This window comes from Histidinibacterium lentulum, assembly GCF_003789055.1.
Lineage (GTDB): Bacteria > Pseudomonadota > Alphaproteobacteria > Rhodobacterales > Rhodobacteraceae > Oceanicola > Oceanicola lentulus.
This window is the reverse complement of the sequence record NZ_ML119085.1, coordinates 165,390-221,174: the sequence shown is the minus strand read 5'-3', so window position 1 is coordinate 221,174 and position 55,785 is coordinate 165,390. Positions and strand designations below refer to the sequence as shown.

Here is a 55,785-nt window from a genome sequence, read left to right as displayed (position 1 = left end):
AGCCCGGAGCTTCCCGGGCGCAGCAGGATCACCGCGCCCGACAGGGCGATGGCGGCGGCGAGCCAGCGGACTGGGCCGACCCTTTCGCCGAGAAGGGGGATGGCGAGCATCATTCCGAAGACCGGGTTGAGAAAGCTGATCGCCGTGGCGTCCGACAAGGGCATCCGCGCGGCGGCGGCGAAGAGGAGCGTGACGCCGGCCACGCCGCAGAGGGTGCGCCCCAGGTGCCGCGGCACGTTCGGCAGTGTCAGGCGCGGTCGCAGGATGGCGGCGGTCGTGGCGAAGGCGACGAGCGCGAAAAGGAACCGGCCGTGCGTGACCTGAAGGGGATGGAGCGGCGGCCCGAGCGCTCCGGTGCCAAGCGCCTTGGCCATGAGCGTCGTGCCCGCGAGGCAGGCCGTCGCGGCGATCATCAGCGCGATGGCGCGCGGCGGGTCGGGGGCGGTGCGGGACATCGCCGTCGCGTGAGGCGGTGTGCGCCGGCTGTCAAGCCGCTGCGCGGAAGATGCTGGGCAAACGCACCGATCCCCGCTATCACGCGGCACATGACCGAGCGCGCCCGCCTTGTCCGACGCCCCCGCCGACGCTGAAGCGCCGGTGGCGTCACCGCGCCGTCCTGACCCCACGTTGACAGCCCCAGCCCCCTGCGGCATCCCCCGAGGCTCTTTCTGACCCAGAGGATTTTCCAGATGATCCCGTCGATCCTTCCGACCTATTCCCGTGCTCCGCTGGCCTTCGAGGCCGGCGAGGGGGCCTGGCTCACAGCTACGGGCGGACGACGGTTCCTCGACTTCGGCGCGGGAATCGCGGTGAACGCGCTGGGCCATGCGCATCCGGTTCTGGTGGAGACGCTGCGGCGGCAGGCCGCCCGGCCATGGCATCTGTCGAACCTCTACGAGATCCCCGAGCAGAAGGCTCTGGCCGACCGGCTGGTGGAGGAGACCTTTGCCGACACGGTCTTCTTTACCAATTCGGGCACCGAGGCCTGTGAACTCGCGGTGAAGATGGTCCGGAAGCACTGGTCGGAAAAGGACCCCGCCCGGACCCGCATCCTGACCTTCGAGGGGGCGTTCCACGGCCGGTCCTCGGCGGCGATCGCGGCGGCGGGATCGGAAAAGATGACGAAGGGCTTCGGTCCGCTGCTGCCGGGGTTCACGCAGTTGCCCTTCGGCGATCACGAGGCGCTGCGCGCGGCGGCGGCGGAGGCGGATGTGGGGGCGATCATGGTCGAGCCCGTCCAGGGCGAGGGCGGCATCCGGCCTCTGCCCGACGTCTGCCTCAAGGGCCTGCGCGACCTCTGCGACGACCACGGGTTGCTGCTCGTGTTCGACGAGGTTCAATGCGGGATGGGTCGCACCGGGCGGCTCTTCGCCCATGACTGGGCCGGCGTCTCGCCAGACATCATGATGGTTGCCAAGGGCATCGGCGGTGGTTTTCCGCTGGGCGCGGTTCTGGCGACAGAGGCCGCGGCGGCAGCGATGACGGCCGGCACGCACGGATCGACCTATGGCGGCAATCCTCTGGGCTGCGCAGTGGGCCTGGCGGTTCTGGGGATCGTGGCGGAGCCGGCCTTCCTGGAGGAGGTGCGCCGCAAGGCGGCGCTCCTGCGGCAGGGGCTCGAGGGGCTCGTGGCCTCCCATCCGGACGTCTTCGAGGAGGTCCGCGGCGCGGGCCTCATGCTCGGGCTGAAGTGCCGGGTGCCGAACACGGAGGTCGTGAGCGCGGCCCTCGACCGCGACATGCTGACGGTGGGGGCTGCCGACAACGTCGTGCGCCTGCTGCCGCCGCTCGTGCTGACGGACGCGGACATCGCCGAGGGACTCGCCCGCCTCGACCGGGCCGCCGCCGCCGTCTCTGCGAAAGCGGCCTGATCCTTTTCTGGCCAGAAGTATCCCGGGGGTCCGGGGGCAGCGCCCCCGGTCCGGCCTCCGACCAAAGGACCGATCCGATGCCGCATTTCCTTGACATCAACCGCACCGACGCCGGTGCGCTGAGGGCGATCGTGGACGAGGCCCATGCCATGAAGGCCCGTCGCAACGGCCGGCCCAAGGGCGCCCCCGACGATGCCACGCCGCTGGCGGGCCGGATGGTGGCGCTGATCTTCGAGAAGCCGTCGACCCGCACGCGGGTGTCCTTCGACGTGGGCGTGCGGCAGATGGGCGGCGAGACCATGGTGCTCTCGGGTGCGGACATGCAGCTCGGCCATGGTGAGACCATCGCGGACACGGCGCGGGTGCTGTCGCGCTACGTCGATCTGATCATGATCCGCACCTTCGAGGAAGCGACCCTGCTGGAGATGGCGGAACATGCCGACGTGCCGGTGATCAACGGGCTGACGAACCGGTCCCATCCCTGCCAGATCATGACCGACATCATGACCTACGAGGAGCACCGCGGCCCCATCGCCGGGCGCAAGGTGGTCTGGTCGGGGGACGGCAACAACGTCTTCACCTCCTTCGCCCATGCTGCGGGACAGTTCGGATTCGACCTGACCTTCACCGGGCCGCCGCCACTGGACCCGGAGCGGGAGGCCGTGGAAGAGGCCCGCGCGCGCGGTGCGAAGGTGGAGATCGTGCGGGACCCGCACGAGGCGGTGAAGGGTGCGGATCTCGTGGTGACGGACACCTGGGTGTCCATGCACGACCCGCAATCGGCGAAGGAGCGGCGGCACAACCAGCTGCGCCCCTACCAGGTGAACGCCGCGCTGATGGCCGGCGCGAAGCCGGACGCGCTCTTCATGCATTGCCTGCCCGCCCACCGGGAGGACGAGGCGACGAGCGAGGTCATGGACGGGCCGCAATCGGTGATCTTCGACGAGGCCGAGAACCGCCTGCACGCGCAGAAGGCGATCCTGCGCTGGTGTCTCGGGGTCTGAGCGGGACGGCGGGACGCCGCTCGCCGCGGGGCGGCATCGCCCCGCCCGCCGTCCCGCAGGGGCGCGCTGCCCCGTGCAGGCGGTCCCGGAGCATTCGGACCTTTGCCGGGCTCTTGCAGAAAAGACCTCTTCTTCCGAAGGCTTTCTTCATCCTTTCCCGCCATGGTCCGGAGCATGAGCGTGACGGGATCGCGGACAGTCGCGGGGGAGGGCCTCGGCGTGGGCTCCGGAGTGCGCCGGCTGTCGGCGCGGGCCGGGACGTGGCGGGCGCCGGGTTGACCGTTCCCTCGGGCGGCGGGGCGGGACTCGCGCAAGGCGCCCTGCTCGCCTTCGCCCATGACGCAGACCGCCGCCCCGGACCCGCGCTATGGCCGGGCGATCGTGATCGCAGAGGCGTTGATTCTTGCGATCGACATGGGGCCGCTGGCGAACGGGATGGCGGCGACCGCTTGGGAGACTGCGGCGATGATGGGGTATATCCTAGGGGATGCCCGCCAGGATACTCCCTTGTCGCGGTGATCTACGGGTTCGGCCACGGAGGGGTGATGATCGGAATGCTGGTCACGGCAGGGGCGCCGGCGCCACCGGAGCGGGCGGCCTCCGCTACAGGGATCGCGCCGGCCATCGGCTGGCTCGGCCATGCGCCGGAGGGCCGGCAGGGACGCGCCGTCTTCGACAGGACCGGAAGCCGTGCGACACGCTTCGCCGTGGCGACGCTGGCGGGCGGGATCAACCTCGGGGGTCTCGGTCTTCTGCCGCTCGCGCCGCGCCGGCGCCGGGAGGTGGCATGAGCGTCGAGGACGGGCCGGAGATGATCGCGCGCATGTCGCCGCGGCTCGATCCGCGGGGCTGGGTCTTTGTCGTGTCCGACGACCCGGTGCTGGTGGACCAGGCGCTGGCGACGTTTCGCGAGGACGAGGGGCTGTCGCTGATCCTGCCCGAGGAGGCCAATGCGGGTGGTCTGCCCATGAGCCGGATCACGCTTCAGGTGAATTCCTCGCTCGCCGGTGTCGGGCTGACCGCGGCGGTCTCGGGGGCGCTCGCCGAGGCGGGTATCGCCTGCAACGTGGTCGCGGCCTTTCACCACGACCATCTCTTCGTGCCCGAGGACCGCGCGGCGGAGGCGATGGAGATCCTGCGCGCGCTCAGCGCGGCGGCACGGTGAAACGCCACTCGGTGACAGAGCGGTAGGTCTCGCCCGGGCGGGTGACGACAGAGGGGAAATCCGGGCGGTTCGGCGCGTCGGGCCAGCCCTGGGCCTCGAGAGCGAGCGCGGGATAGGGCGGGTCCTGATCCCGGCCGTCGTAGACCTGCAGACCGCATTCCGTTGTCGCGATGGTCATGGCCGCCGAGGGGCCGTCGAGCCAGGCGATATCGCGCAGGTCGGTGCGGGTCTCCGAGAGGCAGAAATTGTGGTCGAGGGGCGGTTCGGCGGGCGCGGGCGTGCGGCGCGTGCGGAAATCCATGGGTGTTCCCTCCACCGGGGCGATCTCGCCCGTGGGGGCCGCGGTGTCGTCGGTCGGCAGGTAACGGTCCGCCGCGATTTGCAGGCCGTGGCCCTGCCAGCCGGGCCGGGGGGCGAGGCACCAGTAGCTGTGGTTCGTGCAGTTGAAGAAGGTGGGCGCGTCGGTCTCGCCGGTGATCTCCAGCCGCAGGGTCGCCGGGGGCGCCAGGCTGAACCGTGCGGTGACGCGGCGGTTGCCCGGGAAACCGCCGTCGCCATCGGCGAGGTCGAGCGCGAGGGTGAGTGCCGCTGGATCGTCCGTCACCACCTGCCAGAGGCGCGTGTGCAGCCCCTCGGGGCCGGAGTGGAGGAAATGCGTGGCCTGGTTCGGCGGGAAGGCGAGCGTCCGGCCGTCGAGCGTCGTGCGCGCGCCGGTGATCCGGTTCGCCACGGGGCCCACGATCGCGCCATGATAGGGGGTTCGGCCCTCCGTCCAGTCCTCGAACCTGTCCGGGGTCCAGGTCAGGTCATGGTCCACGCCTGCGTGCCGGACCGACAGCAGGATCGCGCCGTAGGTGAGAATTTCCACGGTCAGGTCGCCCGCGGCGAGGGTGGCGGCCTCGACGGTGCGGCCGTCGGGCAGGGTGGCGAAGGCTCTCATCGGGGGTCTCTCGAGTGGTAACGGGATATTCGGATCTTGCCGTCGGGGTCGGGCCGGGCGGTCATCGCGGGGTCCAGTGCACGCCCGCAGCGGCAATGGTGACCCCGTCCCAGGTCACGGGTTCAGGATTGTAGTTGAGGAGAAAGCGGTGCGTTTCCGTGTCGCGCAGGCGCAGGCCATCGGGCAGATCGACGGGGTGGAGCCCCGCCTCGCGCGCGAGGTCCGACACGATCCGGTGGAAGGCGTCGTCGTCCGGCCAGCCCGCGAGGTAGCGCAGGTGATCCGCGCCCATGATCGCGGCCCGGCCATCTGTCGTGCGCTCGTAGACCCGGGCCTCGCCCTCGAGCCATTCGCGCCAATGGCGGAAGGCTCCGCCGGCCTCGAGCGGCTCGGAGGCGTCGGGCGGCAGGCTCTCGGTGAGGACCGAGGTAACGCCCTCCAGACGCGGGCCAAGCGGCACGGGAATGGCGAAGTCCGGTGTCTTGACGTCCGTGCGCGGACCGAGAAGCGCGCGTCCGGTGTAGGACGAAAGCGCCGCGCGGAGGGGGCCGGAGAGGATCATCACTCCGGGCGCGAGAACCATGGGCCAGGGCGACAGGTCGGCGATGTCGGGCGGGACGATATCCACGTTGAGCCCCGCGCGGCGGCAGGCGCGATAGGCGCTCATCGCGAGGCGGAACCCGTCGAAATCCGCGCCCTGGGGCTGGATGTCCCAGGCCCAGCAGCTCTCGTAGTCGAAAACCAGCGCGACATCGCCCGGAGCGCAGCCCGCTTCCGGCATTCCGGCGATCTCATCGGCCACCTGCCGCGCCTCGGCGAGCGCGGGCGCCGGGGCGCTGTCGGGGCGGAGAAGGCCCGCGTGCATCTGCTCCTGGGCGAAGGGCGCCTGGCGCCAGCGGAAATAGAGCACCGCCTCCGCGCCGTGAGCGAAGGCCTCCCACGCCCAGAGGCGGGCCATGCCGGGCAGCGGCGCGGGGTTCCACGGTGCCCAGTTCACCGGGCCGGGCTGCTGCTCCATGATCCAGAACCGGCCGCCAGGCGTGTACCGCCCCGCGCCCATCCCGCCCACGCCGCGGTAAAGGTCGTGGTGAAAGGCCTGGTTGTCGGGATCGCCCTGGCGCAGAAAGCGGGCCTTGCGCTCCGGCGTGTTCTCCAGACGGTCCGAGAGAAAGCCGATGGGGTAGCTGTCCCAGCTCGCCGCATCGAGGTCGCGGCCGACCTGCCAGTGATCGAAGCTGGTCTCCCGTCCCATGTAGTTGTGCAGGATCGGCCGGTCGGAGAGTTTTCTGATCTCCTCGACCTGCGCCCGGTTGAAGAGCGTGACCTGGGCGCTGGCGTAGCGGTGAAAATCGAGCCGATGGGCGGGATTCGCTTCCGTGACCGTGAGGTTCGGCAGGTCGATCTCGTCGAATGTGGCGTAGTCCATCGACCAGAAGACATTGCCCCAGGCGCGGTTGAGCGCATCGGGGGACTGGTATTTCTGCGCGAGCCAGTCGCGGAACCCCTGTCGCGCGGCCTCGGACCAGCTGAGGGTCGTGTAGTGGCAGCCGTATTCGTTGTCTATCTGCCAGGCATGGACATGGGGGTTGCGCCCATAGCGTTCGGCCAGCAGCCGCGCGATCCGACGCGCCTCCTCGCGGTAGCCCGCGTGAGAGAAATCATAGTGCCTGCGGGAGCCGAAGCCGCGGGGGCGGCCTTTCTCGTCGATGGCAAGCATGTCGGGATGACGGTCGAGCATCCAGCGCGGGGGCGTGGCGGTCGGGGTCCCCAGGACGACCTTGAGGCCGGCGCCGCCCAGTGTCCCGATCGCCCGGTCGAGCCAGTCCCAGGTCAGATGTCCGGGAGTTGCCTCCAGCCGGGACCAGGCGAATTCGCCGATCCGCACCCAGGTAAGCCCGGCCTCGGCCATGCGGCGGGCATCCTCTGCCCAGATCTCCTCGGGCCAGTGTTCGGGATAGTAGCAGGAGCCGAGCGTGCGGCGCATGGAGCCTCCATCGGGCATGGACAGGAGCGGCCTTTCGGGGCCGGTGCGGGGTTACAGGATGACGCGGTGTTCGCGCTGGCCCCGGGCGCCGGTCTCGATGGCGAAGGTCTTGCCGTGGTGGGGGTTGAGCGGGTCCGAGAGCCCGTGGCTGGCGGAGGTGACGTAGAGAGCGGAGAGATCGGGGCCTCCCAAGGCCGGGCAGGTAGCCTGGCTTGCCGGGATGCCGAAGGCAGTCAGGAACCGCCCTTGGGGCGAGTAGACAGCGACGCGATGGGCGCGCCACTGGGCATTCCACAGGTTGCCGTCGGCATCGACCACGGAACCGTCGGGATTGAGGCCCTCGGCAGAAAGGTCCACGAAGGTCTCGAGATCCCCCTCGGGCCAGCCGTCGGCATCGAGCGCGACCTTGTGGATCAATTGCTTCGGCGTATCGCAGAGATAGGCGGTCCGGCCGTCGGGCGCGAAACAGGTGGCGTTGGGGATCGACCAGTCGCCGTAGATCAGGCGCAGTTCGCCGCGGTAATAGCGGTAGTACGCCCCGGCGCCGGTATCGGCCCCCATCGCCATGGTGCCGATCCAGAATCCGCCCTGGGGATCGGCGCGCCCGTCGTTGGAGCGGGTGACGGGGTTGTCCGCCTCCATCGGGCAGACGGTTTCCATCGCGCCCGTCTCGATATCGAACAGATGCAGCCCCACTGCCGAAGCGATCATCAGCTTGTCCTCGGCCACCCATCCCGCAGCCGACACGCAATGGTCGAACGTCCAGTGCCGTCCCTTGGTGTGAAGGCGCTTCTCGAGGATGTCGAACCAGAAGAGCTGGCCCCGCCCGGGGTGCCAGAGCGGGCCTTCTCCGAGGGTGCAGGGGGTGGAATCGTGGATCATCGCCTCGTGTCCTCCTGTGGAATTCTCTGCGCAAGTGCGCGACGTGAACCGGGACGCATGCGGGTCGAAGGCCTCGGCCCCGCGTGCTCCCGAAGGCGGCTCGAGGGCCTGGGTGCAGGGGTCAAGGCCTCCGAACTCCGTGTCCGCGGGGGGAGCCCGGTCCGGCGCGCCCATGGGGACAGGTCGCCGGACCCGAGGGACCGCCGAACGCGAGGTGGTGCATCAGCCCGGCGCTGACGGGGGCGGAGCGAGGCGTCATGCCGTCACCCGGTCATAGGCGGCGATCACCTCTGCCGCGCGGTCCGCGAGTTCTGCGAGGGGCAGGCCCGGTGTATAGAGCGCGGTCCCGAGGCCGAACCCCGTCGCGCCGGCGGCGATCCAATCGGAGAAGTTCGCGGGCGCCGCCCCTCCCACGGCATAGACGGGCGTATCGGGCGGCAGCACCGCGCGCAGGGCCTTGAGCCCTGCCGGCCCGATCAGGTTCCCGGGAAAGAGCTTCAGCCCGGTTGCACCGGACTTCAGAGCGAGGAAGGCCTCGGTCGGTGTCATGACGCCGGGCCAGCTCTCCATCCCGGCCTTGCGGGTCGCGACGATCACCCGTTGGTCGGTGTTGGGCGAGACCACCAGCCGGCCCCCGGCTTCCGCGACCCGGAGCACCTCCTCGGGGGAGAGAACGGTGCCCGCGCCGATCAGGGCGTCCTGCCCGTGCGCGCGGACCATGGCGCGGATCGAGGCATAGGGTTCGGGCGAGTTCAACGGCACCTCGATCCGGTGGATGCCGGCCGCCATCAGGATTCCGGCGGCGGGACCGGCCTCGGACGGGGTGATGCCGCGGAGGATGGCGATCAGTTCACGCATGGACGGGACCTTTCGGGCGGCAGGGAACGGGGTCCGCCGGCTGCGGCCGGGAGGCGCGGACGGGCCGCGCGGCGAGCCGGATGCCGCGAGGCGCAGATCGGAGTTGCCCGGTGCCGGTTCGCCGGAGATCTCGGGCTGCGCATGCACGCGGGTGACCGCCGGGCCGCTGCTCCGGCGGACAGAGGACGGGCCGACCGGTCATGCATCCTGCGTCATCTTCCATGTCCGCCATGCGGCGGTGAGCCCCGCTAGGGTGACCGCTTCGGCGCGCGCTTCGGTGACCTGGGCGCACACGGTCGTCAGCGCCCGGACATAGGCCCGGCCGGGAGCGCCAGCGCCCACCACGGCCACCGCCTGGCCGAGCCAGTAGGGCCGCATCGCGGCGAGTTCCGCTCCGATCAGGAGGCCGGACAGGCGGTCCCGGCCGTCGCTGCGCCCTTCGAGCAGATGCCCCGCGCGAATGGAAAAGAGTTCGGAGGCCAGCCTTTCGGGCCGGGAGAGGGTCTCTGAGACGGCCGCATCGAAGGCGTCCGACGCACCGGTCTCGGCCATGGCATGGCGCAGGACCGACGCGCGCGACAGCAGCGCGAAGAGCTCGCCCGTCATGGCGGTGCGAAAGCTGACGATCTCTCCGGCGCTCAGGTGCACCCACTTGGTATGGGTGCCGGGCAGGCAGAGCACGCCGTCCCAGCCGGGATTGAGGGCGAGAAAGCCCGCGACCTGGGTTTCCTCCCCGCGCATGACGTCCGGCGGGCTCGACTGGCTGATGCCCGGGATCAGCAGAACCCGGCGCGGGCCGGGGGCAGCGGTCAGAGTGGGCGCGAGGGGTGGGCAAGGCACGGCGACATAGGGCGCCTCCGTCCACCCTTGCCGGGCGCCCACCATGCCGCAGGCGATCACCGGAGCCGTTGTGCCCCAGGGCGAGAGCAGCTCGTCGAGGGCCGCGGGAAACTCGTCGGGTGCGAGACTGCCCATGCCGCGGTCCGACCCGGCCTCGGCCACAGGCGTGCCGCCGGACATGGCCCAGACGCGCAGGTTCGAGGTGCCCCAGTCGCAGGCGATCCAGTCATGGGAGGGCACGGCGCTCATGGCGCCCACGCCCGGGCCGCGGCAGACGGACGCAGGTCGGCCGACATGTCGGCGTCTGTCTTCAAGGGTCCTCCCATGGGCGCGACACTAGCCATGTTTGGACGGCGGACGGAAGAGGGTGCGTCCAGATCGGGCCGCGACCCCGGGACGGCTGGCATCGGGGCGCCGGAGGGCATACATGCCGGATATGGCAGGCAGCCTGCCCGCATCGGTGATCCCATGACGACCTTGACCTTCGACATTGACGGACTCTCCTGCGCGGGCTGCGTGGGACGGGCGGAGAAGGCGCTTTCGGGAGTGCCCGGGGTGTCACGGGTCGAGGTGAACCTCGCCACGAAGCGCGCGCGTGTCGAGGGAGAGGCGTCTGCGGAAACGCTCGCGGGGGCGCTCGACCGGGCGGGCTATCCGGCGCAGCCCCGGGTGGTGCGGCTGGAGATCGGCGGGATGCACTGCGCCTCCTGCATCGACCGGGTGGAGCGGGCGCTGAAGACCGTGCCGGGGGTGGTCTCGGCCGAAGTCAATCTCGCCACGAACCGCGCCACGGTGCGGACGCTTGCGGATCGGGGAGAGGGCGATCTCGTCGCAGCGGTCGCGCGGACGGGCTACGAGGCACGTCCGATGGAGGCGGGACCCGTCTTCGACCGCGAGGGGGCGGAGGTGGCGACCCTCAAGCGGCGGACGATCATCGCGGCGGCGCTGACGCTGCCGGTCTTCGTGCTGGAGATGGGCGGGCATCTCGTGCCCGCCTGGCACCACCTGATCATGGCCACCGTGGGGATGCAGGCCGCCTGGATCGCGCAGATGGTTCTGACCGCCGTCATTCTTGCCGGTCCCGGCCGGCAGTTCTTTGCCATCGGCGTCCCCGCCCTCCTGCGCGGCGCGCCGGAGATGAACTCGCTGGTGGCGCTGGGGACATCCGCCGCCTTCGGCTACTCGGCGGTGGCGGTGCTGGCTCCGGGGCTGCTTCCGGCCGGTGCGCTCGCGGTCTATTTCGAGGCGGCCGCGGTGATCGTGACGCTGATCCTGCTGGGCCGCTGGCTCGAGGCGCGCGCGAAGCGGCAGACCGGGGCTGCGATCCGGTCGCTGATGGCGCTGGCGCCGGAGGTCGCGCGGGTGCGCCGCGGCGGCAAGGTGGTCGAGATCCCGCTCGACCGGGTGGCCGAAGGCGATGAGGTCGAGGTCCGCCCGGGGGAGCGCATCCCGGTCGACGGCGTGGTCACCCGGGGCCGCTCGCACGTGGACGAATCGATGCTGACGGGCGAGCCGGTGCCGGTGGCCAAGATCGAGGGCGCCAGGGTCGCGGGCGGCACCGTGAACGGCAGTGGCGCGCTGGTGCTGCAGGCGACGGCTGTCGGAGCGGACAGCGTGCTCGCGCGGATCGTGCAGCTGGTGGAGGACGCCCAAGGGGCGAGACTGCCGGTCCAGGACATGGTCAACAAGGTGACCTCCGTCTTCGTGCCGATCGTACTGGTGATCGCGGCATCGACGGTCGCGGCCTGGCTGATCCTCGGCCCGGAGCCCGCGCTGACGCTTGCGCTGGTGGCAGGCGTGTCGGTGCTGATCGTGGCCTGTCCATGCGCCATGGGACTGGCCGTTCCGGTCTCGATCCTCGCCGGCACCGGGCGCGGAGCGGAGATGGGAATACTGGTGCGCCAGGGTGCGGCGCTTCAGGCTCTGTCGGGCGTGGGCCGGGTGGTGTTCGACAAGACCGGCACCCTGACCGAGGGCCGTCCGGTGCTGGTGGCGCGCGAGGTCGACGCCGAGGCGCTGGCGCTGGCGGCGGCAGCCGAAGCCCGGTCGGAGCATCCGCTTGCCCGGGCCGTGGTCGCCGCGGTCGACGGCGCAGTCCCCGGGCCGGCGGACGAGGTGGAGGCAGTCACGGGGCGCGGGCTGCGTGCCCGTGTGGCCGGGCAGGTGGTGCTTGCAGGTTCGATACGGTTTCTCGAGGAAGAGGGCATCGATCCGGGTGACGCCCGGGTGCGGGCGGAGGCAATGGCGTCGGAAGGTCAATCCGTCGTGGCGGTGGCGGTAGACGGCGTCTTCCGGGGCCTGCTGGGGATCGCCGACCCGGTCAAGGCGGGGGCGGCAGAGGCCGTGGCCGAGCTGAAGGCAGCGGGGCTTCGGGTTGCCATGGTCAGCGGCGACGCCCGCGCCACGGCGGAAGCGGTGGCCCGGACCCTGGGGATCGAGGAGGTCGTGGCAGAGGTCCTGCCGGAGGAGAAGCTTGCGGCGGTGCGGCGGTTCCAGGCAGAGTCGCCCGTGGCCTTTGTCGGCGACGGCATCAACGATGCGCCGGCCCTGGCTGCGGCCGATGTGGGGCTGGCGATCGGAACCGGGACAGACGTGGCGGTCGATGCGGGCGACGTCGTGCTCGTTTCGGGCGATCCGGCCGGCGTGGCGCGCGCGGTCGGACTGAGCCGCGCTGTCATGCGCAACATCCGGCAGAACCTGGTCTGGGCCTTCGGCTACAACGTCGCGCTGATCCCGGTTGCGGCGGGGGTCCTGGCGGTCTTCGGCGGGCCGATGCTGTCGCCGATCCTGGCGGGCGGAGCGATGGCGCTGTCGAGTGTCTTCGTGGTGACGAATGCGCTGAGGCTGCGGCGGGCGGTGCGGTAGGGGAGGGCGAGGCGCGTCGCGCTCCGGACCGGTGGTGGCGGGAGCAGGGACTCGAGGCTGAAGCCAGGCCTGCGGGGTCCGTGCAATAGCGCCGGCGAAGGGGAGCAGGCCCGCCTTCAGCCCGGCAACCGCCCCGACGCCAGGCGCTCGGTGAGGCCGCCCAGGAAGTCGAGACATTTCACGAGCTGATCCACGGCGATCCATTCGTCGGCCTTGTGGGCCTGGTCGATGGAGCCCGGGCCGCAGACGACGGTGGCGCAGCCGATGGACTGGAAGAGGCCCGCCTCGGTGCCGAAGGCCACGGTGCCCGCGCCGTTGGCGCCGGTGAGCTCCATGGCCAGCGTGCGGGCGGGGTTCGGCTCCTGGGGCTCGAGGCCGCGCACCTCGCCCTCGATCTCGAGGGCGATGTCGGCGCCGGGATGGATGCGGCGCATCTCGGGCAACAACGCGTCCCGGACGAAAGCCGCCATCGTGTCCTTGACGAGATCGCCGTCGCCCGGGCGGACAGGGCGCATGTCCCATCCGAGATCGGCCTCCTCGGGGATCACGTTTGGCGCGAAGCCGCCATTCAGCAGCCCGATGTTGATCGTCGTCCAGGGCGGGTCGAAACGGGAGCCGGGCGGCGGATCGGCCTTGAACGCCTCGGCGAGTTCCATCAGCTTTGCCGCGTAGCGCACGGCGAAGGCGATGGCATTGACGCCGTGATCGGGCGCGGATCCGTGTCCGGCGAGGCCGGTGAAGCGCGTGTGGTATTCGAAACAGCCCTTGTGGCCGTCGATCACCTGCATGAGCGTGGGCTCGCCCACGATGCATAGCCCGGGCGCCGCCCCGCGGGCGGCAAGATGGGCGCAGAGCGCCTGCGCGCCGTGGCAGCCGATCTCCTCGTCATGGGTGAGCGCGACATGCACGGGCATATGGCGGGCGGCGGCGGCAAGGTCGGGCGCCTTGGCGAGGACGCAGGCGAGAAAGCCCTTCATGTCGCAGGCGCCGCGGGCCGCGAGGCCCCGGGACACTTCGGTCAGTTCGAAGGGGTCGGTGTGCCAGTGCTGGCCGTCCACGGGCACCACGTCGGAATGGGCCGAGAGCACGAGGCCACCAGGTGCCTCGGGTCCGAAGGTGGCCCAGAGGTTGGCCTTCTGCCCGGTGGGATCGGGGAAGATCTCGATCCGGGCGCCGTGGGCCTTGAGGTGGTCTGCCACCTCGTCGATGAGCGCGAGGTTCGAGTCCGACGAGATCGTGGGGTGGGCGACGAGGCGCGCCAGCTGCAGGACGGTGGCGGTCAGATCGGTCATCGCGGTCTCCGGGGGGGCTCGCCCCGCCCTTGCGGGCGGGTCTCGCCTGGCTCAGGTTGGCCCGGCATTCAGGGGTAACGGAGGCCGGGCGCATGGGCCAGTGGCAATTCTGGGTCGACCGGGGCGGCACCTTCACCGACATCGTCGCCCGGGACCCGGGGGGTAGCCTGCGGACCCACAAGCTGTTGAGCGAGAACCCGGGGCGGTACCGGGATGCCGCGGCGCAGGGCATCCGCGAGGTCCTGGGGCTCGGACCGGAGGATGCGATCCCCGCGGGCACCATCGGATCGGTGAAGATGGGCACGACGGTGGCGACGAACGCCCTGCTGGAGAGGGCGGGCGACCGGACTGCGCTGTTGGTCACCGAGGGGTTCGCCGATGTGCTGCGGATCGGCTACCAGAACCGGCCGCGGCTCTTCGATCTCGATATCCGCCTGCCGGAGATGCTCTACGAGCGCGTGGCGGAGGTGCCCGAGCGTGTGGATGCCGCCGGGCAGGTGCTGGGCCCGCTAGACGAGGCGGCAGTGCGCCGGGCGCTGGAGGAGATCCGGGCGCAGGGTATTCGCGGCGTGGCAGTGGTGCTGATGCATGCCTGGGCGAACCCGGATCACGAGCGGCGCATCGGCGAGATCGCGCGGGAGCTGGGGTTTGCCCAGGTGTCGCTCAGCCATGAGGCAAGCCGCCTGATCAAGATCGTGGGGCGCGGCGATACCGCGGTGGTGGACGCCTACCTCTCGCCGATCCTGCGGCGCTATGTGGAGGCGGTGGACAGCGAGCTGGGCGAGGGCGCCGGGCGGCTCTTCTTCATGCAGTCGAGCGGCGGGCTGACCGAGGCCGGGCGGTTCCAGGGCAAGGACGCGATCCTGTCGGGTCCGGCGGGGGGCGTCGTGGGGATGAGTACCACGGCCGGGGCGGCAGGATTCGAGCGGCTGATCGGCTTCGACATGGGCGGCACGTCGACGGACGTGTGTCATTACGCCGGGCGGTTCGAGCGGTCCTTCGAGACCGTCGTGGCGGGCGTGCGGCTGCGCGCGCCGATGATGGACATTCACACCGTGGCGGCGGGAGGCGGGTCTGTCTGCAAGTGGCAGGACGGGCGCACCCAGGTGGGGCCCGAGAGCGCGGGCGCCGACCCGGGGCCGGCCTGCTACCGACGGGGCGGGCCGCTGACCGTGACCGATTGCAACGTGATGCTCGGGCGGCTTCAGCCGGAGCATTTCCCGGCGGTCTTCGGGACCGGGGGGGACCAGCCGCTGGATGCGGAGGTGGTGCGGGAGAAGTTCGCGGCGCTGGCGGCGGAGATCGCGGAAGAGACCGGGCAGGAGTTGACGCCCGAGGGGCTGGCCGAGGGCTTCCTGCGGGTCGCGGTGGAGAACATGGCGCGCGCGGTGAAGAAGATCAGCGTGGAAAGGGGGCGGGACGTGACCGCCTACACGCTTGTCAGCTTCGGCGGCGCGGGAGGGCAGCACGCTTGCGCGGTGGCCGATGCGCTGGGCATCCGGTCGGTCGTCATCCATCCCTTCGCGGGGGTGCTGTCGGCGCTGGGAATGGGGCTGGCCGAAATCCGGGCGATCGAGGAGCGGCAGGTTGGCCGGCCGCTCGAGGAGGGCGCGGAGGCGGCGGCACTGGTGGAGGCGGCCCGCCGGGCAGTGGCCGATCAGGGCGTGGCAGAGGAGCGGATCCGCGTCGAGACGCGGGCACATCTGCGCTACGCGGGCTCGCACCAGACGCTGGAGGTGCCGTTCGGGGCGCCCGAAGAGATGCGCGCGGCGTTCGAGGCGGCGCACCGGGCGCGGTTCGGCTTTGCGACGCCCGACCGGGCGGTGACGCTCGACAGCCTGACCGCGGAGGGCATCGGCGCGGCGGCCGATGCCGAGGTGGCGGCGCGGCCCGAGCCGGTGGACGATCCGGGGGAGAGCGTCGTGGCGCGGTTCGGCGGCGCGGCGCGGCAGGTGCGGCTGCTGCCGCGGGCGGCGCTGGTCCCCGGTGCCCCGGTGCAGGGGCCCGCGATCCTGACCGAGCCCACGGGGACGAACGTGGTGGAGCCAGGTTGGCAGGCGGAGGCGGACAGGCTGGGGAACCTCGTGCTGACCCGCGTCGAGGCCGCCGAGCGGCGTTTCGCGGCGGGAACGGAGGCCGATCCGATCCTGCTCGAGGTGTTCAACAACCTCTTCATGGGCATCGCCGAGCAGATGGGCACGACGCTCGCGCAGACGGCCTATTCGGTGAACATCCGGGAGCGGCTGGATTTCTCCTGCGCGATCTTCGACGCGGAGGGGGGGCTGGTGGCCAATGCGCCCCATGTGCCCGTGCATCTCGGCAGCATGGGCGAGGCGGTCCGGACGGTGATCCGGCTGAACCCGGGGATGGCGCCGGGAGACGCCTTCATGCTGAACGCGCCCTTCAACGGGGGCACGCACCTGCCGGATGTCACGGTGATCACGCCGGTCTTCGGAGACAATGGCGATCTGATCTTCTTCGTCGGATCGCGCGGGCATCATGCGGATATCGGGGGCCGTACGCCCGGCTCGCTCCCACCCGACTCGACGCATATCGACGAGGAAGGGGTGCTGATCGACAACTTCCGGCTGATGGCGGGGGGGACTTTTCTGGAGGAGGAGACGCGGGCGCTTCTGGCCTCGGGGCGCTGGCCCTGCCGGGACATCGACCAGAACATCGCGGACCTGTCGGCGCAGCTTGCGGCCAATGCCACGGGCGCGGCGGAGATCGCGCGGATGATCGCGGCGCACGGGCTCGAGGTGGTGCAGGCCTATATGAGCCATGTGCAGGACAATGCCGAGGCGAGCGTGCGGGCGGCCATCGGGCGGCTGAAGGACGGCCAGTTCGTCTATCCGCTGGACCATGGCGCGGAGATCCGCGTGGCGGTGCGGGTGGAGGGGGACCGGGCGGTGATCGACTTCACCGGGACCTCGGCCCAGCATCAGGGCAATTTCAACGCGCCGCTGGCGGTGTGCCGGGCGGTGGTGCTCTATGTCTTCCGGACGCTTGTCGGGCAGGACATACCGCTCAATGAGGGGTGCCTGAAGCCACTGGAGATCGTGGCGCCGGAGGGGAGCTTGATCAACCCGGCCTATCCGGCGGCGGTGATCGCCGGGAATACCGAGGTGAGCCAGGCCATTGCCGACTGTCTCTTCGGCGCGCTGGGGGTGATCGCGGGCAGCCAGGGGACGATGAACAACTTCGTCTGGGGCAACGCGCGGTTCCAGAATTACGAGACCATCGCCGGGGGGACGGGCGCGGGACCAGGCTTTCACGGGGCGAGCGCGGTGCATTCGCACATGACCAACACGCTGATGACGGATCCCGAGGTGCTGGAGACGCGGTTTCCGGTGCGGGTGGAGCGGTTCGCGGTGCGCGCCGGGTCCGGCGGGGAAGGGCAGTGGCGCGGCGGCGACGGCGTGGTCCGGCGGCTGCGTTTTCTGGAGCCGGTGACGGTGACGACGCTGTGCTCGCACCGGCGGACGGCGGCCTTCGGCGTCGATGGCGGGGAAGCGGGGGCCATGGGGGAGGACCTTGTGCTGCGGGCGGACGGGACGGTCGAGGTGGTGTCCGGGACGGCGGAGGTGGAGCTCGGTGCGGGGGATGCGTTCGAGATGCGTACGCCGGGGGGGGGCGGATGGGGACGTGCCGGGTCGGGTCGGGCGGCGGTGGGTTGAAAACCCACCCTACAACCGCGCGGGGGGGCGCCCGGCCAGTCGGGCGGGACGATGGCGCGAGAACCCACCCTGCGCCCACCGGTGGACGGCGGGGGGCGGCGCGCGTAGTCTGGCGGGCGTTCCCGAAGGAGCCTTCATGACCGACGCCCCCGCCTACCAGGTGCTCGCCCGCAAGTACCGCCCCGAGACCTTTGTCGATCTCGTGGGGCAGGACGCCATGGTGCGCACGCTGAAGAACGCCTTTGCCGCGGACCGGATCGCGCAGGCCTTCATCATGACGGGCATCCGGGGCACGGGGAAGACGACGACGGCGCGGATCATCGCCAAGGGGATGAACTGCATCGGCCCGGACGGCACGGGCGGGCCGACGGTGGAGCCCTGCGGGATATGCGAGCACTGCCGCGCGATCATGGAAGGTCGCCATGTCGACGTGATGGAGATGGACGCCGCCTCGCGCACCGGCGTGGGCGACATCCGCGAGATCATCGACAGCGTGGCCTACCGGGCGGCCTCCGCGCGCTACAAGATCTACATCATCGACGAGGTTCATATGCTGTCGACGAGCGCGTTCAACGCGCTCCTGAAGACGCTGGAGGAGCCGCCCGCCCATGTGAAGTTCATCTTCGCCACGACCGAGATCCGGAAGGTTCCTGTCACGGTGCTGTCGCGCTGCCAGCGGTTCGACCTGCGGCGGATCGAGCCCGAGGTGATGATCGCGCTGCTGAAGCGGATCGCGGGGGCTGAAGAGGCGCAGATTTCGGACGATGCGCTGGCGCTGATCGCACGGGCGGCGGAAGGCTCTGCGCGGGATGCGACCTCGCTTCTCGACCAGGCGATCAGCCACGGCGCGGGGGAGACCACGGCGGATCAGGTGCGCGCGATGCTGGGTCTTGCCGACCGGGGGCGGGTGCTCGACCTTTTCGACATGATCCTGAAGGGCGATGCGGCGGGTGCGCTGTCGGAGCTGGCGGCGCAATATGCCGATGGCGCGGATCCGATGGCCGTGCTGCGCGATCTCGCGGAGATCACCCATTGGGTCAGCGTCATCAAGATCACGCCCGAGGCGGCGGAGGACCCGACCGTCAGCCCCGAGGAGCGCGACCGCGGCCGCGCCATGGCCGACGCCCTGCAGATCCGGGTTCTGACGCGGCTGTGGCAGATGCTGCTGAAGGCGCTGGAGGAAGTGGGGCAGGCGCCGAACGGGATGATGGCGGCGGAAATGGCGATCATCCGGCTGACCCATGTCGCGGATCTGCCGACGCCCGAGGACCTGGTGAAGAAGCTGCGCGATGCACCGCCACCGGGACCTGCGGCGCCTTCGCCCGGGGGCGGCGGACGGGAGAGGCCCGTGTCGGCGCAGGGCGGACCATCGCCGACCCATGCGGGTCCGTCCGGCCCATCGGCCCACGGCGCGCTGGCGGTCAAGGCGGAGACGGCGCTGGCGCGTTATGCCCGGTTCGACGACGTGGTGGAGCTGATCCGGGCGCATCGGGACGTGAAGCTGCTGGTGGAGGTCGAGACGGGGCTCCGGCTCGTGTCCTACGCGCCGGGACGGATCGCCTTCGAGCCGGCGGAGGCCGCGCCCGCCGATCTCGCGTCGCGGCTGGGCAGCCGCCTGCAGGCCTGGAGCGGCGTGCGCTGGGCGGTGTCGATCGAGCAAGGCGGCGGTCCCACCATCGCCGAGACGCGCGATGCCGAGATCCGGGCGCTGCACGAGGAGGCGGAGGCCCATCCGCTGGTGCAGGAGGTGCTGCGGTCCTTCCCCCGGGCTCGGATCACCGAGGTCAGGAGCCGCGCCGCGCTGGAGGCGGAGGCCGGGGCAGAGGCCCTGCCCGAGGTCTCCGAGGAATGGGACCCGTTCGAGGAGGATTAGGGCGGCGGGGTTGCCTGCGAGCCGCGTGCCAGGTCAGACTTGGGCGAGGGAAACCCAGACCGGGAAGGATCAGGCCATGAGACCCGAACCTGCTGCCGTCATCGCTCTGCTGCTCGCCGCGCCTGCGGCGTTGGCCGAGACCGAGCGTCGAACCTGCGAGACCCCGAACTTCGGCAGCTACCCCTGTCAGCTGACCTACAGCGATCCGGCGCCCGGCTATCTGCGGTCGGTGGTCGTCAGCGATCCGTCGGGACAGCGGCCCAGTTTCTCGATGCATTCGAAGGAAGACCTGACGGCGCAGGTGCATGTCGCTTATCCCGGCGAGGAGTGGCGCTACATGGGGACTTGGGAACCCGGTGAACGGGCAGGCTCAGTGGATTTCGAGTGCGCCCGACCGGCGGCGCGGCAACCTGCCGAGGTCAGGACCAGGCTCGGCGCGGACAGCTGGCAGCTCTGCGTTCGCTGACGCGTCTTCTTGTGGCGGGCCGCGGGCGTCCATAGTCTCTGTGCGACACAGCATGGAGTGAATGCGATGTTCAAGGGGCTCGGCGGCATCGGCGACATGGCCAAGATGATGAAATCCGCCCAGGAGATGCAGAAGCGGATGGCCGATCTGCAGGAGGAGATGGCGCGGATGGAGGTCACGGGCGAGAGCGGCGCGGGCCTCGTGAAGGCCACGGCCAGCGTACAAGGCGAGCTGAAGGCCCTGTCGATCGACCCGTCGATCTTCGATCCCGAAGAGAAGGAGGTCGTGGAGGACCTGATCCTGGCCGCGATCAAGGACGCACAGAGCCGGGCGCAGGCGAAGATGCAGGAGGAGATGGCGCGCATCGGTCAGGAGATGGGCTTGCCCCCGGGCATGGGTTTTCCCGGTTGATCGCGGACGGGCCTGCAGACTCACGACGACGGATCGGGGAAAGGCGTGGCTGAGGGCGAGGCCGGCGTCGAGCGGCTGATCGAGCTGATGGCGAAGCTGCCCGGCCTCGGGCCGCGGTCGGCCCGGCGCGCCGTGCTGCACCTGATCAAGAAGCGCGGCGTGCTGCTGTTGCCGATGGCGGAGGCCATGGCCGAGGTCGGACGCACGATCCGCGAATGTCTCAACTGCGGCAACCTCGCCACCGCCGATATCTGCCCGATCTGCGCGGCGGAAAAGCGCGGTAACGGGCAGATCTGCGTGGTCGAGGACGTGGCCGATCTCTGGGCCATGGAGCGGTCGCAGGTGTTCGGGGGGCGCTATCATGTGCTGGGTGGCACCCTGTCGGCGCTTGACGGCCTCGGGCCGGAAGAACTCCGGATTCCGCAACTTCTTGACCGGATCGAGACCGAGGAGGTGACGGAGGTGATCCTCGCGCTGGGCGCGACGATCGACGGACAGACCACCGCCCATTACATCGCCGACGCTTTGGACGAGCGGGTGAGCGTGACCTCGCTGGCGCAGGGCGTGCCGGTGGGCGGTGAGCTCGACTATCTCGACGACGGCACGATCAGCGCGGCCCTGAGGGCGCGACGGGCCTTGTGAGGGGAGAGGTGAGAGGCTGGACAACGACCCAAGCGGGACTCGTTACGGCTGCTTCCTTCCGGACCTGACCGGGTTGGCGAGGCGCCTGCCCGCGCCAACCTCTCATGGCGGGATATAGGCGAGCGTCGGCCCGGTCGCAACCGGTGTCGGGCTGCTCGGCCGCCACGGGCAAGGCGAAGGCTGCGCTGCCGGGGTCCGGGCCGGCAGAGCCTCAGAGTTCGATCTCGTAAAGGCAGCCGGTCTCGGCGCTGCTCTTCAGGAGCCGGATGCCGCGGCCGGTGGAGGGCGGCCTGTGGCTGCTTGCACCGATGCCGGTCTCGAAATGGACGGTGGTTGCGGGCTCCAGAGCGGCAAGGCGCCAGCAGCTGCGGGCCTCGGGGACGACTTCGGGACGGTCCGCGATATAGGAGGCGACGGCGTCGCGCGTGGCCGCGGCGGAGGTCCAGCGCAGGACGCCGCGCGTTGCCGCGGGGACCTGACCGCCGCCGCCGTGGCGGTAGGAATTGGTGATCACGAGAAAGCGCGCAGCGGGGTCCACGGGACGGTCCCCGTGGCGGAGGTCGGCGATACGGGAGTGGGTCCGATCGATCAGCTCTCCCGTGGGCGCGTAGCGGGCAGGGCGGGAAAGGTCGAAGGCGGCGGTCACCCCGTCGATCACGTCGAACATGTAGCTGGGGATGCCCGGATGAAGGAGCGGCGCCCCCCGTGCGCCGGGCGCGACAAGGCGGAAGTGGGACGCGGCGCGCTCGAGCCAGTCGGCCAGGTCGGCGCCGCTGATCTCCAGCACGACGAGACTGTTCGGGTAGGGGTAGAGTTCGGTCGCTGTCCTGAAGGCGAGCGGACCTGCCTGCACGTCGATGTAGTTGCGCGGCCCGCCCCAGCCCCCGGCCCGGTAGCTCGCGGCGACAGAAAGGAGCGGCAGGTCCGGGAGGTCGGGCGCCAGACGGGTGACATGGTCCCGCTGGGCATCGGCCACGAGGGTCAGCGCGGGACAGGGCGCGGCGAGCGAAAAGAAGGTATGGATCGGGCCGACGGTTCGGCCGATGGGACGGCGCATGTGCCGGCGGGCGCGGTCATGGGCCGGGGCGGCGGCGGCGGCGACGGCGGTATCCTCCCGGCAGCCCACGGGCAGGGCGCGGGCGGTGGCCTCTGTGATGCGCCAGCCGCGTGCAGCGGGGCAGAGGAGCAGGTCGAGGCATCCGAGATGGCTGCCGCCGTAGCCCGGCATCACGGCGGGTTTGCCATGGAGGCGTCCGACGGCGGGATCCACCTCCGGACCGGAGGTCGTGGCCGGGCCCGGAAAGACCCCATGCGTATGGCCGAGGATCAGGGCGTCGATGCCCGGGATCGCGGCGAGAGGGATCGCGGCGTTCTCCATGCCGGGGGTGTGAAGGGCATCTCCGATGCCGGAATGGCACAGCGCCACGACGATGTCGGCCCCGGCGGCGCGCAGGCGGGGCACTTCGGACCGGGCGGAGTCGACGATGTCGGAGGTCGTGGCGCGGCCCGAGAGACTGTCGCTGTCCCAGTCGACGGTCTGGGGCGGCAGGAGGCCGATGAAACCCACGCGCAGCGTCACGGCGCGTCCGTCCGAGAGCTGCAGGACGCGCTCGAGGATGATCCAGGGCGCGATGCGGGCCGACGGCTCCACGAGGGTCAGGTTGGCGGCGAGGGCGGGAAAGGACGCTTCGGCAAGCGCGCGATCAAGGAACGGCAGGCCGTAATTGAAATCGTGGTTCCCGAGAGCGACGGCGTCGTAGCCCGTCTCGTTCATGGCGGCGATGACGGGGTTCGGCGCATCCGCGGCGGTTTCGGCGGCGGCGTCGGCCAGGGCCGAGCCCTGCAGGAAATCGCCGTTGTCCACGGTCAGCGTGCCGGGAACCTCGTCCCGCAGGCGGCGGATCAGGGCCGCGACCGCCGCCAGACCCGTGCCGGGTGCCGGGCCGTCGGTATAGTAGTCATGGGCCAGAATTTGGGCGTGCAGGTCCGAGGTCGCAAGGATGCGCAGCCGCACAGTTGCGTCGCCTTCCGGGGACCGGTCTCGCTGGTCAGGGTCGTGCACGCGGGGCCCCTCATCCTCGTTCCGCGCCGGAGCCTGCGGGCCAACATCTCGGGATGCAAGGGAAAGTGCGATTGCCTCGCCGGGGCGTCCGTGCGACGGAATGGCCATGCGGGACGCGGAACAGGTGACATTCGGAGGGGCGGGACTCGACCGTGCGGCGGAGCTGCGCGGGGAGGAGGCTCAGGCGCGGCTGTTGGCCGATTTCTCGGCCCGGACGCTTGTCCTGTGGCGCGGCAAGGTGATGGTGGAGGGCGAGGCGCCTCTGGGCGTGGCGCTGCGGCCGCTCGGCCATCCGGTCTGCGCCGCGGCAGACGATCCGCCGGTGTTTCTCGGGCGCGGAGCGGAGGGGCCGATCTTCGCCGTCGAGATCAGCGCGTGGCAGCCCGAGGCGCTGGACGAGAGCGCGCTGGGCGGATTTCTCGATCCGACGGAGCAGCGCCATCCGGAGGCGGGGGGTGACGCGCGGTTCGCCGAGCTTCGAGCGGTAATGACGCGGCTGACGCCGGTCGATGCGGAACTGGCGGCCACGGCCAAGGCGGTCTTCGGCTGGCATGCCAGCCACGGGTTCTGCGCGCGGTGCGGGGCAAAGTCGGAAATGTCGGAGGCGGGCTGGCAGCGCACCTGCGGGACCTGCGCGGCGCGGCATTTCCCGCGCACGGACCCGGTGGTGATCATGCTGATCACCCATGGCAATTCGGTACTGCTTGGGCGGTCTCCGCATTGGCCGGAGGGAATGTTCTCGCTGCTTGCGGGGTTTGTCGAGCCGGGCGAGACGGTGGAGGCCGCGGTGCGGCGCGAAGTGCGCGAGGAGGCGGGCATCGCGGTCGGTCGGGTGTCCTATCTGGCCAGCCAGCCGTGGCCTTTTCCCGCCTCGCTGATGTTGGGCTGCCGGGGCGAGGCGCTGACAACTGAGATCGTGCTCGATCCGGTGGAACTGGATGCGGCGCAATGGGTGAGCCGGGAAAGGCTGCTGGATGTGATGGCCGGAAGGGATGGGTCGATCCTGCCTGCGCGGCGCGGTGCCATCGCTCATTTCCTTCTGGAGCGCTGGCTTGCGGACAGGCTTGAGTGACGCAAAGTAAAGAAGAAGAACCAGAGGTGAGAGGCAAGCCCCAGCATGCAGTTTTCCGTCCGTGAGGATATCGAGGCGCCGGTCGACGTCGTTTTCGCCAGGTTTTCGGATTTCGCCCATTTCGAGCGGGTCGCCCTACGCCGTGGTGCGGAAGTCGACCGGATGGACCCGTCATTGCGGGCCGAAGCTGGCGCGCGCTGGATGGTGCGGTTCAAGTTCCGCGGGAAGTCCCGCGAGGTGCTGATCCGGATCGCGGAGATGGATCCCCCGAACGGCTATACAATCGCCACCACGTCGAACGGGATCGAGGGCGTGACCACGGCGGAATTCGTGCCCCTGTCGCCGGCGCGCACGCGGCTGACCTTCGCCGCGGAACTCAAGCCGCGTACGCTCCCGGCCCGGATTGTCATGCAGTCTCTGAAACTTGCGAAGGGCCGGATGGACGAGCGGCTGCGGACGCGGATCACGGACTATGCGAGGGACATCGAGGCGGGCTGGCACGACGGCCAGCTCTGAGGGGTCAATCCCGGGCGGTGCTGCGGCCGCGTTCGTAGCGGCGGCGGTCGGCGGGGAACACTCCCATAAGCGCGAGCCTGTCGGTGAAGTAATCGAGCTCCTCGAGCGCGAGCTGGACCGAGCGGTCGTCGGGGTGTCCCTCCACCTCGGCGTAGAACTGCGTCGCCTGGAACTGGCCGTCGACCATGTAGCTCTCGAGCTTGGTCATGTTGACGCCGTTGGTGGCAAAGCCCCCCATCGCCTTGAACAGCGCGGCGGGGATGTTGCGCACGCGGAAGATGAAGGCGGTGATCATGCCGGCTGGGCCGCGGCGGCTGAAATCGGGCTCGCGGGCCATGATGACGAACCGCGTGGTGTTGCGGTCATGGTCCTCGATATGGCGGGCGAGGATGGCGAGGTCGTTGATGCGGGCCGCCAGATCAGAGGCCAGTGCGCCCAGGGACCGGTCTCCGGTTCGGGCCACATGGGCGGCGGAGCCTGCGGTGTCGGCGCCGGTGACCGGTTCGATGTCGTGTTCGCGCAGGAAGCCCCTGCACTGGCCCAGAAGGACCGTGTGGGACATGGCGGCGCGGATGTCCTCGAGCCGGGCGCCACGGACGCCGAGCAGGTTGATATGCACCCGCACGAAGGCCTCGTCGACGATATGGAGGCCGCTCTCGGGCAGAAGGTGGTGAACATCTGCCACCCGGCCATAGGTGGAATTCTCGACCGCGATCATGCCGAGTTCCGCGTCCCCCTTCCGCACGGCCTCGATGGCGTGCTCGAAGGTCGGACAGGGCAACGGCTCGTATTCCGGGCGGGCCTCGACGCAGGCCTGATGACCGTAGGCGCCGAGCTCTCCCTGAAAGGCAATTTTCCCCGGCATTCCAATGACCTCCCCCAAGGTCGGAAAATGGGCATTTCGTCGCGGTGCTACATCTTGCGCCGGTCGCACCCAAGCGGATACATGACCGGCGACAAGAGATGGGGACGGAACGCGACATGTTCGACACAATGACGCTTACGAAGCTGTTGGGCGGATTCTGCGGAGCTCTCCTGATCTTCCTGCTGGGCAGCTGGGCTTCCTCGGCGATCTACGGCTCCTACGGCCACTACCATCCGGAGCAGGCCTACATCATTCCGGTGGAGGGCGATGAAGTGTCGGACGAGCCGGTCGAGGAAGGGCCGAGCTTCGAGGAGGTCTTCGCTTCCGCCGATGCCGCCGCGGGTGAGGCGCTGTGGCGGAACTGCCAAGCCTGTCATGCCACGGAGCAGGGGGTGAACGGCACCGGGCCCTATCTGCATGGGGTCGTCGGACGCGAGATCGCCGCCGTGGACGGTTTCAACTACTCTGGCGCCTTGCAGGAAAAGGCCGATGTCTGGAGCCCCGAGAACCTGAATGCCTTTCTCGAGGACCCGTCGGGCTGGGCGCCGGGTACGTCGATGGGCTACAACGGAATGCGGCGGGTCGGCGACCGGGCGAACCTGATCGCCTATCTCGACAGCCTCGACGACTGACGGGAAACGGCCGCGCAGCGGGGCCGATGAGGATTGCAGCAGGGCCGCCCGGTCGGGCGGCCTTTCGCATTGCGGCGGCGCGGCTCACGGAGAGCTGACGTTTTCGCGCCTTGCATGTTCGACATGCGCAACTTTAGCTACATCTGAAGGAAAGGTGCGCCCGGACCGCCTATGACCGAAGGCGCGCGTGCAAAGAGGAGAGCGCCATGACCCATCGCCGTCCCGCCGCGTCTGCCGCCGTTGCCCTTGCCCCACATTCGTCCCGCGAGGATCGGCGGTCGCGGTCGATATGGACCGCCCTGGGGCTCTGTACCGCCATTGCCGCCATTGCGGCGGGCATGGTGCGGGCCCAGGACGGGGTCACGGTCACCCATGCCTATGCCAACTTCGGCGAGCCGGTCTACGGGCCCGACTTCGAGCATCTGGCCTATGTAAACCCGGACGCGCCCAAGGGCGGGGAGATTTCGACCTGGGCGCAGGGGACCTTCGACAGCTTCAATCCCTATGCGTTCGCGGGCGTGTCGGCGAGCCTTGCCACCATCGGAAGCGAAGCGGTGCTGACGTCCACTGCCGACGACCCCTATGCGCTCTATTGCTTCATGTGCACGACGATGGAGTATCCCGAGGATATCTCCTACGTGACCTTCAATCTCCGCGATGACGTGACATTCTCGGACGGCACGCCGGTAACGTCGCAGGATGTGAGGTATTCGACCGAGCTCTTTCTCGAGCAGGGCATTCCGGAGTTCCGTCTGGTGCGATCCGCCTGGATCGACAGCATCGAAACGCCCGATGACCACACGATCACGTTCCGCTTCACCGACGAGGCGCCGGTCCGGGACCGGATCTCCTTTGCGGGCGGCACGCCGATCCTGAACCAGGCGTGGTTCGAGGAGAACGGCTACCGGCTCGACGAGCCGACGGAGTCGCCGTTGATGTCGACCGGGGCCTATGTGCTCGACAGTTTCGACTACAACCGTGACGTGGTGTACCGCTACAACCACGATTACTGGGCGCGGGAACTGAACTGGAGTGTCGGGCGAAATAATTTCGAGACGATCCGGGTGGAGTATTTCGCCGATGCCTCGGCCGCATTCGAGGCCTTCAAGGCGGGCGAATACACCTTCCGCACGGAGAACTCCTCGCTGATCTGGGCAACGGGCTATGATTTCCCGGCCATCAACCGGGGCTGGGTCGTGACGGAGACGATTCCGGACGGCAACGTGGGCACGCGTCAGGCCTTCGTCTTCCAGCTCGACAAGGAGAAGTGGCAGGACATCCGTGTCCGGCAAGCCGTCGAGCAGATGTTCAATTTCGAATGGACCAACGAGACGCTGTTCTACGGGCTCTATGAGCGGCCAAGCTCGTTCTGGGTGAATACCGATCTCGCCGCGGTGGGTGCGCCAACGGAGGGCGAGCTGGCGATCCTCGAGCCGCTTGTGGCCGAGGGGCTGCTCGACGAGAGCATCCTGACGGAAGAGGCGGTGATGCCGGCGGTTGCGACTGTCGCGGAGAACCGGGTGCCGCGCAGCAATCTGCGCCGCGCCGCGGGCCTGCTGGAAGAGGCAGGCTGGACCGTGGGCGACAGCGGGTTCTTCGAAAAGGACGGCCAGGTGCTGGACCTGGTGATCCTGCAATTCAGCCCGCAGTTCGACCGGATCGTGAACCCCTATATCGAGAACCTGCGCCTCCTCGGCATCGACGCGCGGCTGGAGCGGGTGGACCTGTCGACCTACCAGGAGCGGCGGCTGTCAGGCGATTTCGACCTGACGAACGCGGGCTTTTCCATGACGCTGGAGCCCGGCCAGGTGCTCTTCCAGTGGTTCGGGTCGGAGACGGCCGGGGAGAGCAGCCGCAACATCCAGCGTCTCAGGAACGAGGCGGTGGACCGGATCATTCCGCAGGTCGTCGGCGCGGAGACGCTGGAAGAGCTGGAATCCGCGACGCGGTCGCTGGACCGGGTTCTGCGGAGCCTGCATTTCGAGGTCCCGCAGTGGTTCAACGACCAGCATTGGGTCTCCTACTACGACATGTTCCGCCATCCCGAGGACATGCCGCCCTATGCTCTCGGCCAGTTCGATTTCTGGTGGTACGACGCCGAGAGGGCCGAGGAATTGCGCGCCGCGGGCGCGTTCCGCCGGTAAGGAGCTGACGTGGGCGCCTATATCATAAGGCGGCTGTTGCTCGTGATCCCGACGCTGCTCGGGATCATGATCCTCAACTTCGCGCTGATCCAGTTCGTGCCCGGCGGGCCGATCGAACAGATCCTCGCGCGGCTCGAGGGCGGCGGGGACGTGTTCGAGAGCTTTTCGGGCGGCGGCTCGGAGGTCATGAGCGAGGGCAACACCGAGTACTTGGGCGCCCAGGGCCTGCCGGCGGAGTTCATCGCGGAGCTGGAGCGGGAGTTCGGCTTCGACAGGCCGCCGCTGGAGCGGTTCCTCAACATGATGTGGGACTATGTCCGGTTCGATTTCGGGGAGAGCTATTTCCGAAACATCGCGGTTGTTGACCTGGTGCTGGAGAAGATGCCGGTGTCGATCACCCTTGGCCTGTGGTCGACGCTGATCGCCTATCTGGTGTCCATTCCCCTGGGGATCAGGAAGGCGGTGCGCGACGGGACGCCCTTCGATACCTGGACGAGCGGCGCGATCATCGTGGGCTACGCGATCCCGGGGTTCCTGTTCGCGATCCTGCTGATCGTGCTGTTCGCGGGGGGCAGCTATTTCCGCATCTTCCCGCTGAGAGGGCTGACCAGCGACAACTGGGAAGACCTGTCGTTCTTCATGAAGATCGCGGATTACTTCTGGCACATCACGCTGCCGGTGCTGGCCTCGACCATTTCGGCCTTTGCCACACTGACGCTGCTGACCAAGAACAGCTTCCTCGACGAGATCAAGAAACAGTACGTGATGACGGCTCGCGCCAAGGGACTGACCGAAAGCCGGGTTCTCTACGGGCACGTCTTCCGCAACGCGATGCTGATCGTGATCTCGGGGTTTCCGGCGCTGTTCATCGGGGTGTTCTTCGGGGGCAGCCTGATCATCGAGACGCTCTTCTCCCTCGACGGGCTGGGCCGGCTCGGGTTCGAGGCGGCGGTTGCGCGGGATTATCCGGTGGTCTTCGGAACGCTCTTCGCCTTTTCGCTGATCGGGCTTGTCGTCGGTATCCTGACGGACCTGACCTATGTGCTGATCGACCCGCGGATCGACTTCGAGGCGCGCGGATGACCGAGGTCCTGGCCCCCGCCCCGCCGGAGCGCCGCAGGCGCTGGCTGTCGCCGCTGAATCAGCGGCGACTGAACAACTTTCGCCGCAACCGTCGGGCGGTCTGGTCGTTCTGGATCTTCGCCGTGCTGTTCGGGCTGTCGCTCCTTGCGGAGTTCATCGCGAACGACAAGCCGGTGCTGGTGAGCTATCGCGGCGACCTGAGGATGCCGATTTTCCAGTTCTATGCGGAGCAGGATTTCGGAGGCGATTTCCGGACGGAGGCGGCCTACAAGGACGTGGAGGTGGCGTGTCTGATCGTCACCGGCGGGCTGGCGGACCTGTGTTTCGACGACCCCGAGGGCACCATCGAGCTCGCCGAGGCGGATGCCATCGACGATCCGGAGTTCGTTAAGGGCTGGGCCGTCTGGCCGATCATCCCGTTCAGCTATGACACCATCGTGGACATTCCCGGAGTCGCGCCCTCTCCGCCCTCTCCGACCAACTGGCTCGGCACCGACGATACCAAACGCGACGTCGCCGCGCGGGTCATCTACGGCTTCCGGCTGAGCATCACCTTCGCGCTGATCGTGACGGTGGCGGCCTCGCTCATCGGGATCGTCGCGGGGGCGGTGCAGGGCTATTTCGGCGGCTGGACGGACCTCTTGTTCCAGCGGTTCATCGAGATCTGGACCGGCATCCCAAGCCTTTACGTCATCATCATCGTCTTCGCGATCCTGGGGCGAAGTTTCTGGTTGCTGGTGTTCCTGACGGTGCTCTTCGGCTGGCCCGCGCTTGTGGGCGTCGTCCGGGCAGAGTTCCTGCGCGCGCGGAATTTCGAGTATGTGCGCGCGGCGAAGGCGCTGGGCGTGGGCAACATGACGATCATGTTCCGCCACATGCTGCCCAACGCCATGGTGGCGACGATCACCATGCTGCCCTTCCTCGTCACCGGGGCCATCGCGACCCTTGCCTCGCTCGACTTCCTCGGGTTCGGGCTGCCCTCCTCGGCGCCCTCCCTCGGGGAACTGACGCTTCAGGCCAAGCAGAACCTGCAGGCGCCCTGGCTCGGCTTCACGGCCTTCTTTACCTTCGCGATCATGCTGTCGCTGCTGGTCTTCGTCTTCGAGGGCGTGCGGGACGCCTTCGACCCGAGAAAGACCTTCTCGGGCGAGGCGAAGGTCGAGCAGGTGGCGCCCGGCGCAAAGCCGGCGCCCGAGGCGGCGCAGCAGGCCAGAACGCGGCCCGGCGAATGAGCGATCCCATTCTCCAGGTGCGCGGGTTGCAGGTGCGGTTCCGCCAGGAGGGGGTGATGACGCCCGCGGTCAAAGGCGTGAGCTTTGACGTGGGGCGCGGCGAGACCGTGGCGCTCGTGGGGGAAAGCGGTTCGGGGAAGTCGGTCACGGCGCTGTCCACCGTGCGGCTCCTGGGCGACAATGCAGAGCTGTCGGGCACGGTGCGATACGAGGGCACCGAGATGCTGGGCGCCGACGAGCGGACCTTGCGCGGTATCCGGGGCAACGACATCAGCTTCATCTTTCAGGAGCCGATGACATCGCTCAATCCGCTGCACACGCTGGAAAAGCAGCTGAGGGAATCGATCGAGCTGCATCAGGGGCTGAGGGGCGAGGCGGTGCGCGTTCGTATCCTCGAGCTGCTGCACCAGGTGGGCATCCGCGATCCCGAGACCCGGCTCGGCGCCTATCCGCACCAGTTGTCGGGCGGACAGCGGCAGCGGGTGATGATCGCCATGGCGCTGGCCAACGATCCGCAGCTTCTGATCGCCGACGAGCCGACGACGGCGCTCGACGTCACGATCCAGGCTCAGATCCTGAACCTGCTGGCGGAGCTGAAGGAGCGCACGAAGCTGTCGCTTCTCTTCATCACCCACGACCTGACCATCGTGCGACAGATCGCGGACAGGGTCTGCGTGATGAAGGACGGCGAGATCGTGGAGCAGGGGCCGGTCGAGGAGATCTTCGAGCGGCCGCAGCATCCCTACACGATCAAGCTACTGTCCGCGGAGAGCACGGGCGCGCCCCTGCCGGTGCCGGGCGATGCCCAGGTGATCGCGGCGGTGGAGAAGCTGCGCATCTGGTTCCCGATCCATCGCGGACTGCTGAAGCGCACCGTGGGCCATATCAAGGCGGTGAACGATGCGACGCTGGAGGTCCGGGCGGGCGAGACCGTGGGCATCGTGGGCGAGAGCGGATCGGGCAAGACCACGCTGGCGCTCGCCGTGATGCGGCTGATCCGGTCAGAGGGGCGGATCGTGTTCATGGGGCGCGATATCCATGGCTTCGGCCAGCGGCAGATGCGACCGCTCAGGGGCGACATGCAGATCGTCTTCCAGGACCCTTACGGCTCGCTGTCGCCCCGGATGACGGTGGCGGAGATCATCTCCGAAGGGCTCGACGTGCACGGCATCTCGACGGGCGAGGACAAGCGCGTGCTTGTTGCGGAAATCATGGCCGAGGTGGGGCTCGATCCGGCGATGATGGACCGCTATCCGCACGAATTTTCCGGCGGGCAAAGGCAGCGCATCGCCATCGCCCGGGCGATGATCCTGCGCCCGAAGCTTCTGGTGCTGGACGAGCCCACCTCGGCGCTCGACATGACGGTGCAGGTGCAGATCGTGGAGCTGTTGCGAGACCTGCAGGCGCGGCACCGGCTGGCCTATCTCTTCATCAGCCACGACCTGAAGGTGGTCCGCGCGCTGAGCCACCGGGTGATGGTGATGAAGCAGGGCGACGTGGTGGAGGCGGGACCCGCCGAGGAGATCTTCCGCCGGCCGCGGACGGCCTATACGCGCGAGCTGATGCAGGCGGCCTTCATGGAGCTCGACGCGGCGGAGTGACCGGCGGTGCGGCGCTCTGCTGCGCAGACGCCCCGCCCGCCGTCCCGTCGGCGCGCCGATCCGCCGCCGTCACGGCGCGGCGACCGGGGAGGGGGCGCTGCCCCCCGCCTGCGGCGTCCCCGGGATATTTCCGGCCAGAAAATCCGGGGAGCGGCCTCAGGAGGGCGGCTGGATCATGAAGCAGGTGGTGCCGCGGGCCTGGAGCCGGCGGCAGGCGAGTTCCGCGGTCTCGCGCGTCAGGCCGACGAAATTCGCGTCGAAGCCATGGGAGCTTTCGTTGATGCGCCGCAGCGCGCCGTCGAGCGTGGACATCTCGTTCAGGGCGACACGCAGGAGCACCCGCTCTGCCCGGTAGCGGGAGCCGTAACGGCCCACGTTGATGCCCCAGTGGCGGCCGGAGTTCGTCGAAAGACGCTCGATCACCTCCTGTTCGACGGGCGGCTGGAGCGCCGCCTCGACGACCAGGCTTTCGGGCCGTGGCTCGGGCGGGGTGGCCGAGATCTCGCGCGGCGTGGATTCGGATGAGGCGTCCACGGCGGCGGCAACGGCGGCGGCGATCAGGTCCGGATCGATGCGGCGTTCGGCGTTGCTCGCCGCGAAGACGGTCTCGGGCCGGGCTTGCGGCCTTGGAGAACGTACGGGGGCGGAGGCGAGACGGGTCGCTCCCGCGACGTTGCCGAGATAGGGCGGTCGTTCCGGACGGCGCAGGGCCACCTGGGACGGCGCGCGGGCGAAGCCAAGGTCCATCAGTTCTGCCACCCGGGCGTTACGCGCGGCGGAGCCCGGCGCCCCGAAGACGGTGACGACGATCCGCACACCATTGCGTTCGGCGGAGGCCACGAGGTTGGAGCCCGCGGCGTTGGTGAAACCGGTCTTGATGCCGTCGGCGCCGACATAGGCGTCGAGGAAGCGGCGGTTCGTGTTCTGCACCGTCGCAACGCCGGCATCGGTCGAGCGGCGGGAGAAGAGGTTATAGTACTGCGGCCAGTCGTAGATCATGTGCCGCCCGAGGATGGTCATGTCGCGGGCGGAGGACATGTGGCCGGTCTCGGTCAGGCCGTGGGCGTTCTTGAAGGTCGTCCGGGTCATGCCCATGGCGCGGGCGGTCCGGGTCATGCGCTCGGTGAAGGCCTGTTCCGAGCCGGAGACGGCGAAGGCGATCGCGGTCGCCGCGTCGTTGGCGGAGCGGACGGCGGCGGCGCGCAGCAGGTAGCGGAAGCGGATCTGCTGGCCCGCCACGAGGCCGAGCTTCGAGGGCGGTTCGGCCGCGGCCTCGCGCGGGATGGTCACCATCGTGTCGAGGGTGATCTCGCCGCGTTCCACCGCCTCGAAGGCGACCCAGAGCGTCATCATCTTTGTCAGCGACGCCGGATGCAGCGAGGTATCGGCATTGTCCGAATGGTAGACCTCGCCGGAGCGGGCATCCATGACCATGGCGGCCCAGGGCGCGGCACGGCCCATGAGAGGTGTCAGCGCCGCCAGAAGGAGGACGGCAAGGAGAAGAATCCCCGTTCGGGCGGGGCGCCCAGTTCGTGCGATCACGTCATCTGCCCTTGTCTGCGACCGGGATGACCCGGTGCCTGCCTCATGCGCCCCGATCTGATGCCGGGTACGTCAATCTTATGGCAAAACGCTAGCACGACCTTGCCCCGTCAAAAAGCCCCGCATGAAGGTGCCTTGCATCACCTGTTTCATGAAGGGCACGAAGATCTGGTGGCGACTCTGGGTCAGCTGCGCAACATCGGCGAATGTGGCGAAACAAGGGCAGCCAGCGAAGAAAAAGTGCCGGTCAGCCGAGCCGGCGCAGCAGGTCGGGCAGCGCCCCGAGATCGGCGATGCGATGAAAGCGGGGGTGCGCCTCGGGCGGGGCGGCCCGTTCCAGTGCCCATGTGATCTCGTGCGGAACATGAACGGCCCAGGCCCCTGCCTCGAGAGCGGGGAGCACGTCGGAGCGGAGCGAATTGCCGACCATCATCGCCCGTCCCGCGCCGGCAAAGAGCCGGCCGTAGGTCTGCGCCGTCTTTTCCGAGACGATCTCGACCGAATCGAAAAGCTCTCCAAGGCCGGATTGCGCCAGCTTGCGCTCCTGGTCGAGCAGGTCGCCCTTGGTGATCAGCATCAGACGCGCGCGCCCGGCAAGCGCTTCCACCGCCTCGCGGGCATGGGGCAGCAACTCGATCGGGTGGGAGAGCATCTCGCGTCCTGCGGCGAGAATGTCGGCGATCACCTCGGACGGCACCCGACCGGAGGTCACCTCGATCGCGGTTTCGATCATGGACAGGGTGAATCCCTTAACCCCGTAGCCGTAATGTCCGAGGTTGCGGCGTTCGGCCGCGAGGAGTCGCTCTTCGAGATGGTCTCGTCCGGCGTGATCGGCAAGCAGTTCGGCGAAGCGGTCCTGGGTCAGGCGGAAATGGCGCTCGTTGTGCCAGAGCGTATCGTCGGCATCGAAGCCCACGGTCCAGACCGGAGGGTCGTGTGCGGGTCGGGACATGGGAACCACTTTCCTTGAAGCGCGCTTCGCATATATTACGGGGCCGAGACAGAGCAACGCGAGAGCCGGAGGCCGGAGCAGCTGATGCCCACTGACATCTTCATGATGGCGGACAAGGAGGACGGCGGTGGGTCTGACACCGGCGTCAAGCTGGAGACGCGTCCGAAGACGAAGAAGCCGCCGCTCTACAAGGTTCTGATCCTCAATGACGACTACACGCCGATGGAATTCGTCGTGCATGTGCTGGAACGGTTCTTCGGAATGTCCCATGCCCAGGCCTTCGAGCTGATGCTGACGGTGCACAAGAAGGGCCTGGCGGTCGTGGGCGTGTTCTCCTTCGAGATCGCGGAGACGAAGGTGGCGCAGGTGATGGATTTCGCGCAGCGCCACCAGCATCCGCTGCAGTGCACCATGGAAAAGGAATAGGCGCGGGGACGGGCGGATGGCTGCGCCACGCCTCGAGGCTGCCTTGAGCGGCCCGCTTGCGCTTCCCGAAGGGGCGGTCGCGGTGGTGCGCCCGCCCGCCGATCTCGAGCTGCCGTTCGGCCCGGAGAGGGCGGTCGTGGTGTCGGGCTTTCGCCCCGACGTGGAGGCCTGGGCGGCGCGGGGCTATGCGGCGGGACGTGAGTGGCCGGAGGCGGCATCCTCCGTGCTCATCGTGCCGCGCTCGCGGGCGCTTGCGCAGGACCTCTTCGCGCGCGCCGTGGCGCAGGGGCCGGTCTTTGTGGACGGGCAGAAGACGGACGGCGTCGATGCGCTCTGGAAGGCGGTGCGGGCCCGGCTGGGCGAGCTGCCGGCGGTGACGCGCGGTCACGGGCGCGCGTTTCTCGCCCCTCGGAGCGATGCCTTCGGGGATTGGCGCAGCCCCGCGGCGCGGCCCGGCCCCGAGGGGTTCGTGACGGCAGCAGGGGGCTTCAGCGAGGCGGGGGTCGACCCGGGATCGCGGCTGCTGGCGGATCACCTGCCGGGGACGCTGCCCGGGCATGTCGTTGATCTGGGCGCGGGCTGGGGCTATCTCACCGCGCGGGCGCTGGAAAAGGCGGGCGTGGAGAGGGTCGATCTGGTGGAGGCCGAGGCCGATGCGCTGGACGCCGCGCGGCGCAATATCGCGGATCCGCGCGCGCGGTTTCACTGGGCCGATGCGCGCACCTGGAAATCCGAAGCCGCGGCGGGTGCGGTACTGTGCAATCCGCCGTTTCACCCTGGCCGGCGCCCTGACCCGGACCTGGGTCGGGCCTTCATCTCCGCAGCGGCGCGGATGCTGTCCCCCCATGGGTCGCTCTGGCTTGTGGCGAATCGCCATCTGCCCTACGAGGCCGCGCTCGACGCGCTGTTCGCGGAGGTGACGCCCCTCGGTGCCGATCCACGCTACAAGCTGATCCATGCCCGCCGGCCGCGCCCCGCTCCGGCCCGCTCCCAGAGAGGCCCCGTCACATGAGCTTTTCCATCGCCGGAAAGACCGCCATCGTCACCGGTGCCGCCAATGGCGTGGGCCTCGCCATCGGGCGGCATTTCCTCCGCGAGGGCGCGAATGTCGTCTTCGCCGATATGGACGAGAGCCATCTGAAGAAGGAGATGGGCGAACAGGCGCGGGAAGAGGAGAACTGCCGCATCTTCGCGGGCGACCTGCGCGAGCGGCTGACGATCGCCAACCTGCTGTCGCTGACGGTGGATGCCTTCGACCAGGTGGATATCCTCGTGAACGGCTCGCGGCAGATGGTTCCTGCCGACCCGCTCGACAGCGAGAACGACCAGGTGGAGGAACTCCTCCAGCAGAACCTGATGACCGCGCTGAGGATGAGCCAGGCCGTCGCCAAGCGCATGATGAGGCAGTCGGAGGGAATTTCCGAAGGGACAGCCGGGACGATCATCAACCTGTCGTCCATCGCGGCGCGGCGCACGCATCCCGAGCTTCTCGCCTACTCGGTCTCGACCGCGGCGCTGGACCAGATGACACGGTCGCTGGCGGTCGCGCTGGCGCCACGGCGGATCCGCGTGAATGCGGTCGCCTTCGGGTCGGTCATGTCGGCCTCGCTGATGGGGGCGCTGAAGGAGAACGAGGATTTCCGGGAGGAGATCGTGGATCACACGCCGCTGAACCGGATCGCGGCCCCGTCGGAGGTTTCGGATGCGGTGCAGTATCTCGCCTCGGACGCCTCGTCCTTCGTGACCGGTCAGGTGATCACCGTGGACGGCGGGCGCACGTTGATCGATCCTGTCACCGCACCGGCGCACTGAGCCGGCCGCGCCGGCTTTGCGGGTCGGTGGGGCGGTGATAGGAGCGGGGTGCTGGAGAGGACGAAGGAGTGCCCCATGAACGTGCAGACCGACGCGGTGTCGATGGCCGAGGAAAAGGCGCAGGCCGCAGGCTGGTTTCGCGCGCTGCGCGACGAGATCGTGGCGGCCTTCGAGACGCTCGAGGATGCGCAGGCCACCGGCCCCTTCGCCGGGGCGGCATCGGGCCGGTTCGAGGTCACCGAGACCAGCCGCGCCAGCGACGACGGATCGGACGCGGGCGGCGGGCTGATGAGCGTGATGCGAGGCGGGCGCGTCTTCGAGAAGGTCGGGGTCAACGTCTCCACCGTCTACGGCCGGCTGGGCGAGCCCGCGCAGAAGGCCATGGCCGCTCGCGGCGTGCCCGGCATGGACCGCGATCCCCGGTTCTGGGCCAGCGGAATCAGCCTTGTCGCCCATATGCAGAATCCCCATACGCCGGCGGTCCACATGAACACGCGGATGTTCTGGACCCCGGGCGTGTGGTGGTTCGGCGGCGGGTCGGACCTCAATCCCTGCATCGAGTACGCCGAGGACACGGCCCATTTCCACGACGTGCAGAAGGCGCATCTCGCGCCCCATGGCGAAGGTCTCTACGCCGAGCTGAAGGCCTGGGCGGACGAGTATTTCTTCGTCCCGCACCGGGGCCGGGCGCGGGGCGTGGGCGGCATCTTCATGGACGACCGGAATACCGGCGACTGGGCGGCGGATTTCGCCCTGACGCAGGATATCGGCCGGGCGTTCCTGCCGGCCTACCTGCCGCTGGTGGAGCGGCGTCGCGACACGCCGTGGACCGAGGCGGACAAGGACGTGCAACTGGTGCACCGGGGTCTCTATGCCGAGTACAACCTCGTCTACGACCGCGGCACGAAATTCGGCCTCGCCACGGGGCATGACGCCAACGCGGTGCTCATGAGCCTGCCGCCCATGGCAAAGTGGATCTGAACGGTCAGGCCCGGCGCCGTCCTTCTCATTCATCTGGCCGGAAATACTCCCGGGGGTGCGGGGGGCGGCGCCTCCCGCGGGTCGGCGCCGGAGGCGCCGAACCCCTGCTCAGAATACCCTGCCCGACGGATCGGGGCTTTCCGCGGCGTCCCGCGCCACCTCCGTGACTTGTCCCTTTCCGTCCGCATAGGCGCGGGCGGCGGTGACGAGGGCGCGGAAGATCGCGCGCTGCCGGCGGGCGTACCAGAGATGCTCGGGATGCCACTGCACGCCGAGGGCGAAGGGGTCGCGGATTCGCTCCACCGCCTGGGTCATCCCGCCGCGGTCGCGGGCGGCGACACGCAGGCCATCGCCCAGCTTGTTCACGGCCTGGGAATGGAGCGCGTTGACGTGCATCGGCGCCCCGCCCGCGATCTTCATCAGGCGGGTGCCGTCGCAGATCGTCAGGCGCTTTTTCGGCAGGATCGTGTAGACCCGGTCGGAGCGGGTGAAGGTCGCGTAGGCGTCCTGGTCGAGCGTCCCGCCCAGCGCCACGTTGATCATCTGGCTGCCCCGGCAGATGCCCAGCACCGGCAGGTTGCGCGCCATCGCGCCCTCCACCAGCCGCCGTTCCAGCCGGTCTCGCGCGGGATCGAGCCGGGCGGTGGTCGTGAGCCCGCCGTAGAGATCGGGAGAGATGTCGTCGCCGCCGCCGATGATCACGCCGTCCACGAAATCGAGGTCGGCGGGCCGGCCTGCGCCCCAGCGCAGGGCCCTGCCCCCGGCAAGGCGGATGTTCCCGGCCACCAGGGGAAAGATCCGCCACCCCGAGCGGTTCGAGGTCGTGACGGCGATGAGGGGCCGGGTCATGGCAGCAGCCGCTCCGCCTCCAGGACGCGGCCGACATGTTCGCGCCAGTCCAGCGGGATGCTGAAGAACCGTGCGCGGTAGTCGAGCCAGTCCGCCGAAAGCCGGTCCAGAAGATCGGGCCGCGCGGCGAGGCGTTCGACGGTCACCCAGCGCGCCCATTCGCGGGAGACCGCCCAGCCGGCTTCGCCCACACGACTGTCGGGCAGGCGGTAATGGAAGGCGGGCCGGGCGGAGACGGCCCCGAGCCCGCCAAGGGCCTCGGAGACCTTCGACTCATCGAAAAAGGCGAGGATCGGCAAAAGGTCGAGGCCCCGGTTCCGGGTGGGATTGTGCGCCAGGTACGACCCGGCCAGAGCGGCCATGTCCCAGTCGGGCCGTGCCGCCAGAGCGTCGAGAAAGGACCGGGTATAGGGTGCGGAGAAAGGCAGGATGCGGCGGCTGATGTCGATCTCGTCCTCGCCAAGGCGCAGCCAGTCCTCCATCAGTGCATAGGCGGTGACGATGGGCAGGATGTCCTCGGCACGATCGCCCCGGATTTCCGGGTTGAGGTGCAGGCCGAAGCCGAAGAAGAGCCCTTCGCGCGACCCCTCCGCCCCTGCCTCGGCCAGCGCCGCGACGAGTCGGTCGAAGGTGGCGATCTCCTCGGGGAGCAAAGGCGGGGTCACGATCTCCACCGGCACGACAGCGCGGGCGAGATCGAGGCCCGCGCGCGCGAGTGGACCGGATTCGTCGCGAAAGGCGGTGTCGAGATAGAGCTTGAGATCACCGAGGGCGCTGCCCTCGAGGCGCAGCGCGTTGGCGCCGTCGCGCCGGATCGTGCCGCCGAGCAGGTCGCGGGCGATGTCGGCGGAGCGGTCCTCGGTGAGGTTGGCATACTCGAGTTCGAGGCCCACATGCCGCGGCCTGCCCTCCCGGGTTTCGGGGCGGGGGAGGGCGGCGATGGCGGTAGGCGGCACGTCGGTGGTCGCTGTCATGGAGACCGAACCGCGCAGCGGTGGCCCGGTTCCGTGGAGGGGGTCAGGCCGCGACCTTGCCGCGCACGGCGTCGATCATGAGCTGGACGTTCTCGGGGTCGGCGTCAGGGGTGATGCCATGGCCCAGATTGAAGATGTGCGGCCCGCCGGAGAACGCGTCGACGATTGCCCGGGTTTCGTGAACCAGCGTCTCCCCGCCGGTGACCATGTGCGACGAGGCGAGGTTGCCTTGCACGCAGCCCCCCGGCTGGACATGCGCGGCCGCCCAGTGCGCGCTGACGCCGTCGTCGAGCGCAATGCAGTCGGCGCCGATCCGGGCGTGCAGCCCCTCGTAGCGCTCTCCGGCGCCACGCGGGAAGGCGATGACGGGCAGGCCCGGGTGGCGGGCCTTCATCGCCTCCGTTATGCGCCGGGCGGGTTCCACGGCGTAGCGGTCGAAATCGTCACCCGTCAGGGACCCGGCCCAGCTGTCGAAGATCTTGACACATTCGGCGCCCGCCTCGACCTGGCGCGAGAGGTAGGCGATCGTGCCCTCGGTGAGACGGTCGATTAGGTCCTCGAAAGTGGCGCGATCCTCGGCGATCAGTTGATGCGCCGGGGCCTGATCGGGCGTACCGCGGCCCGCGATCATGTATGTTGCCACGGTCCAGGGCGCTCCGGCGAACCCGATGAGGGTGGTTTCCCTCGGCAGCTCCCGCGACAGGATCGCCACGGTCTCGTAGACCGGGCCGAGCGTGTCGTGGATGTCGTCGGGCCCCTTCAGGGCCGAGACTTCGGCGGGGCGGGTAGCGGTCGAGAGTCGCGGCCCCTCGCCGGTGACGAACCACAGGTCGAGCCCCATGGCCTGTGGCAGAAGCAGGATATCTGCGAACAGGATCGCCGCGTCGAAGCCGTACCGGCGGATCGGCTGCAGCGTCACCTCGGCGGCGAGGTCGGGATTGTAGCAGAGCGACAGGAAGTCACCCGCCTCGGCGCGCGTCGCACGGTACTCCGGCAGGTAGCGGCCCGCCTGACGCATCATCCAGATCGGCGGCGTGGGCAGGGTTTCACCGGCGAGGGCGCGCAAGAGGGTCTTCGTCATTCCGGGGCCTTTCGTCGGGCGGGCGGCGTCAGCCGGTCGTCCCACCGGGGCCGGGTTCTGTCAAGGATTGTCAGGCCAGATTGACACGTCTAACAGGTGAGACATGACGCGCGATCTGCCCTCCCCCGCCAGACCCCTGAAGATCGGAACCCGCGGGTCTCCGCTCGCCCTCGCACAGGCGAACGAAACCCGTGACCGGCTCGCCCGCGCCTTCGACCTGCCTTTCGAGGCCTTCTCCATCGTGGTGATCAAGACCACCGGAGACCGGATCATCGACCGCCCGCTGAAGGAGATCGGCGGAAAGGGCCTGTTCACGAAAGAGATCGAGGCGGCGATGCTGTCGGGCGAGGTCGACATCGCCGTCCATTCGATGAAGGACATGCCGACCGAGCAGCCCGAGGGGCTGATGCTCGACTGCTACCTGCCGCGGGAGGACGTGCGCGACGCCTTCGTCTCGCTCGCGCATGGCGATCTGGCGAGCCTGCCCGCGGGCACTGTTGTGGGCACCTCCTCGCTGCGGCGGCGCGCACAACTGCTGAACAAGCGACCGGACCTGCAGGTGGTGGAGTTCCGGGGCAACGTGCAGACCCGCATGAAGAAGCTGGAGGACGGCGTGGCCGAGGCGACCTTCCTTGCCATGGCGGGGCTCAGGCGGCTTGGGATGGCGGAGGTGGCGAAGGCCCCCATTTCGCCGGAGGACATGCTTCCGGCCATCGCCCAGGGAGCCATCGGCATCGAGCGGCGGGCCCACGATACCCGCGCTGCAGAGATGCTGGCCGCGATCCACGACGGCCCCACGGGCCGGCGCCTAGCGGCCGAACGTGCGTTCCTCGCTGCCCTCGACGGATCCTGCGAGACGCCCATTGGCGGGCTGGCGGAACTGAACGGCGGGACGGTACGCCTGCGGGGCGAGATCCTGCGGCCCGACGGGTCCGAGAGCCTCGCCGATTCGGGTGAGGCCTCGGTCGAGGACGGCGCGGAGCTGGGGCGCAATCTCGGGCTGACCCTGCGGGGACGGGCCGGGGAGAGCTTCTTTGCGATCTGACGTGGCGCGCCTCGGGATGCTTCAGCGCGGCACGGCCGTCGCGGATCGTCGGTCCAGCCACAGGAGCGCGGCTGTCGCGGCCAGCATCGCGAGGCCCGCCATGACCGCAGCCGCGGCATAGCCGCCCCACCACGCTGCACCGGCAAAGACCACGGCGGCGACGGCGTCGCCGGCGACCTTCTGCAGCGCCAGCAGGGCCCCGCCGGCCCCGGCCCGGTCGCCCATCAGATCCTGCACATAGCCGATCGGCAGCGACAGGATGATCCCGGCGCCCAAGGCGGCCGGGATCGTCAGAAGCCAGACCAGCGGACTGGGCAGCAGGATCGGAAAGACGAAGAGGAAGCCGGCATAGGTCATCGCCCCGAGCGCGATCGCCTGCATCCGGCTCAGGATCCTGAGCAGTTGGCCGATGCCGAGCATGACGGGGACCTCCAGCCCGGCGATGAGCCCGGCAAAGAGCGCCACATCCCCCAAGTCGCGACCTGTGCTTTCGTCGAAGACGAGGCCGAGGACGATCATGTAGACGAAGACGCCCGACATGATCCCGCCGGTGAGCGCCACCCGCACCAGGACACCGGGCGCCGCCATTTCGCGCAGGGACGCTGCGGAACTCAGGCCCGAGCGGGTCTCGGTCCAGCGTCCGTGGCCGTCGGGCGGCCAGGCGCGGAGGATCAGCGCGAGAAGACCCAGAGAAACGGGGACCATGGCGCCGTAGATTGCCAGAAGGCCCGCTCCGCGATCGAAGGCGACCGCCCAGAGGGGGAGCACGACGAGAAACGGCACGGCGAATAGCGCGCGGATCGCGGCCAGCACCGAATCGCGGTCCCGCGCCGAGGTCGTTGAGGTCGCGAGGCGCGCCAGGGCGAAGAGCTGCCCCATGAGCGCGCCGCCCGCTGGCAGCAGGACGGCATGGGCCAGGACGAAGGTGACCGGTCCGGGCGCGACGAGAACGGCACCGTAACCCGCGACCAGAAGGAGCGCCGATCCGAGCGCGACCCGCTTGCGCGCCGTCGTTCGGTCGGTCGCGATGCCCGCCGCGACCGCGCCGCCCACCGAGACGAGCGCCGCCGCAACGAGGATCGCCGCATAGGCGCCGTCAGACAGGTCGAAGAGACGGATCGCCACAAGGCTCTGATACGGGGTGACCGAGGCCACGAGCGCGCCGAAGAGCGCCACCGCGGCCGCGGACATGCGCAGGGTCGGGTCTCCGAGGATCAGTCGCAGCGGCTGGCGCATCGGCTCAGGGGATGGTCTTGCCCGGATTGAGGATGTTCTGCGGGTCGAGCGCGCGCTTGATCGCGCGCATCGCGTCGAGGGCCACCGGGTCCTTCAGCCGCCGCAGGGCCTCCAGCTTCGACAAGCCGATCCCGTGTTCGGCCGAGAAACTGCCGCCGAGGCTCACGGCGGTGTCGTCGATCGTCGCGCGAATTGCGGCGAAGAGGCCCGGGTCCTCTCGGCTCGGGTAGACAGTATAGTGCACGTTGCCGTCGCCCAGATGCGCAACCGCCAGGTCCGTCGCCCCGGGATCGAGCGCCGCGACGGCGGGACGGACATGATCGAAGAAGGCTGGCACGGCCGAGAGCGGTACGGCGATGTCCGTGTCCACGACCGCCTCGCCGGTGAAGGTGATCTCCGCCGCGTTCTCGCGCCGGGTCCACATCTCGCGGCGCTGGGCCTCCGACTGCGCGACGGTGGCGTCGAGGACGAGGCCCGCCTCCAGCGCCGCTTCCAGCTCCGCCTCGAGAAGTGCCGCGAGCGGAATCCGTCCGTCGGGACCCGGGGTCGCGTCGCGGGCTGCAGTGGCTCCCAGTTCCACGAGGATGTTCACCTCGTGCCGCTCCGCGAACGGTTCTCGTGAGCCCCTGATGTGGGCCATGTGCCGCGCGATGTAGCTGGCAGGCATGTACTCGAACGCTTCGACCGACCCGACCGAGGCATCCTTCAGCCGGTTCAGGAGGTCGAGGGCGGCGGGCAGGGAGGCGGCGGCGACCATCGCCGTCGCGAAAGCGCGCGGCTTCGGGGCGAGCTTCAGGACAGCGGCGGTGACGATGCCGAGCGTGCCCTCGGACCCGATCAGCAGCTGGCGCAGGTCGAGCCCGGTGTTGTCCTTGTGCAGCCCGCCCATGAGGCGCATCACCCGCCCGTCGGCCATCACCGCCTCCAGCCCCAGCACGAGGTGCCGCATGGACCCGTAGCGCAGGACGTTCGAGCCGCCCGCGTTGGTGGCGATCATGCCGCCGATCCGGGCCGAGCCCTTGGCGCCGAAGGTCATGGGAAAGATCAGGTCCAGCGCCTCTGTCGCCGCGTGCAGGTCCGCCAGAACCACGCCCGCCTGCACCTCGGCGGTGCGCGCGGCGGTGTCGATGCCGCGAATCGCACGCATCCGGTCCAGCGACAGCACCAGGGCGCCCGGCGCATGGGCCCCGCCGTTGAGGCCGGTGTTGCCGGAGACCGGCACGATGGCCCGGCGGTGTTCGGAAGCGACGCGGAGGATCGCGGCCACCTCGTCGGTCGAGGCGGGGCGGACGACGGCGGCGGGTACCCCCTCGTACTTGCCGGTCCAGTCCCGGGCCCAGGCGGCCGCATCGGGACCGGTGGCGACATTGGCGGAGCCCACAATGGCGGAGAGCGTTTCGATCATGAGTCCGCTCTTGCCCGAGGGCCCGACCGAAGGAAAGTGCGGCCTTTTGCAATTGACAGGACCGGGGGGCTTGGCTAGGTCCCGCCGGGCGTGGCGTGGTAGCTCAGCTGGTTAGAGCACAGCACTCATAATGCTGGGGTCGGCGGTTCAAGTCCGCCCCACGCTACCAAGAACTCCGAAGTATCAGTGTACTGTGCGGCGGAGCCGCCGGGGTCAGGCGGGTTCCGCGGTTGCCAGGAGCAGGGCTGCGAGCGGGTCGTTTCCGCAGGTCAGCTCGGCGAGCGTCACATCGTCGAGTTCGCGGTAAAACGCCTCGAGCGCCCGGCCGAGCGTGCCGCGCAGCCGGCAGGCGCCCTTGATCGGGCACAGATTCTCACCGCCTGCGAAGCATTCGGCGAAGGGCACGCCAGCCTCGAAGACGCGGAAAACCTGGCCGACCGTGATCTCGTCCGGCGGGCGGGCGAGGCGGATGCCGCCGCCGCGTCCGCGCAGGGTCTCGATAAAGCCCGCCTGAGCGAGCTTGTTCACCACGAGGCCGAAATGCGCCTCCGACCCGTTGCAGAGGCGCGCGATGTCGGCGCGGCGCACGGTTTCGGGGGCGTTGATGGCACAGGTCATCAGCGCGCGCATGGCCAGGTTGGTGCGGACGGTCAGTCGCATGGTGCGACAATACGACGGATCGGGTGATCCGCCTTGATGTGGATCAGAGTCCGTTCAGAGTGTTGCAGCCTTGCGCAGGTCGCGGATGTTGGCGCCGTAGGCCGCAGGCTCGTCGGCGGTGCCGCCGCGGAACACCGCCGACCCCGCGACGAGGACGTCGGCACCCGCGCTCACGACCGCGGGCGCGGTTCGGGCGTCGATGCCGCCGTCTACCTCTATGCGGATCGGGCGGTCGCCGATCATCTCCCTGAGCCGCGCGATCTGGCCGAGCTGACTGTCGATGAAGGTCTGCCCGCCGAAGCCCGGGTTGACCGTCATCACGCAGACGAGGTCGCAGAGATCGAGGAGCGGCGCTGCAGCGTCCACCGCGGTCCCGGGATTGACCGCGAGACCCGCCTTCATCCCCGCCGCACGGATCGCCTGCAGCGTCCGGTGCGGATGCGGGCCGGCCTCGAGATGGGCGGTGAGCAGGTCCGCACCCGCCTCGGCGAAGGCCTCGATCATCGGATCGACGGGCGCGATCATCAGGTGGACGTCCATGAAGGTCGTCACGTGCGGCCTGAGCGCCTTGACCATGGGCGGGCCGAAGGTGAGGTTCGGGACGAAATGGCCGTCCATGACGTCGATGTGGATCCAGTCCGCGCCTTCGACCTCCACGGCGCGGACCTCGCGGCCGAAATCGGCGAAATCGGCGGCGAGAATCGAGGGGGCGATGAGGATGTCGCGGGCCATGGGGTCTCTCCGGTCTCGGGGATCATCGGGCAGGGGTCGGCGGGGGCTCTCTTCTTCGAAGACGCCCCCCCGCCAACGCCGGAGGGGGCAGCGCCCCCTCCGATCATTCGCAGAACAATCGCGCGCCGTCAGGAATGGATCGGGCCGTCGCCGCAGGCCAGCGCCGCCTCGCGGACCGCCTCGGAATAGGTCGGGTGGGCATGGCAGGTGCGGGCGATGTCCTCGGCGGCCGCGCCGAATTCCATGCCGACGCAGACCTCGTGAATGAGATCGCCCGCCATCGGCCCGATGATATGGGCGCCGAGGATCCGGTCGGTCTCGGCATCTGCGAGGATCTTCACGAACCCGTCGGCGGCGAAGTTGGCCTTGGCGCGGCCGTTGCCCATGAAGGAGAACTTGCCCGTCTTGTACTTGCGGCCCGCCTCCTTCAGCTCCTCCTCGGTCTTGCCGACGGAGGCGACCTCGGGGTGGGTGTAGATCACGCTGGGGATCACGTCGTAGTTCACATGGGGGTGCTGGCCGGCGATGCCTTCGGCCACCGCCATGCCCTCGTCCTCGGCCTTGTGGGCCAGCATGGGTCCCGCGATGCAGTCGCCGATGGCGTAGATGCCCTCGACATTGGTGCGGTAGCGGGCATCCGTCCTGATCTGGCCGCGCTCGCTCGTCTCCACGCCGAGGTCGGCGAGGCCGAGGCCGTCGGTGAAGGGTTTGCGGCCGGTCGAGACGAGGACGGTGTCGGCCTCGATCATGTGCTCGCTGTCGTCCTTGCGCAGCTTGTAGGTCACCTTCGCCTTGCCCTTTGCCGTCTCGACGCCCTGGACGGCGGCGCCGAGAGTGAACTTGAGGCCTTGTTTCGCAAGGATTTTCTGGAACTGCTTGCTCACTTCTGCGTCCATGGTCGGGGTGATCGTGTCGAGGAACTCGACCACCGTCACCTCGGCGCCGAGACGGGAGTAGACCGAGCCCAGCTCGAGGCCGATCACGCCGCCGCCGATGACAACCATCTTCTTCGGGATCTTCTTCAACTCGAGCGCGCCGGTGGAGGTGACGACGGTCTCCTCGTCCACCTCGACGCCGGGCAGCGAAGCAGGTTCGGAGCCGGAGGCAATGACGATGTGCTTTGCCTCATGGACCTCGTCGCCGACCTTGACCTTGCCCTTCCCGGGCACGGAGCCCCAGCCCTTCAGCCAGTCTATCTTGTTCTTCTTGAAAAGAAATTCGATGCCGCCGGTGTTCTGGCTGATGGTCTTGGCCTTGTAGGACAGCATCTGCGCCCAATCCACCGAGGGGCTTTTTCCCTTGAGGCCCATCTCGGCGAAGTTGGCCTCGGCCTCGTGGAGCATGTGGGTGGCATGCAGCAGCGCCTTCGACGGGATGCAGCCCACGTTGAGGCAGGTGCCGCCCAGGGTTTCGCGGCCCTCGACGCAGGCGGTCTTGAGGCCCAGCTGGGCGCAGCGGATGGCGCAGACATAGCCGCCGGGGCCGGAGCCGATCACGATGACGTCGTATTGGGCCATTTGGGGTCTCCTTGGGGTCTTTGCGGGTGATGCAACCTGTGCACCGGGACGTGCACAGCGCGTGCACCGAAAAGTGTCAGGTCAGGGTTGCGGTCGGGGTTCAGATGAGCGTTGCGAGGATCATGGCGAAGCTGGCGAACCAGGCCGCGGCGAAGAAGACCGTGCGCCACGGGACCCAGCCGAGCGCGTAGGCGGGCACATAGAGGATGCGGGCGACGAGGTAGGTCCAGGCCATGGCGGCGGTGAACGGGGTCGCGGCACCGGCGAGGCTGACGAGGGACACGGCGATCGCGAAGAGCAGCAGCGCCTCGTTGTGGTTGCCGTAGGCGCGGGCGAGGCGGCCGGTGCGGGTGGAGACCTGCTCCATCAGCGGCTTTTCGAGCCGGTCCGGGTCGCGCGGACTCAGGGTCTTGCCGATGCCCAGTTCGCGGTTCGCGGGCACGGCGAAGAGCGCCAGTTGCACGCCGTGCAGCAGGGCGGCGAGGGCGAGGACGGTGAGTTCAGCTGTCATGGACAGCCTTTTCGCGCGTCGCGTCGAGCCATTCAAGGCAAAGGGATTCGGCCTCGGCCACGCCGGGCAGGACGCGCAGGCGGGCGAGTTCGGCCTGCGTTGCGGGCCAGTGGCGCAGGATGGTGCGGTCCTCGATCTCGTTGCGGTTGGCGCGCCTGTGCCATTCGGAGCCCACGCGGTACTTCTGGTGGCCGGTGGTGTTCTCGCCCCGGCCGCGCGCGCGCTTCAGCGCGAAGAGGTCGGGGGATTTCACGCCGTAGTGGTTGATGCCCGCGTGGGTCTCGGCGCGGTCGGCGCGGGCCACGGGGAAGAAACGCACGCGGGGGCGGTCGGAGAAGAGGTTGTCGTTCGCCAGCGGCTCTCCGGCGGCGTTGACGAGGCGCGGCTGGCCGGTGGGCCGGGTCGGCATGTGCGCCCAGGCGGCGGCGAAGGCGTCGCGGCGGAAGAGGCATTTGACGTAGGTCTCGTCCGGGGCGGGCTGCGCCTCGCGCCGGGTGAAATGGGGCAGGGTGGCGCCTGGCCAGGCGGCGTGGCCGGCGTCGCCGAAATTGCGCCAGGCGAGCGCGATGCAGTCGGCCTCTCCGGCGAGGGTGAGGAGGTCGTCGACATGGCCTGACCCGAGGTGGACATTGAGGAACTCGTCGGCGTCGATGTGGAGGACCCAGCATGCGGCCTCGTGGGCGAGATGCGCCATGGCCAGGCGGGCGGCGGAATGCTGGGGCGGGCTGCCGAGCGGGACGACGTTGCGCAGGTGGATGACAAGGCCGGCCGCGGCGAGACGGTCGAGCAGGATGTCGGTTCCGTCGGAGCAGTCGTTGGTGCAGATCACCGCGCGGGGAAAGCCGATGACGCGGTGATAGGCAAGCCACTCGAGGAGATGGGCGCCCTCGTCCTTCATCGAGGACATGAGCCAGGGGCCGGTCACGGGCGCGCCCTCGCTGGGCCACGGGAACGCGCCCGACCGGTCATGCGGCGGCGTCGAAGTGGTAGGCGACCTCGGCAAAGCGGTCGGTCGGGAAGGTGAAGAGCAGGGTCAGCCCCTCGGCCTCGGCGGCGCTCCAGGCATGGGGCGCACCGGCGGGGACGAAGAGCGTGTCACCCGGCGCGAGGGGCAGGCTGTTGCCCTGGAGCCGGGCCTCGCCGGAGCCTTCGAGCACATGGATCGTCTCGGGTATGTCGTGGGTGTGCATGTTCTCGCGATCGCCGGGCTCGAGATAGGCGATGCCCTGCACGAGTCCGCGGCTGGGGCCGCCATCGGCATCGACGAGGATGCGGTAGGTGACGCTCCCGTGGCGGTCGTCGTCCCAGTGCTGGAGGTCGGGGGAGCCGTCGGGAATGTGGACGGGATCGGTCATGGTGTGTCTCCGGGTTGGGGTGCGATGGGAGACAACGGGGCGGGAGCGGCGAGGGTCCGGGCGCTGGGGCGCGACACCGGGGCGCGGGGGACCCGGGGCGGCGAGGTGAAGGCCGGCCCGCGCCGGATGGAGAAGCCGGGGGCGGTGGGTTGGAAACCCACCCTACGGGATGTGGGGGCTGGTCGCATGGAGGCCGGGCGGGGGAGGGCCCCCGCCCCCTTTGCTCAGAGGTCCATCAGGAGGCGGCGCGGGTCCTCGAGCGCCTCTTTCACGCGAACGAGGAAGGTCACCGCGCCCTTGCCGTCGACGATGCGGTGATCGTAGCTGAGGGCGAGATACATCATCGGCCGCGCGACGATCTGGCCCTTCACGACCATGGGCCGCTCCTGGATCTTGTGCATGCCCAAGATGCCCGACTGCGGCGGGTTCAGGATCGGAGAGGACATGAGCGAGCCGTAGACGCCGCCGTTCGAGATGGTGAAGCTGCCGCCCTGCATGTCGGCCATGGTCAGCTTGCCGTCGCGGCCCTTGACGCCAAGCTCCGCGATTTCCTTCTCGATCTGCGCGAAGCCCTTGAGGTGGGCGTCGCGCACCACGGGCACCACGAGGCCGGTGGGCGTGCCCACGGCGATGCCCATGTGGACGTAGTTCTTGTAGACCACGTCGGTGCCGTCGATCTCGGCGTTGACGTCCGGCACCTCGTTCAGGGCGTGGCAGCAGGCCTTCACGAAGAAGGACATGAAGCCGAGTTTGACGCCGTGCTTCTTCAGGAACAGGTCCTTGTATTCGTTCCGGAGGTCCATGACGCCGCCCATGTCCACCTCGTTGTAGGTGGTCAGCATCGCGGCGGTGTTCTGGCTCTCCTTCAGGCGGCGGGCGATGGTCTGGCGCAGGCGGGTCATCTTGACCCGCTCCTCGCGGTCGGCGTCCTGGGGCGTCGAGGGCGCGCGCGGGGGCGCTTTCGGCGCCTCGGCCTTCTCGGGGGCGGGCTGGGTCAGGGCCTTGAGCACGTCCTCCTTCATGATGCGGCCGTCGCGGCCGGTGCCCTTGACCTTGCCCTCGTCGAGCCCCTTGTCGGCCATCATCTTGGTGGCGGAGGGGGCGTTCTCGACGTCGGTGCGGCCGGAGGCCGGGGCGGTTTCGGGAGGGGCTTCGGGGCGCTCGCGGTCACCGTAGCCGCCGGCGACCTCATGGCTCTTCTCGCCGCTCTTCGCCGGGGCCGCAGCGCCGCCCGTGCCGGTGGTCATGACGGCGAGCTTGCCGCCGGCCTCGACCGTCGCGCCTTCCTCGGCCAGCACTTCCTTGAGCGTGCCGGCGGCGGGGGCGGGGACCTCCACGGAGACCTTGTCGGTCTCGAGCTCGCAGAGCATCTCGTCGGCCTCGAAGCTGTCACCCGGCTTCTTGAACCAGGTGGAGACGGTGGCCTCGGTGACGCTTTCGCCCAGGGTGGGCACCATGACGTCCATGTCCTCTCCGGACGCAGCCGCATCCGGCTCGGCCTTCGCGGCATCGGGCGCGGGGGCGTCGTAGGGTTCGGGCGTGCCGGCGCGGGGCTTGACCTCGGTCGAGGAGCCGGCGTGGCCGGCCTCGACGATGGACGCGAGGAGGGCGTCGACGCCCACGGTGTCGCCTTCGGCTGCGACGATCTCGCTGAGCTTGCCGGCGGCGGGGGAGGGGACCTCCACCGTCACCTTGTCTGTCTCGAGTTCGCAGAGCATCTCGTCCACCGCGACCTCGTCGCCGGGCTTCTTGAACCAGGTGGCGACGGTGGCCTCGGTGACGCTTTCGCCCAGGGTGGGGACGCGGACTTCAACGGACATTGGTGGTCATCCTTCGATGGTCAGCGCTTCGGTGACGAGCGCCTCTTGTTGTGCCTTGTGCTGGGATGCGAGGCCGGTGGCGGGCGAGGCCGAAGCGGCCCGGCCGACATAGCGGGGTCGGGTGTGGGTCGCGCCGATGCGCGAGAGGACCCATTCGAGGTTCGGCTCGATGAAGGTCCAGGCGCCCTGGTTCTTGGGTTCTTCCTGACACCAGATCATCTCGGCGGACTTGAACCGTTCCAGCTCCCGCACGGCCGACTGGGCGGGGAAGGGATAGAACTGCTCGATCCGCATCAGGTAGACGTCGTCGATGCCCTCGGCGTCGCGCTTCTCGAGAAGGTCGTAATAGACCTTGCCGGAACACATCACGACCCGGCGAATCTCCGCGTCGGGCTTCAGCGCCGTTTCCGAGTTGCCATACTGCGCGTCGTCCCAGAGCACCCGGTGGAAGGAGGAGCCCTCGAGGAACTCGTCGGCCTTCGACACGGCGAGCTTGTGCCGCAGGAGCGATTTCGGCGTCATCAGGACGAGCGGCTTGCGGAAGCTGCGGTGCAGCTGGCGGCGCAGGATGTGGAAATAGTTCGCGGGCGTGGTGCAGTTGGCCACGATCCAGTTGTCCTGTCCGCACATCTGCAGGAAGCGCTCGAGCCTGGCGGAGCTGTGCTCTGGCCCCTGTCCCTCGAAGCCGTGGGGCAGCAGCATGACGAGGCCGGACATGCGCAGCCATTTCGATTCGCCCGAGGAGATGAACTGGTCGAACATGATCTGCGCGCCGTTGGCGAAGTCGCCGAACTGCGCCTCCCAGAGCGTGAGCGCGTTGGGCTCGGCGAGGCTGTAGCCGTACTCGAAGCCCAGCACCGCGTATTCGGAGAGCATCGAGTCGATGACCTCGTAGCGGGCCTGGCCTTCGCGGATGTGGTTGAGCGGGTAGTAGCGCTCTTCGGTGTCCTGGTTGATCAGCGCGGAATGCCGCTGGGAGAAGGTGCCGCGCGCGCTGTCCTGGCCGGCGAGGCGGACGGGATAGCCCTCGGTCAGGAGGGAGCCGAAGGCGAGCGCCTCGGCGGTGGCCCAGTCGAAGCCTTCGCCCGCGTCGAACATCTGGCGCTTGGTCTCGATCAGGCGCTCCACCGTGCGGTGCATGGAGAAGCCGTCAGGCGCGCGGGTCAGAGCCGTGCCGATCTGGTCGAAGGTCTCGCGCCTGATCCAGGTCTTGCCGCGCTGGTACTTGCCCTGCTTCATCCGGTCCATGTGGGACCAGCGGCCGTCGAGCCAGTCGGCCTTGTTGGGCCTGTAGGTCTTGCCGGCCTCGAACTCTTCGTTGAGGTGGGCCTGGAAGGCGGCCTTCATGTCCTCGATCTCGCCCTCGGGGATGAGACCGTCCTTGACCAGACGTTCGGTGTAGAGCGTGAGCGTGGTCTTGTGGCCCTTGATGCGCGTGTACATCACGGGGTTGGTGAACATGGGCTCGTCGCCCTCGTTATGGCCGAACCGGCGATAACAGATGATGTCGAGCACCACGTCCTTGGCGAATTTCTGGCGGAACTCGGTGGCGACCTTGGCGGCGTGGACCACGGCCTCGGGATCGTCGCCGTTCACATGGAAGATCGGCGCCTCGACCATCAGCGCGATGTCGGTGGGATAGGGCGAGGAGCGCGAAAAATGCGGCGCGGTGGTGAAGCCGATCTGGTTGTTCACCACGATATGCATGGTTCCGCCCGTCCGATGGCCCCGGATGCCGCCCATCTGGAAGCATTCGGCCACGACGCCCTGACCGGCGAAGGCCGCGTCGCCGTGCAGGAGCAGCGGCAGCACGGCGGTGCGATCGGCGTCGGAAAGCTGGTCCTGCTTGGCGCGGGCCTTGCCCAGGACCACGGGGTTCACCGCCTCCAGGTGGGAGGGGTTCGCCGTGAGCGACAGGTGCACCGAATTGCCGTCGAATTCCCGGTCCGAGGAGGCGCCGAGGTGGTATTTGACGTCGCCCGATCCGTCGACATCCTCGGGCTTGAAGCTGCCCCCCTGGAATTCGTTGAAGATCGCGCGGTAGGGCTTGCCCATCACGTTGGCGAGCACCGACAGCCGCCCGCGGTGGGGCATGCCGATGACGATCTCCTTGATTCCGAGCGCACCGCCGCGCTTGATCACCTGTTCCATCGCGGGGATCAGCGCCTCGCCGCCGTCGAGGCCGAAGCGCTTCGTGCCCATGTATTTCACATGGAGGAACTTCTCGAAGCCCTCGGCCTCGACAAGCTTGTTCAGGATCGCCTTGCGCCCGTTCTGGGTGAACTTGATCTCCTTGCCGTAACCCTCGATCCGCTCCTTGAGCCAGGCGGCCTGTTCGGGGTCGGAGATGTGCATGTACTGGAGCGCGAAGGTGCCGCAGTAGGTGCGCTTCACGATCTCGAGGATCTCGCGCATCGTCGCATGTTCGAGACCCAGAACCTTGTCGATGAAGATGGGCCGGTCCATGTCGGCCTCGGCGAAGCCGTAGGACCGGGGATCGAGCTCGGGATGGGGCGTCTCCTGCCGCATGCCGAGGGGGTCGAGATCGGCCACGAGGTGACCCCGGATCCGGTAGGCGCGGATGATCATCAGCGCGCGCACCGAGTCGAGCACGGCGCCGCGCACCTGCGCCTCGGTGATCTGCGCGCCCTGTTCCTCGGCCTTGGCGACGATCTTGTCCCTCGCGCCCTTCGCCTCCCTGGGGTCGGCGGGCCACTGGCCGTCGAGCGCGGCGGTCAGGTCATCGGAGGGTTGCGGTGGCCAGTCGGCGCGCGCCCAGGACGGGCCGGCAGCCTCTGCGCGCGCCTCGGAGGGGGCGTCGCCGAGGCTGGCGAAGAAGGCGCGCCAGCTGTCGTCCACGGCGCCGGGATTGTCGGCATAGCGGGCGTAGAGCTGCTCGATGTAATCGGCATTGTGGCCCTGCAGGAAGGAGGAGGCGTGAAAGACGTCGTTGGGCGAATGTTCGGTCATGGCGATACCTTCGGGGATGGGGCCGGCGTCACGAGGTGGGGGGCGGTCCGTAGGCGTTGGGGCCGGGGTCCGATTTGCGCACGAGGAAGATGAGGAAGACGATGGCGATCACGAAGCCGATGATCCCGACGAGCGAGGACCAGGCCATCGCGCCCATGCCGGGCATCTCCGTCGGCATGCCGGTGCTGGGGTCCATCTCCATGGACACGGAGGGCGTCACCAGCCGGGCGAAGACGTTGTAGATCGAGGGGATCAGGAAGTACCAGCCGGGCTTGCCGATGTCCTGCATCCGGCGCCAGCCGACGCCCAGGGTGGGCAGGAAGAGGGCAAGGGCGTAGACGATCGGCAGCAGGGGCACGAAGGAGACGACGATCGCGCCGAGGACATAGGCCAGCATCCACCACCAGAATTCCGAGCGGGAGGCCCGGCCCGAGAAATCGAAGTATTTCTGTGTGGCGACGGTCTTGACGGATTCGGTGAATGTCATCGTTTCTGCTCCTGCTGGGCGACCCTCTCGGGGCCTTTGTCCGGCGCTGGTCCCGCCGAGGGACGGATCCCCGCGCACGGACTCCGGTTACCATAAATCAGGGCGTGCGACAGAACGCTCCCGCGCGGTGTCGCAGCCGCACGGGGCATGGGGGCCGGGGCCGCGGCCCCGCGCATCAGACCGGCCCGCCAGCCATGAGTGCCGCGGCGAGGATCGCGGCGAGCATCCCGATCAAGACGAGAAAGGTGCGCGTGCAGAGCGGGGAATGGGACTCTGCCCGTGCGTCCGGCTTGGTCTCCATGGGTCCCTCCTCTTACCCGATGGCCTTGAGCACGGCCTCGCCAAGGCTGGCGGGACTGTCGGCGACGACGATCCCTGCGGATTTCATCGCCTCGATCTTGTCCTCGGCGCCGCCCTTGCCGCCGGCGACGATGGCGCCCGCGTGGCCCATGCGGCGGCCCGGAGGCGCCGTGCGGCCGGCGATGAAGCCGGCGGTGGGCTTCCAGCGGCCGCGCTTCTTCTCGTCGGCGAGGAACTGGGCGGCTTCCTCCTCGGCGCTGCCGCCGATCTCGCCGATCATGATGATCGACTGCGTTTCGTCATCTGCGAGGAACCACTCGAGCACGTCGATATGTTCCGTCCCCTTGATCGGGTCGCCGCCGATGCCGACGCAGGTCGACTGGCCGAGGCCCACGTCGGTGGTCTGCTTGACGGCCTCGTAGGTCAGGGTGCCGGAGCGGGAGACGACGCCGACGGAGCCGCGGCGGTGGATGTGGCCCGGCATGATGCCGATCTTGCAGGCGTCGGGGGTGATCACGCCCGGGCAGTTCGGCCCGATGAGGATGGAGGCGCTGTCCACGAGAGCGCGCTTGACCTTCATCATGTCGAGCACCGGGATGCCCTCGGTGATGCAGACGATGACCTCCATCTCGGCGTCGATAGCCTCGAGGATCGAGTCGGCGGCGAAGGACGGGGGGACATAGATCACGGTGGCGTTGGCGTCCGTGGCGTGCTTCGCCTCGTGGACCGAGTTGAAGACCGGCAGGTCGAGATGGGTCTGACCGCCCTTGCCGGGGGTGACGCCGCCGACCATCTTCGTGCCGTAGGCGATGGCCTGCTCGGTGTGGAAGGTCCCCTGGGAGCCGGTGATCCCTTGGCAGATGACCTTGGTGTTTTCGTCGATCAGTACGGACATTTGGTTCGTCTCCGTAGGCCGGGCCTCGGCCCGGCATTTCGCGTGATGCCGGGCCGAGGCCCGGCCTACGATTATCCCTTGACCGCCTTCACGATCTTCTCGGCGCCGTCCGACAGGCTGTCTGCGGCGATGACGTTCAGGCCGGAGGCGTTGAGGATCTCCTTGCCCTTCTCGACGTTCGTGCCCTCGAGGCGGACCACCAGCGGGACCTTCAGGCCCACCTCCTTCACCGCCGCGATCACGCCTTCGGCGATGACG

General features: G+C 69.1%; 51 protein-coding genes, 1 tRNA gene and 1 other RNA gene (2 of these 53 running past the window's edge). 24 read left to right on the top strand and 29 right to left on the bottom strand.

Annotated elements, in window-relative coordinates:
- On the bottom strand, positions 1–455 hold the beginning of the coding sequence (locus EAT49_RS11845) for a DMT family transporter (protein WP_123642536.1). Its footprint begins 463 nt before the window's first position; only the first 455 of its 918 coding nucleotides appear in the window; its start codon is at positions 453–455; its stop codon lies off the left edge, out of view.
- 234 nt (positions 456–689) lie between these two features.
- Between EAT49_RS11845 and EAT49_RS11840 the strand changes: the two genes are divergently transcribed.
- The 5 genes from EAT49_RS11840 to EAT49_RS11820 all read left to right on the top strand — a co-directional run bounded on the left by EAT49_RS11840 (position 690) and on the right by EAT49_RS11820 (position 4,040).
- Positions 690–1,871, top strand: coding sequence for an aspartate aminotransferase family protein (locus tag EAT49_RS11840; protein ID WP_123642535.1), 1,182 nt, complete (start codon positions 690–692; stop codon positions 1,869–1,871).
- A gap of 77 nt (positions 1,872–1,948) precedes the next feature.
- Complete coding sequence (gene argF, locus EAT49_RS11835) at positions 1,949–2,875, top strand: ornithine carbamoyltransferase (protein ID WP_123642534.1); 927 nt, start codon at positions 1,949–1,951, stop codon at positions 2,873–2,875.
- 336 nt (positions 2,876–3,211) lie between these two features.
- The gene (locus tag EAT49_RS11830; RefSeq protein ID WP_123642533.1) at positions 3,212–3,394 is read left to right on the top strand and encodes a hypothetical protein; all 183 of its coding nucleotides are present in this window, start codon (positions 3,212–3,214) and stop codon (positions 3,392–3,394) included.
- A 26-nt stretch (positions 3,395–3,420) separates the two neighbouring features.
- Positions 3,421–3,666, top strand: coding sequence for a hypothetical protein (locus EAT49_RS11825; RefSeq protein ID WP_123642532.1), 246 nt, complete (start codon positions 3,421–3,423; stop codon positions 3,664–3,666).
- Positions 3,663–4,040, top strand: coding sequence for an ACT domain-containing protein (locus EAT49_RS11820; protein WP_123642531.1), 378 nt, complete (start codon positions 3,663–3,665; stop codon positions 4,038–4,040). The genes EAT49_RS11825 and EAT49_RS11820 overlap by 4 nt, the downstream gene beginning before the upstream one ends.
- On the opposite strand, the gene EAT49_RS11815 is transcribed toward EAT49_RS11820, so the two are convergent.
- From EAT49_RS11815 to EAT49_RS11795, 5 genes are all read right to left on the bottom strand, one after another.
- On the bottom strand, positions 4,021–4,980 hold the full coding sequence (locus EAT49_RS11815; RefSeq protein ID WP_123642530.1) for an aldose epimerase family protein: 960 nt from the start codon (positions 4,978–4,980) through the stop codon (positions 4,021–4,023). The two genes, EAT49_RS11820 and EAT49_RS11815, sit on opposite strands and share 20 nt — an antisense overlap.
- Before the next feature lie 61 nt (positions 4,981–5,041).
- A complete protein-coding gene (locus EAT49_RS11810; RefSeq protein WP_123642529.1) occupies positions 5,042–6,964 on the bottom strand; it encodes a beta-galactosidase in 1,923 nt (640 codons plus the stop codon).
- Positions 6,965–7,015: 51 nt separating this feature from the next.
- A complete protein-coding gene (locus tag EAT49_RS11805; RefSeq protein ID WP_123642528.1) occupies positions 7,016–7,846 on the bottom strand; it encodes an SMP-30/gluconolactonase/LRE family protein in 831 nt (276 codons plus the stop codon).
- Positions 7,847–8,101: 255 nt separating this feature from the next.
- Positions 8,102–8,704: a 2-dehydro-3-deoxy-6-phosphogalactonate aldolase gene (locus EAT49_RS11800; protein WP_123642527.1), complete on the bottom strand. Its 603-nt coding sequence runs from the start codon at positions 8,702–8,704 to the stop codon at positions 8,102–8,104.
- A gap of 198 nt (positions 8,705–8,902) precedes the next feature.
- Positions 8,903–9,793 carry a 2-dehydro-3-deoxygalactonokinase gene (locus tag EAT49_RS11795; protein ID WP_123642526.1) on the bottom strand — a complete coding sequence of 297 codons (891 nt, stop codon included), beginning with the start codon at positions 9,791–9,793 and terminating at the stop codon, positions 8,903–8,905.
- A gap of 219 nt (positions 9,794–10,012) precedes the next feature.
- Here EAT49_RS11795 and EAT49_RS11790 point away from each other — a divergent pair, with 219 nt between their 5' ends.
- Positions 10,013–12,409 (top strand): heavy metal translocating P-type ATPase, encoded by a 2,397-nt coding sequence (locus EAT49_RS11790; RefSeq protein ID WP_123642525.1) that lies wholly within the window; start codon positions 10,013–10,015, stop codon positions 12,407–12,409.
- A gap of 116 nt (positions 12,410–12,525) precedes the next feature.
- On the opposite strand, the gene argE is transcribed toward EAT49_RS11790, so the two are convergent.
- Complete coding sequence (gene argE, locus EAT49_RS11785) at positions 12,526–13,701, bottom strand: acetylornithine deacetylase (protein WP_123642524.1); 1,176 nt, start codon at positions 13,699–13,701, stop codon at positions 12,526–12,528.
- Positions 13,702–13,793: 92 nt separating this feature from the next.
- Between argE and EAT49_RS11780 the strand changes: the two genes are divergently transcribed.
- The 5 genes from EAT49_RS11780 (at position 13,794) to recR (ending at position 20,770) form a co-directional block, all read left to right on the top strand.
- On the top strand, positions 13,794–17,378 hold the full coding sequence (locus EAT49_RS11780) for a hydantoinase B/oxoprolinase family protein (protein ID WP_123642523.1): 3,585 nt from the start codon (positions 13,794–13,796) through the stop codon (positions 17,376–17,378).
- A gap of 136 nt (positions 17,379–17,514) precedes the next feature.
- Positions 17,515–19,251 carry a DNA polymerase III subunit gamma/tau gene (locus EAT49_RS11775; RefSeq protein WP_123642522.1) on the top strand — a complete coding sequence of 579 codons (1,737 nt, stop codon included), beginning with the start codon at positions 17,515–17,517 and terminating at the stop codon, positions 19,249–19,251.
- Positions 19,252–19,327: 76 nt separating this feature from the next.
- The gene (locus tag EAT49_RS11770) at positions 19,328–19,717 is read left to right on the top strand and encodes a hypothetical protein (RefSeq protein WP_123642521.1); all 390 of its coding nucleotides are present in this window, start codon (positions 19,328–19,330) and stop codon (positions 19,715–19,717) included.
- A 66-nt stretch (positions 19,718–19,783) separates the two neighbouring features.
- Positions 19,784–20,128 carry a YbaB/EbfC family nucleoid-associated protein gene (locus EAT49_RS11765; protein WP_123642520.1) on the top strand — a complete coding sequence of 115 codons (345 nt, stop codon included), beginning with the start codon at positions 19,784–19,786 and terminating at the stop codon, positions 20,126–20,128.
- A 45-nt stretch (positions 20,129–20,173) separates the two neighbouring features.
- A complete protein-coding gene (gene recR / locus EAT49_RS11760; RefSeq protein WP_123642519.1) occupies positions 20,174–20,770 on the top strand; it encodes a recombination mediator RecR in 597 nt (198 codons plus the stop codon).
- A 6-nt stretch (positions 20,771–20,776) separates the two neighbouring features.
- On the opposite strand, the gene ffs is transcribed toward recR, so the two are convergent.
- An RNA gene (ffs, locus tag EAT49_RS11755) (signal recognition particle sRNA small type) lies at positions 20,777–20,875 on the bottom strand.
- A 106-nt stretch (positions 20,876–20,981) separates the two neighbouring features.
- A complete protein-coding gene (locus tag EAT49_RS11750; protein ID WP_185020735.1) occupies positions 20,982–22,784 on the bottom strand; it encodes a bifunctional 2',3'-cyclic-nucleotide 2'-phosphodiesterase/3'-nucleotidase in 1,803 nt (600 codons plus the stop codon).
- Between the two features lie 154 nt (positions 22,785–22,938).
- On the opposite strand from EAT49_RS11750, the gene nudC reads away from it, so the two are divergent.
- Together nudC and EAT49_RS11740 are read left to right on the top strand one after the other, a co-directional pair.
- Complete coding sequence (gene nudC, locus EAT49_RS11745; RefSeq protein ID WP_123642517.1) at positions 22,939–23,904, top strand: NAD(+) diphosphatase; 966 nt, start codon at positions 22,939–22,941, stop codon at positions 23,902–23,904.
- Between the two features lie 45 nt (positions 23,905–23,949).
- Positions 23,950–24,420 carry an SRPBCC family protein gene (locus tag EAT49_RS11740; protein ID WP_123642516.1) on the top strand — a complete coding sequence of 157 codons (471 nt, stop codon included), beginning with the start codon at positions 23,950–23,952 and terminating at the stop codon, positions 24,418–24,420.
- Between the two features lie 4 nt (positions 24,421–24,424).
- On the opposite strand, the gene EAT49_RS11735 is transcribed toward EAT49_RS11740, so the two are convergent.
- Complete coding sequence (locus tag EAT49_RS11735; RefSeq protein ID WP_123642515.1) at positions 24,425–25,285, bottom strand: prephenate dehydratase; 861 nt, start codon at positions 25,283–25,285, stop codon at positions 24,425–24,427.
- A gap of 116 nt (positions 25,286–25,401) precedes the next feature.
- Between EAT49_RS11735 and EAT49_RS11730 the strand changes: the two genes are divergently transcribed.
- From EAT49_RS11730 to EAT49_RS11710, 5 genes are all read left to right on the top strand, one after another.
- Complete coding sequence (locus EAT49_RS11730; RefSeq protein WP_123642514.1) at positions 25,402–25,917, top strand: c-type cytochrome; 516 nt, start codon at positions 25,402–25,404, stop codon at positions 25,915–25,917.
- 206 nt (positions 25,918–26,123) lie between these two features.
- Positions 26,124–28,061, top strand: a complete 1,938-nt coding sequence (locus EAT49_RS11725; RefSeq protein WP_123642513.1) for an extracellular solute-binding protein — start codon at positions 26,124–26,126, stop codon at positions 28,059–28,061.
- Between the two features lie 9 nt (positions 28,062–28,070).
- Positions 28,071–29,144: a microcin C ABC transporter permease YejB gene (locus EAT49_RS11720; RefSeq protein ID WP_123642512.1), complete on the top strand. Its 1,074-nt coding sequence runs from the start codon at positions 28,071–28,073 to the stop codon at positions 29,142–29,144.
- A complete protein-coding gene (locus EAT49_RS11715) occupies positions 29,141–30,376 on the top strand; it encodes an ABC transporter permease (RefSeq protein ID WP_123642511.1) in 1,236 nt (411 codons plus the stop codon). The genes EAT49_RS11720 and EAT49_RS11715 overlap by 4 nt, the downstream gene beginning before the upstream one ends.
- The gene (locus tag EAT49_RS11710; protein ID WP_123642510.1) at positions 30,373–31,977 is read left to right on the top strand and encodes an ABC transporter ATP-binding protein; all 1,605 of its coding nucleotides are present in this window, start codon (positions 30,373–30,375) and stop codon (positions 31,975–31,977) included. Before EAT49_RS11715 ends, EAT49_RS11710 begins: the two co-directional genes overlap by 4 nt.
- 156 nt (positions 31,978–32,133) lie before the next feature.
- On the opposite strand, the gene EAT49_RS11705 is transcribed toward EAT49_RS11710, so the two are convergent.
- Positions 32,134–33,438: a D-alanyl-D-alanine carboxypeptidase family protein gene (locus tag EAT49_RS11705; protein ID WP_123642509.1), complete on the bottom strand. Its 1,305-nt coding sequence runs from the start codon at positions 33,436–33,438 to the stop codon at positions 32,134–32,136.
- A 328-nt stretch (positions 33,439–33,766) separates the two neighbouring features.
- On the bottom strand, positions 33,767–34,471 hold the full coding sequence (locus EAT49_RS11700) for an HAD family hydrolase (protein ID WP_123642508.1): 705 nt from the start codon (positions 34,469–34,471) through the stop codon (positions 33,767–33,769).
- Positions 34,472–34,555: 84 nt separating this feature from the next.
- Between EAT49_RS11700 and clpS the strand changes: the two genes are divergently transcribed.
- The 4 genes from clpS to hemF all read left to right on the top strand — a co-directional run bounded on the left by clpS (position 34,556) and on the right by hemF (position 37,690).
- Positions 34,556–34,897 (top strand): ATP-dependent Clp protease adapter ClpS, encoded by a 342-nt coding sequence (gene clpS / locus EAT49_RS11695; RefSeq protein WP_425459524.1) that lies wholly within the window; start codon positions 34,556–34,558, stop codon positions 34,895–34,897.
- 16 nt (positions 34,898–34,913) lie between these two features.
- Complete coding sequence (locus EAT49_RS11690; protein WP_123642507.1) at positions 34,914–35,909, top strand: class I SAM-dependent methyltransferase; 996 nt, start codon at positions 34,914–34,916, stop codon at positions 35,907–35,909.
- Complete coding sequence (locus EAT49_RS11685) at positions 35,906–36,709, top strand: SDR family NAD(P)-dependent oxidoreductase (RefSeq protein ID WP_123642506.1); 804 nt, start codon at positions 35,906–35,908, stop codon at positions 36,707–36,709. Before EAT49_RS11690 ends, EAT49_RS11685 begins: the two co-directional genes overlap by 4 nt.
- A gap of 75 nt (positions 36,710–36,784) precedes the next feature.
- A complete protein-coding gene (gene hemF / locus EAT49_RS11680) occupies positions 36,785–37,690 on the top strand; it encodes an oxygen-dependent coproporphyrinogen oxidase (protein ID WP_246003834.1) in 906 nt (301 codons plus the stop codon).
- A gap of 108 nt (positions 37,691–37,798) precedes the next feature.
- Here hemF and EAT49_RS11675 read toward each other — a convergent pair whose 3' ends face one another.
- From EAT49_RS11675 to hemE, 3 genes are read right to left on the bottom strand one after another with little or no spacing between them, the layout of a single operon-like run.
- Positions 37,799–38,539 carry a gamma-glutamyl-gamma-aminobutyrate hydrolase family protein gene (locus EAT49_RS11675; protein WP_123642505.1) on the bottom strand — a complete coding sequence of 247 codons (741 nt, stop codon included), beginning with the start codon at positions 38,537–38,539 and terminating at the stop codon, positions 37,799–37,801.
- Complete coding sequence (locus EAT49_RS11670) at positions 38,536–39,513, bottom strand: amidoligase family protein (RefSeq protein ID WP_123642504.1); 978 nt, start codon at positions 39,511–39,513, stop codon at positions 38,536–38,538. Before EAT49_RS11670 ends, EAT49_RS11675 begins: the two co-directional genes overlap by 4 nt.
- A gap of 43 nt (positions 39,514–39,556) precedes the next feature.
- Positions 39,557–40,594 (bottom strand): uroporphyrinogen decarboxylase, encoded by a 1,038-nt coding sequence (hemE, locus tag EAT49_RS11665; protein ID WP_123642503.1) that lies wholly within the window; start codon positions 40,592–40,594, stop codon positions 39,557–39,559.
- A 103-nt stretch (positions 40,595–40,697) separates the two neighbouring features.
- On the opposite strand from hemE, the gene hemC reads away from it, so the two are divergent.
- Complete coding sequence (gene hemC / locus EAT49_RS11660) at positions 40,698–41,639, top strand: hydroxymethylbilane synthase (protein WP_123642502.1); 942 nt, start codon at positions 40,698–40,700, stop codon at positions 41,637–41,639.
- Between the two features lie 21 nt (positions 41,640–41,660).
- Here hemC and EAT49_RS11655 read toward each other — a convergent pair whose 3' ends face one another.
- Both EAT49_RS11655 and EAT49_RS11650 read right to left on the bottom strand, forming a co-directional pair.
- Entirely contained in the window at positions 41,661–42,875 is a 1,215-nt protein-coding gene (locus EAT49_RS11655) for an MFS transporter (protein ID WP_123642501.1), read from the bottom strand.
- A gap of 4 nt (positions 42,876–42,879) precedes the next feature.
- Positions 42,880–44,280 (bottom strand): FAD-binding oxidoreductase, encoded by a 1,401-nt coding sequence (locus tag EAT49_RS11650; protein WP_123642500.1) that lies wholly within the window; start codon positions 44,278–44,280, stop codon positions 42,880–42,882.
- Between the two features lie 92 nt (positions 44,281–44,372).
- On the opposite strand from EAT49_RS11650, the gene EAT49_RS11645 reads away from it, so the two are divergent.
- Positions 44,373–44,449, top strand: a tRNA-Met gene (locus EAT49_RS11645).
- A gap of 44 nt (positions 44,450–44,493) precedes the next feature.
- On the opposite strand, the gene EAT49_RS11640 is transcribed toward EAT49_RS11645, so the two are convergent.
- The 12 genes from EAT49_RS11640 to sucC form a co-directional block, all read right to left on the bottom strand.
- Positions 44,494–44,940 carry an RrF2 family transcriptional regulator gene (locus tag EAT49_RS11640; RefSeq protein WP_123642499.1) on the bottom strand — a complete coding sequence of 149 codons (447 nt, stop codon included), beginning with the start codon at positions 44,938–44,940 and terminating at the stop codon, positions 44,494–44,496.
- 54 nt (positions 44,941–44,994) lie between these two features.
- Positions 44,995–45,672, bottom strand: a complete 678-nt coding sequence (gene rpe, locus EAT49_RS11635) for a ribulose-phosphate 3-epimerase (RefSeq protein WP_123642498.1) — start codon at positions 45,670–45,672, stop codon at positions 44,995–44,997.
- A gap of 128 nt (positions 45,673–45,800) precedes the next feature.
- Positions 45,801–47,189, bottom strand: coding sequence for a dihydrolipoyl dehydrogenase (gene lpdA / locus EAT49_RS11630; protein WP_123642497.1), 1,389 nt, complete (start codon positions 47,187–47,189; stop codon positions 45,801–45,803).
- 100 nt (positions 47,190–47,289) lie between these two features.
- Complete coding sequence (locus tag EAT49_RS11625) at positions 47,290–47,700, bottom strand: MAPEG family protein (RefSeq protein WP_123642496.1); 411 nt, start codon at positions 47,698–47,700, stop codon at positions 47,290–47,292.
- A complete protein-coding gene (locus tag EAT49_RS11620) occupies positions 47,690–48,625 on the bottom strand; it encodes a glycosyltransferase family 2 protein (RefSeq protein WP_123642495.1) in 936 nt (311 codons plus the stop codon). The genes EAT49_RS11625 and EAT49_RS11620 overlap by 11 nt, the downstream gene beginning before the upstream one ends.
- A 40-nt stretch (positions 48,626–48,665) precedes the next feature.
- Positions 48,666–49,055, bottom strand: a complete 390-nt coding sequence (locus EAT49_RS11615; RefSeq protein WP_123642494.1) for a cupin domain-containing protein — start codon at positions 49,053–49,055, stop codon at positions 48,666–48,668.
- A gap of 224 nt (positions 49,056–49,279) precedes the next feature.
- Entirely contained in the window at positions 49,280–50,875 is a 1,596-nt protein-coding gene (gene odhB, locus EAT49_RS11610) for a 2-oxoglutarate dehydrogenase complex dihydrolipoyllysine-residue succinyltransferase (protein WP_123642493.1), read from the bottom strand.
- A gap of 6 nt (positions 50,876–50,881) precedes the next feature.
- A complete protein-coding gene (locus tag EAT49_RS11605; protein ID WP_123642492.1) occupies positions 50,882–53,845 on the bottom strand; it encodes a 2-oxoglutarate dehydrogenase E1 component in 2,964 nt (987 codons plus the stop codon).
- A gap of 28 nt (positions 53,846–53,873) precedes the next feature.
- Positions 53,874–54,332, bottom strand: a complete 459-nt coding sequence (locus tag EAT49_RS11600; protein WP_123642491.1) for a DUF805 domain-containing protein — start codon at positions 54,330–54,332, stop codon at positions 53,874–53,876.
- Between the two features lie 175 nt (positions 54,333–54,507).
- Positions 54,508–54,633: a hypothetical protein gene (locus tag EAT49_RS21710; RefSeq protein ID WP_281274728.1), complete on the bottom strand. Its 126-nt coding sequence runs from the start codon at positions 54,631–54,633 to the stop codon at positions 54,508–54,510.
- Positions 54,634–54,645: 12 nt separating this feature from the next.
- Entirely contained in the window at positions 54,646–55,527 is an 882-nt protein-coding gene (sucD, locus tag EAT49_RS11595; RefSeq protein WP_123642490.1) for a succinate--CoA ligase subunit alpha, read from the bottom strand.
- A 71-nt stretch (positions 55,528–55,598) separates the two neighbouring features.
- Positions 55,599–55,785 carry the 3' end of an ADP-forming succinate--CoA ligase subunit beta gene (sucC, locus tag EAT49_RS11590; protein WP_123642489.1) on the bottom strand. 1,007 nt of this gene lie beyond the right edge of the window, so the window shows 187 of its 1,194 coding nt (coding positions 1,008–1,194); the start codon falls outside the window, past its right edge; its stop codon occupies positions 55,599–55,601.

Bases quoted from the DNA above. Each gene is read 5' to 3' on its own strand.
- argE (WP_123642524.1), bottom strand. From the start codon at position 13,701: ATGACCGATCTGACCGCCACCGTCCTGCAGCTGGCGCGCCTCGTCGCC.
- clpS (WP_425459524.1), top strand. From the start codon at position 34,556: ATGCCCACTGACATCTTCATGATGGCGGACAAGGAGGACGGCGGTGGG.
- EAT49_RS11815 (WP_123642530.1), bottom strand. From the start codon at position 4,980: ATGAGAGCCTTCGCCACCCTGCCCGACGGCCGCACCGTCGAGGCCGCC.
- argF (WP_123642534.1), top strand. From the start codon at position 1,949: ATGCCGCATTTCCTTGACATCAACCGCACCGACGCCGGTGCGCTGAGG.
- hemC (WP_123642502.1), top strand. From the start codon at position 40,698: ATGACGCGCGATCTGCCCTCCCCCGCCAGACCCCTGAAGATCGGAACC.
- EAT49_RS11615 (WP_123642494.1), bottom strand. From the start codon at position 49,055: ATGACCGATCCCGTCCACATTCCCGACGGCTCCCCCGACCTCCAGCAC.
- EAT49_RS11790 (WP_123642525.1), top strand. From the start codon at position 10,013: ATGACGACCTTGACCTTCGACATTGACGGACTCTCCTGCGCGGGCTGC.
- EAT49_RS11675 (WP_123642505.1), bottom strand. From the start codon at position 38,539: ATGACCCGGCCCCTCATCGCCGTCACGACCTCGAACCGCTCGGGGTGG.
- EAT49_RS11800 (WP_123642527.1), bottom strand. From the start codon at position 8,704: ATGCGTGAACTGATCGCCATCCTCCGCGGCATCACCCCGTCCGAGGCC.
- EAT49_RS11625 (WP_123642496.1), bottom strand. From the start codon at position 47,700: ATGACAGCTGAACTCACCGTCCTCGCCCTCGCCGCCCTGCTGCACGGC.
- nudC (WP_123642517.1), top strand. From the start codon at position 22,939: ATGCGGGACGCGGAACAGGTGACATTCGGAGGGGCGGGACTCGACCGT.
- EAT49_RS11605 (WP_123642492.1), bottom strand. From the start codon at position 53,845: ATGACCGAACATTCGCCCAACGACGTCTTTCACGCCTCCTCCTTCCTG.
- EAT49_RS11685 (WP_123642506.1), top strand. From the start codon at position 35,906: ATGAGCTTTTCCATCGCCGGAAAGACCGCCATCGTCACCGGTGCCGCC.
- EAT49_RS11690 (WP_123642507.1), top strand. From the start codon at position 34,914: ATGGCTGCGCCACGCCTCGAGGCTGCCTTGAGCGGCCCGCTTGCGCTT.
- odhB (WP_123642493.1), bottom strand. From the start codon at position 50,875: ATGTCCGTTGAAGTCCGCGTCCCCACCCTGGGCGAAAGCGTCACCGAG.
- EAT49_RS11765 (WP_123642520.1), top strand. From the start codon at position 19,784: ATGTTCAAGGGGCTCGGCGGCATCGGCGACATGGCCAAGATGATGAAA.
- sucD (WP_123642490.1), bottom strand. From the start codon at position 55,527: ATGTCCGTACTGATCGACGAAAACACCAAGGTCATCTGCCAAGGGATC.
- EAT49_RS11795 (WP_123642526.1), bottom strand. From the start codon at position 9,793: ATGAGCGCCGTGCCCTCCCATGACTGGATCGCCTGCGACTGGGGCACC.
- EAT49_RS11825 (WP_123642532.1), top strand. From the start codon at position 3,421: ATGATCGGAATGCTGGTCACGGCAGGGGCGCCGGCGCCACCGGAGCGG.
- EAT49_RS11780 (WP_123642523.1), top strand. From the start codon at position 13,794: ATGGGCCAGTGGCAATTCTGGGTCGACCGGGGCGGCACCTTCACCGAC.
- EAT49_RS11810 (WP_123642529.1), bottom strand. From the start codon at position 6,964: ATGCGCCGCACGCTCGGCTCCTGCTACTATCCCGAACACTGGCCCGAG.
- hemF (WP_246003834.1), top strand. From the start codon at position 36,785: ATGAACGTGCAGACCGACGCGGTGTCGATGGCCGAGGAAAAGGCGCAG.
- EAT49_RS21710 (WP_281274728.1), bottom strand. From the start codon at position 54,633: ATGGAGACCAAGCCGGACGCACGGGCAGAGTCCCATTCCCCGCTCTGC.
- rpe (WP_123642498.1), bottom strand. From the start codon at position 45,672: ATGGCCCGCGACATCCTCATCGCCCCCTCGATTCTCGCCGCCGATTTC.
- lpdA (WP_123642497.1), bottom strand. From the start codon at position 47,189: ATGGCCCAATACGACGTCATCGTGATCGGCTCCGGCCCCGGCGGCTAT.
- EAT49_RS11830 (WP_123642533.1), top strand. From the start codon at position 3,212: ATGACGCAGACCGCCGCCCCGGACCCGCGCTATGGCCGGGCGATCGTG.
- EAT49_RS11710 (WP_123642510.1), top strand. From the start codon at position 30,373: ATGAGCGATCCCATTCTCCAGGTGCGCGGGTTGCAGGTGCGGTTCCGC.
- EAT49_RS11650 (WP_123642500.1), bottom strand. From the start codon at position 44,280: ATGATCGAAACGCTCTCCGCCATTGTGGGCTCCGCCAATGTCGCCACC.
- EAT49_RS11730 (WP_123642514.1), top strand. From the start codon at position 25,402: ATGTTCGACACAATGACGCTTACGAAGCTGTTGGGCGGATTCTGCGGA.
- EAT49_RS11655 (WP_123642501.1), bottom strand. From the start codon at position 42,875: ATGCGCCAGCCGCTGCGACTGATCCTCGGAGACCCGACCCTGCGCATG.
- EAT49_RS11725 (WP_123642513.1), top strand. From the start codon at position 26,124: ATGACCCATCGCCGTCCCGCCGCGTCTGCCGCCGTTGCCCTTGCCCCA.
- EAT49_RS11640 (WP_123642499.1), bottom strand. From the start codon at position 44,940: ATGCGACTGACCGTCCGCACCAACCTGGCCATGCGCGCGCTGATGACC.
- EAT49_RS11705 (WP_123642509.1), bottom strand. From the start codon at position 33,438: ATGGGCCGTGCCGCGCCCTGGGCCGCCATGGTCATGGATGCCCGCTCC.
- EAT49_RS11775 (WP_123642522.1), top strand. From the start codon at position 17,515: ATGACCGACGCCCCCGCCTACCAGGTGCTCGCCCGCAAGTACCGCCCC.
- EAT49_RS11735 (WP_123642515.1), bottom strand. From the start codon at position 25,285: ATGCCGGGGAAAATTGCCTTTCAGGGAGAGCTCGGCGCCTACGGTCAT.
- EAT49_RS11805 (WP_123642528.1), bottom strand. From the start codon at position 7,846: ATGATCCACGATTCCACCCCCTGCACCCTCGGAGAAGGCCCGCTCTGG.
- EAT49_RS11715 (WP_123642511.1), top strand. From the start codon at position 29,141: ATGACCGAGGTCCTGGCCCCCGCCCCGCCGGAGCGCCGCAGGCGCTGG.
- EAT49_RS11840 (WP_123642535.1), top strand. From the start codon at position 690: ATGATCCCGTCGATCCTTCCGACCTATTCCCGTGCTCCGCTGGCCTTC.
- hemE (WP_123642503.1), bottom strand. From the start codon at position 40,594: ATGACGAAGACCCTCTTGCGCGCCCTCGCCGGTGAAACCCTGCCCACG.
- EAT49_RS11770 (WP_123642521.1), top strand. From the start codon at position 19,328: ATGAGACCCGAACCTGCTGCCGTCATCGCTCTGCTGCTCGCCGCGCCT.
- EAT49_RS11600 (WP_123642491.1), bottom strand. From the start codon at position 54,332: ATGACATTCACCGAATCCGTCAAGACCGTCGCCACACAGAAATACTTC.
- EAT49_RS11670 (WP_123642504.1), bottom strand. From the start codon at position 39,513: ATGACAGCGACCACCGACGTGCCGCCTACCGCCATCGCCGCCCTCCCC.
- EAT49_RS11820 (WP_123642531.1), top strand. From the start codon at position 3,663: ATGAGCGTCGAGGACGGGCCGGAGATGATCGCGCGCATGTCGCCGCGG.
- EAT49_RS11700 (WP_123642508.1), bottom strand. From the start codon at position 34,471: ATGTCCCGACCCGCACACGACCCTCCGGTCTGGACCGTGGGCTTCGAT.
- EAT49_RS11740 (WP_123642516.1), top strand. From the start codon at position 23,950: ATGCAGTTTTCCGTCCGTGAGGATATCGAGGCGCCGGTCGACGTCGTT.